51 protein-coding genes (1 of these 51 only partly in view) are annotated in these 57,360 nt (G+C 63.4%); 32 read left to right on the plus strand and 19 right to left on the minus strand.

Features of this window, described 5'->3' with window-relative positions:
* A partial coding sequence (locus AC57B1_RS08140; protein ID WP_496417193.1) for an MFS transporter occupies nt 1–473 on the plus strand: 473 nt, incomplete at its 5' end.
* A gap of 144 nt (nt 474–617) precedes the next feature.
* On the opposite strand, the gene AC57B1_RS08145 is transcribed toward AC57B1_RS08140, so the two are convergent.
* From AC57B1_RS08145 to AC57B1_RS08155, 3 genes are all read right to left on the minus strand, one after another.
* Nucleotides 618–839: a hypothetical protein gene (locus AC57B1_RS08145; RefSeq protein ID WP_095419203.1), complete on the minus strand. Its 222-nt coding sequence runs from the start codon at nt 837–839 to the stop codon at nt 618–620.
* A gap of 156 nt (nt 840–995) precedes the next feature.
* Nucleotides 996–2,078, minus strand: coding sequence for a glycosyltransferase family 2 protein (locus tag AC57B1_RS08150; protein ID WP_496417194.1), 1,083 nt, complete (start codon nt 2,076–2,078; stop codon nt 996–998).
* 212 nt (nt 2,079–2,290) lie between these two features.
* On the minus strand, nt 2,291–2,470 hold the full coding sequence (locus AC57B1_RS08155; protein ID WP_177204973.1) for a hypothetical protein: 180 nt from the start codon (nt 2,468–2,470) through the stop codon (nt 2,291–2,293).
* A 604-nt stretch (nt 2,471–3,074) separates the two neighbouring features.
* On the opposite strand from AC57B1_RS08155, the gene AC57B1_RS08160 reads away from it, so the two are divergent.
* The 5 genes from AC57B1_RS08160 (at nt 3,075) to AC57B1_RS08180 (ending at nt 8,486) form a co-directional block, all read left to right on the plus strand.
* Nucleotides 3,075–4,106 carry an ABC transporter substrate-binding protein gene (locus AC57B1_RS08160; RefSeq protein ID WP_408353293.1) on the plus strand — a complete coding sequence of 344 codons (1,032 nt, stop codon included), beginning with the start codon at nt 3,075–3,077 and terminating at the stop codon, nt 4,104–4,106.
* A gap of 67 nt (nt 4,107–4,173) precedes the next feature.
* Entirely contained in the window at nt 4,174–5,220 is a 1,047-nt protein-coding gene (locus AC57B1_RS08165; RefSeq protein ID WP_408187159.1) for a Rieske 2Fe-2S domain-containing protein, read from the plus strand.
* Between the two features lie 2 nt (nt 5,221–5,222).
* Entirely contained in the window at nt 5,223–6,056 is an 834-nt protein-coding gene (locus AC57B1_RS08170; RefSeq protein WP_496417195.1) for an ABC transporter ATP-binding protein, read from the plus strand.
* A gap of 170 nt (nt 6,057–6,226) precedes the next feature.
* The gene (locus AC57B1_RS08175; protein ID WP_496417373.1) at nt 6,227–6,985 is read left to right on the plus strand and encodes an ABC transporter permease; all 759 of its coding nucleotides are present in this window, start codon (nt 6,227–6,229) and stop codon (nt 6,983–6,985) included.
* Between the two features lie 43 nt (nt 6,986–7,028).
* Complete coding sequence (locus AC57B1_RS08180) at nt 7,029–8,486, plus strand: isoxanthopterin deaminase (protein WP_496417196.1); 1,458 nt, start codon at nt 7,029–7,031, stop codon at nt 8,484–8,486.
* A gap of 51 nt (nt 8,487–8,537) precedes the next feature.
* On the opposite strand, the gene AC57B1_RS08185 is transcribed toward AC57B1_RS08180, so the two are convergent.
* Nucleotides 8,538–10,607, minus strand: a complete 2,070-nt coding sequence (locus AC57B1_RS08185; protein ID WP_496417197.1) for a hypothetical protein — start codon at nt 10,605–10,607, stop codon at nt 8,538–8,540.
* A gap of 515 nt (nt 10,608–11,122) precedes the next feature.
* Between AC57B1_RS08185 and AC57B1_RS08190 the strand changes: the two genes are divergently transcribed.
* A complete protein-coding gene (locus tag AC57B1_RS08190) occupies nt 11,123–11,374 on the plus strand; it encodes a DUF1488 family protein (protein ID WP_091800441.1) in 252 nt (83 codons plus the stop codon).
* 40 nt (nt 11,375–11,414) lie between these two features.
* Here the strand turns inward: AC57B1_RS08190 and AC57B1_RS08195 are convergent, their stop codons facing one another.
* The gene (locus AC57B1_RS08195; protein WP_496417198.1) at nt 11,415–12,344 is read right to left on the minus strand and encodes a LysR family transcriptional regulator; all 930 of its coding nucleotides are present in this window, start codon (nt 12,342–12,344) and stop codon (nt 11,415–11,417) included.
* Between the two features lie 292 nt (nt 12,345–12,636).
* A complete protein-coding gene (locus AC57B1_RS08200; protein WP_408353299.1) occupies nt 12,637–14,037 on the minus strand; it encodes a DHA2 family efflux MFS transporter permease subunit in 1,401 nt (466 codons plus the stop codon).
* Between the two features lie 161 nt (nt 14,038–14,198).
* Between AC57B1_RS08200 and AC57B1_RS08205 the strand changes: the two genes are divergently transcribed.
* Nucleotides 14,199–15,059, plus strand: coding sequence for a LysR family transcriptional regulator (locus AC57B1_RS08205; RefSeq protein ID WP_408298161.1), 861 nt, complete (start codon nt 14,199–14,201; stop codon nt 15,057–15,059).
* A gap of 52 nt (nt 15,060–15,111) precedes the next feature.
* On the opposite strand, the gene add is transcribed toward AC57B1_RS08205, so the two are convergent.
* Nucleotides 15,112–16,209 (minus strand): adenosine deaminase, encoded by a 1,098-nt coding sequence (add, locus tag AC57B1_RS08210; RefSeq protein ID WP_408298159.1) that lies wholly within the window; start codon nt 16,207–16,209, stop codon nt 15,112–15,114.
* Nucleotides 16,210–16,288: 79 nt separating this feature from the next.
* Nucleotides 16,289–17,614, minus strand: coding sequence for an NCS2 family permease (locus AC57B1_RS08215; RefSeq protein ID WP_091800446.1), 1,326 nt, complete (start codon nt 17,612–17,614; stop codon nt 16,289–16,291).
* Nucleotides 17,615–17,718: 104 nt separating this feature from the next.
* Between AC57B1_RS08215 and AC57B1_RS08220 the strand changes: the two genes are divergently transcribed.
* The gene (locus tag AC57B1_RS08220; RefSeq protein ID WP_091793794.1) at nt 17,719–18,642 is read left to right on the plus strand and encodes a LysR family transcriptional regulator; all 924 of its coding nucleotides are present in this window, start codon (nt 17,719–17,721) and stop codon (nt 18,640–18,642) included.
* Nucleotides 18,643–18,710: 68 nt separating this feature from the next.
* On the opposite strand, the gene AC57B1_RS08225 is transcribed toward AC57B1_RS08220, so the two are convergent.
* Nucleotides 18,711–19,745 (minus strand): nucleoside hydrolase, encoded by a 1,035-nt coding sequence (locus AC57B1_RS08225; protein ID WP_496417374.1) that lies wholly within the window; start codon nt 19,743–19,745, stop codon nt 18,711–18,713.
* An 89-nt stretch (nt 19,746–19,834) separates the two neighbouring features.
* Nucleotides 19,835–20,944, minus strand: a complete 1,110-nt coding sequence (locus AC57B1_RS08230; RefSeq protein WP_496417199.1) for a porin — start codon at nt 20,942–20,944, stop codon at nt 19,835–19,837.
* Nucleotides 20,945–21,287: 343 nt separating this feature from the next.
* Here AC57B1_RS08230 and AC57B1_RS08235 point away from each other — a divergent pair, with 343 nt between their 5' ends.
* Nucleotides 21,288–22,862, plus strand: coding sequence for a methyl-accepting chemotaxis protein (locus AC57B1_RS08235; RefSeq protein ID WP_496417200.1), 1,575 nt, complete (start codon nt 21,288–21,290; stop codon nt 22,860–22,862).
* Nucleotides 22,863–23,097: 235 nt separating this feature from the next.
* Nucleotides 23,098–24,147, plus strand: a complete 1,050-nt coding sequence (locus AC57B1_RS08240) for an NAD(P)/FAD-dependent oxidoreductase (RefSeq protein ID WP_496417201.1) — start codon at nt 23,098–23,100, stop codon at nt 24,145–24,147.
* An 80-nt stretch (nt 24,148–24,227) separates the two neighbouring features.
* Here AC57B1_RS08240 and AC57B1_RS08245 read toward each other — a convergent pair whose 3' ends face one another.
* Nucleotides 24,228–24,464, minus strand: a complete 237-nt coding sequence (locus tag AC57B1_RS08245) for a hypothetical protein (RefSeq protein ID WP_496417202.1) — start codon at nt 24,462–24,464, stop codon at nt 24,228–24,230.
* Nucleotides 24,465–24,658: 194 nt separating this feature from the next.
* On the opposite strand from AC57B1_RS08245, the gene AC57B1_RS08250 reads away from it, so the two are divergent.
* The 5 genes from AC57B1_RS08250 (at nt 24,659) to AC57B1_RS08270 (ending at nt 29,922) form a co-directional block, all read left to right on the plus strand.
* Nucleotides 24,659–26,632, plus strand: a complete 1,974-nt coding sequence (locus tag AC57B1_RS08250) for a PAS domain-containing hybrid sensor histidine kinase/response regulator (RefSeq protein WP_408353313.1) — start codon at nt 24,659–24,661, stop codon at nt 26,630–26,632.
* Nucleotides 26,633–26,827: 195 nt separating this feature from the next.
* Entirely contained in the window at nt 26,828–28,015 is a 1,188-nt protein-coding gene (locus tag AC57B1_RS08255) for an acyl-CoA dehydrogenase family protein (RefSeq protein ID WP_496417203.1), read from the plus strand.
* A gap of 24 nt (nt 28,016–28,039) precedes the next feature.
* Nucleotides 28,040–28,645, plus strand: coding sequence for an SAM-dependent methyltransferase (locus tag AC57B1_RS08260; RefSeq protein ID WP_091793802.1), 606 nt, complete (start codon nt 28,040–28,042; stop codon nt 28,643–28,645).
* Entirely contained in the window at nt 28,642–29,295 is a 654-nt protein-coding gene (locus AC57B1_RS08265; protein ID WP_408187170.1) for a glycosyltransferase family 2 protein, read from the plus strand. The genes AC57B1_RS08260 and AC57B1_RS08265 overlap by 4 nt, the downstream gene beginning before the upstream one ends.
* Nucleotides 29,296–29,427: 132 nt before the next feature.
* A complete protein-coding gene (locus AC57B1_RS08270) occupies nt 29,428–29,922 on the plus strand; it encodes a DUF421 domain-containing protein (protein ID WP_408353321.1) in 495 nt (164 codons plus the stop codon).
* Between the two features lie 72 nt (nt 29,923–29,994).
* Here the strand turns inward: AC57B1_RS08270 and AC57B1_RS08275 are convergent, their stop codons facing one another.
* Nucleotides 29,995–31,392 (minus strand): MFS transporter, encoded by a 1,398-nt coding sequence (locus AC57B1_RS08275; RefSeq protein WP_091793807.1) that lies wholly within the window; start codon nt 31,390–31,392, stop codon nt 29,995–29,997.
* A 227-nt stretch (nt 31,393–31,619) separates the two neighbouring features.
* Here AC57B1_RS08275 and AC57B1_RS08280 point away from each other — a divergent pair, with 227 nt between their 5' ends.
* The 11 genes from AC57B1_RS08280 (at nt 31,620) to AC57B1_RS08330 (ending at nt 46,285) form a co-directional block, all read left to right on the plus strand.
* On the plus strand, nt 31,620–31,769 hold the full coding sequence (locus AC57B1_RS08280; RefSeq protein ID WP_177204974.1) for a hypothetical protein: 150 nt from the start codon (nt 31,620–31,622) through the stop codon (nt 31,767–31,769).
* 586 nt (nt 31,770–32,355) lie between these two features.
* Nucleotides 32,356–34,908: a bifunctional lysylphosphatidylglycerol flippase/synthetase MprF gene (mprF, locus tag AC57B1_RS08285; protein WP_496417375.1), complete on the plus strand. Its 2,553-nt coding sequence runs from the start codon at nt 32,356–32,358 to the stop codon at nt 34,906–34,908.
* Complete coding sequence (locus AC57B1_RS08290) at nt 34,905–36,170, plus strand: virulence factor family protein (protein ID WP_496417204.1); 1,266 nt, start codon at nt 34,905–34,907, stop codon at nt 36,168–36,170. Before mprF ends, AC57B1_RS08290 begins: the two co-directional genes overlap by 4 nt.
* A gap of 336 nt (nt 36,171–36,506) precedes the next feature.
* Nucleotides 36,507–38,132 carry an amino acid adenylation domain-containing protein gene (locus AC57B1_RS08295; protein ID WP_496417205.1) on the plus strand — a complete coding sequence of 542 codons (1,626 nt, stop codon included), beginning with the start codon at nt 36,507–36,509 and terminating at the stop codon, nt 38,130–38,132.
* 80 nt (nt 38,133–38,212) lie between these two features.
* Nucleotides 38,213–38,473: an acyl carrier protein gene (locus tag AC57B1_RS08300; RefSeq protein ID WP_091793813.1), complete on the plus strand. Its 261-nt coding sequence runs from the start codon at nt 38,213–38,215 to the stop codon at nt 38,471–38,473.
* The gene (locus tag AC57B1_RS08305) at nt 38,457–40,313 is read left to right on the plus strand and encodes a serine aminopeptidase domain-containing protein (protein ID WP_496417206.1); all 1,857 of its coding nucleotides are present in this window, start codon (nt 38,457–38,459) and stop codon (nt 40,311–40,313) included. Before AC57B1_RS08300 ends, AC57B1_RS08305 begins: the two co-directional genes overlap by 17 nt.
* A gap of 340 nt (nt 40,314–40,653) precedes the next feature.
* Nucleotides 40,654–42,228, plus strand: coding sequence for a threonine ammonia-lyase, biosynthetic (gene ilvA / locus AC57B1_RS08310; protein ID WP_496417207.1), 1,575 nt, complete (start codon nt 40,654–40,656; stop codon nt 42,226–42,228).
* Nucleotides 42,229–42,468: 240 nt separating this feature from the next.
* Nucleotides 42,469–43,647: a 4-hydroxybenzoate 3-monooxygenase gene (locus tag AC57B1_RS08315; RefSeq protein ID WP_496417208.1), complete on the plus strand. Its 1,179-nt coding sequence runs from the start codon at nt 42,469–42,471 to the stop codon at nt 43,645–43,647.
* A gap of 227 nt (nt 43,648–43,874) precedes the next feature.
* The gene (locus tag AC57B1_RS08320) at nt 43,875–44,639 is read left to right on the plus strand and encodes a ParA family protein (RefSeq protein WP_496417209.1); all 765 of its coding nucleotides are present in this window, start codon (nt 43,875–43,877) and stop codon (nt 44,637–44,639) included.
* 133 nt (nt 44,640–44,772) lie between these two features.
* Entirely contained in the window at nt 44,773–45,414 is a 642-nt protein-coding gene (locus AC57B1_RS08325) for a glutathione S-transferase family protein (protein ID WP_496417210.1), read from the plus strand.
* Nucleotides 45,415–46,042: 628 nt separating this feature from the next.
* Nucleotides 46,043–46,285 carry a hypothetical protein gene (locus AC57B1_RS08330; RefSeq protein ID WP_496417211.1) on the plus strand — a complete coding sequence of 81 codons (243 nt, stop codon included), beginning with the start codon at nt 46,043–46,045 and terminating at the stop codon, nt 46,283–46,285.
* Between the two features lie 51 nt (nt 46,286–46,336).
* On the opposite strand, the gene AC57B1_RS08335 is transcribed toward AC57B1_RS08330, so the two are convergent.
* The 3 genes from AC57B1_RS08335 to AC57B1_RS08345 form a co-directional block, all read right to left on the minus strand.
* Nucleotides 46,337–46,585: a hypothetical protein gene (locus tag AC57B1_RS08335; protein ID WP_091800458.1), complete on the minus strand. Its 249-nt coding sequence runs from the start codon at nt 46,583–46,585 to the stop codon at nt 46,337–46,339.
* A 78-nt stretch (nt 46,586–46,663) separates the two neighbouring features.
* The gene (locus tag AC57B1_RS08340) at nt 46,664–47,053 is read right to left on the minus strand and encodes a hypothetical protein (RefSeq protein WP_408187846.1); all 390 of its coding nucleotides are present in this window, start codon (nt 47,051–47,053) and stop codon (nt 46,664–46,666) included.
* 53 nt (nt 47,054–47,106) lie between these two features.
* A complete protein-coding gene (locus AC57B1_RS08345) occupies nt 47,107–47,238 on the minus strand; it encodes a hypothetical protein (protein ID WP_286161937.1) in 132 nt (43 codons plus the stop codon).
* Nucleotides 47,239–47,852: 614 nt separating this feature from the next.
* Here AC57B1_RS08345 and AC57B1_RS08350 point away from each other — a divergent pair.
* Nucleotides 47,853–48,665 carry a Crp/Fnr family transcriptional regulator gene (locus AC57B1_RS08350; RefSeq protein WP_496417212.1) on the plus strand — a complete coding sequence of 271 codons (813 nt, stop codon included), beginning with the start codon at nt 47,853–47,855 and terminating at the stop codon, nt 48,663–48,665.
* A gap of 130 nt (nt 48,666–48,795) precedes the next feature.
* On the plus strand, nt 48,796–49,728 hold the full coding sequence (locus AC57B1_RS08355) for a TauD/TfdA dioxygenase family protein (protein WP_496417213.1): 933 nt from the start codon (nt 48,796–48,798) through the stop codon (nt 49,726–49,728).
* Between the two features lie 56 nt (nt 49,729–49,784).
* Here AC57B1_RS08355 and kdgR read toward each other — a convergent pair whose 3' ends face one another.
* From kdgR to kduI, 3 genes are all read right to left on the minus strand, one after another.
* Nucleotides 49,785–50,672 carry a DNA-binding transcriptional regulator KdgR gene (gene kdgR / locus AC57B1_RS08360; RefSeq protein ID WP_496417214.1) on the minus strand — a complete coding sequence of 296 codons (888 nt, stop codon included), beginning with the start codon at nt 50,670–50,672 and terminating at the stop codon, nt 49,785–49,787.
* A gap of 91 nt (nt 50,673–50,763) precedes the next feature.
* Nucleotides 50,764–51,534, minus strand: coding sequence for a 2-dehydro-3-deoxy-D-gluconate 5-dehydrogenase KduD (gene kduD, locus AC57B1_RS08365; RefSeq protein ID WP_496417215.1), 771 nt, complete (start codon nt 51,532–51,534; stop codon nt 50,764–50,766).
* Between the two features lie 100 nt (nt 51,535–51,634).
* A complete protein-coding gene (gene kduI, locus AC57B1_RS08370; protein WP_496417216.1) occupies nt 51,635–52,471 on the minus strand; it encodes a 5-dehydro-4-deoxy-D-glucuronate isomerase in 837 nt (278 codons plus the stop codon).
* A gap of 303 nt (nt 52,472–52,774) precedes the next feature.
* On the opposite strand from kduI, the gene kdgT reads away from it, so the two are divergent.
* Nucleotides 52,775–53,791: a 2-keto-3-deoxygluconate transporter gene (gene kdgT, locus AC57B1_RS08375; protein ID WP_408298116.1), complete on the plus strand. Its 1,017-nt coding sequence runs from the start codon at nt 52,775–52,777 to the stop codon at nt 53,789–53,791.
* 220 nt (nt 53,792–54,011) lie between these two features.
* On the opposite strand, the gene AC57B1_RS08380 is transcribed toward kdgT, so the two are convergent.
* Complete coding sequence (locus tag AC57B1_RS08380) at nt 54,012–55,457, minus strand: NAD-dependent succinate-semialdehyde dehydrogenase (RefSeq protein ID WP_408298114.1); 1,446 nt, start codon at nt 55,455–55,457, stop codon at nt 54,012–54,014.
* A gap of 446 nt (nt 55,458–55,903) precedes the next feature.
* On the opposite strand from AC57B1_RS08380, the gene AC57B1_RS08385 reads away from it, so the two are divergent.
* Both AC57B1_RS08385 and hpnJ read left to right on the plus strand, forming a co-directional pair.
* Nucleotides 55,904–56,107, plus strand: coding sequence for a cold-shock protein (locus AC57B1_RS08385; RefSeq protein ID WP_007181784.1), 204 nt, complete (start codon nt 55,904–55,906; stop codon nt 56,105–56,107).
* Nucleotides 56,108–56,282: 175 nt separating this feature from the next.
* A protein-coding gene (hpnJ, locus tag AC57B1_RS08390) for a hopanoid biosynthesis associated radical SAM protein HpnJ (RefSeq protein WP_496417217.1) crosses the window boundary here: on the plus strand, nt 56,283–57,360 show its 5' portion. Its footprint extends 344 nt past the window's final position; the window shows 1,078 of its 1,422 coding nt (coding positions 1–1,078); it begins with the start codon at nt 56,283–56,285; the stop codon falls past the right edge of the window.

The following is a 57,360-nucleotide window of genomic DNA, read 5'->3' on the forward strand; positions in this document are numbered from 1 at the left end:
CGGCCAGCAACGTGATGACCGCGGCGCTGTTCGTGTATATGGTGATGCAGCCGGCGTTCGGTGCATTGTCGGACCGCATCGGCCGCCGCCGTTCGATGCTGTTCTTCGGGTTTTTCGCGACTATCGGCACGGTGCCGTTGCTGCACGCGCTGAAAGACGTGACGAGCCCGTACGCGGCATTTGGTCTGGTGGTGCTGGCGCTCGCCATTGTGAGCTTCTACACGTCGATCAGCGGTCTGATCAAGGCGGAAATGTTCCCGCCTGAAGTGCGCGCGCTGGGCGTGGGGTTGTCGTATGCGGTGGCCAATGCGATCTTCGGCGGCTCGGCGGAGTATGTCGCGCTGTGGTTGAAGCAGGCGGGCAGCGAGTCCACGTTCTACTGGTACGTCACTGCGCTCTGCGCGATTGCCGGGCTCGTCTCGCTGCGTATGCGCGATCCATCGAAAGAAGGGTATTTGCGTCACGAGCCTTGAATCTGCAAGGCACCATAACGCACCATTAGGCACCATTAGGCACGACCGCAGCGGTTCGCGAGCGGCGCTCCAGGGAGGCCCGGAGCGCCGTTTTCGCGGCCTTAACGCTTTGAGCGGAAGGCGTATCGACCGCGCGGAGTACGCTCACGCCACGATGATCTCAGTGCCCAACGCGTGCAGCAGATCGCGCAGCGCTTCGGCCTGCGCCATTTTCGCGCCGCTGCGCAAGTGAATCTGCAGCGCCCGCCCGGTGATTCCGTCGACGGGTTGCGCGAGCCACAACTCCACTGCGAGCCCCAATCCTTCAGGCTGGTTGACGACGACCGGTTCGATCACACGCGGCTTGAAACAGGCACTGTCGGACATGGCGTATCGCCTCAGGTCTGGTGATGGATCACACCTATCCTAGTCAGCGTGTTGCGTGAGACCAAGCAACAAATACGCGTTTGCTTAGCAGCGGATGCTTAGCAGAAAACCCGCTTATTGCCCTCGCGCTGACCGGCGTTCAGCGCCGGCGCCGCGTTACACCGGCTCCGAATGATCGCTCGCGAACTCCGGGACCAACTCCTTGACGACGGCGGCCGGATCCACGCCCACCGCGGGCGCCGTAGCCACCGCAGCGACCGCGGCCGCCGCCACGGCCTGCTGGCGCGCGCTCAACGCGCCACGCGCGAGCATCAGAAGATGGTAGTAAAGCCGCGCGTTCAGCCCATAGCGGTACGCGAACAGATGGGCGAAGGCGACTTTGAGTCCGGCGAGCGCCTGACGGTTCTTCGCGTGAGCCGACACCACGATCGGCGCGAGACGGCGCAACGCCAATCTGCGCGACGGCTCGAGTTGCGCCGGCAGCTTCAATGCCTTGACGTACGCATACGCGCAGAGCGTCGCCGCGGCCGTCGTGCCGCGCGTGCTGTGCGAGATCGAGCTTGCCGTCTTGCGATACACGGACACGTAGTCGTGCAGGTAGAAGACCTCGCGCGCCGCGAGACACAGCTCGGTGCCGAACACGAAATCGCAGCATACGCCGTACGTGTCTTTGTAGCCGATCCGTTTCACGAGTTCGGCGTTGGCCATCCAGCCGTTGTTCGGGAACATCTGAATGAGCCCGGTTCTACCCGGCAGGGATTGCAGGCCCTCGGCAGCCTTCGAGCGTCGAAACGCGGCGTTCAGCTTCGCGCTCGCCGCGAAATCGATGGCGCCGCCATGGTCGGCTTCATACTGATCGCCGAATGCCACTTCGAGTCGCGGATGCAGCGTCCATAGCGACAGGAGTTTTTCGACGCCGTCCGTGGTGAGCAGGTCGTCGTCGTGGATCAGCAGAATCTTGTCGCCGCTCGCCCGCCTGAACAGGTTCGCGACGTTGCGCGCCTGGCCGAGGGAAGGCTGATTCCTCATATAGCGCACGCGTGGCTCGCGTGCATAACGCGTTGTGATCAACCGCTCCGTGCGCCTGTCCGCCGAGTCGTCGCCGATCAGGATTTCCAGATTGCCGTAGCTTTGCGTCAGGCACGAGTCGATGCACGTCACGAGCAGATCAGGGCGGTCGCAAGTGGGCAGACAGATGGAAACCTTGGGGTGGGTGGAGGGGGTCGAAGTGATGGACATAAGCGTCGCCTTTGTTATCTGTTGAGGGGCGGCAGCTGGTCCGCTTGACGCACACGTCGCTGCAAGCAGAAAAATAGTCCATCACACCAAAAAAATAATCGGTAAAAATAAGGAAGAAATGTTTGCCGTATGAAAGCGCGCTGAAGGGGAATATTTATGCGGCTTCGCTGAAAAAAAGCAGCAAAGCCGCTCGCCCGCCAACACGCACGATTTCAACTAACCGAGGGTTCTCCCTCGCCGGGTTTTTTGCCCGGACGGTCTGCGGGCGACTGATTGCGGCCCTCGTCGTCGCGTTCCGGCAGCTTGCTTTTCTCGTTGTCGCTGTGCACGACCGGCTGCGGATGCTCCATATCAGCCGGTTTCTGATCGCCACGCACTTTCGTTTCGCTCATGTTTCTCTCCTGATTGGATGACATGTTCGATGCAGCAAGCGGCAGGCCCGGCTCGCGATCCGGCGTGTCATTAGCGAAGCATTCGCGCCGTATCTGCACCTGGACAGTGCCGGCGCGCATCGCCCGAGTGCAGTCGTACGTCAGTGCGACGCGGCCGCCGCTGACGCATTGCGCCTGAACGCCCACTGCACGCATGGCATGCTGCTTCGCAGCAGCTGGCACAACATTCGCTTAAAGGAAAATCAGAGTAGAAGCGGCTAGCGAGCCGGCATGTCCATGCCGGTCACCGTGGGGCATTGCTCTTGGGGCGCATCGTGCGCCCACGTCGAAGCAATTCGGCGTTTGAACGGAACTGTCCGGTTCCGCCAACAAGGAGCGTGCGATGCAGTTGCCCCAAATCTTCACCCGACTGTCGTGCATCACCGCAATCACACGCGGCGAGCTGCGTTCGCTTTTGCGTTCGCTTTTGCGTTCATCCATGCCCACGCGTCGTATCGATCGAGCATGCGCGCAGCGCGGCAGTCACATCGCCCGTTCCTTGTCCGGCATTCAGCCTTGCCTTCTCACGATCCCAACTCTTTCCACATTCACACGGAGTTCAGTCATGCGCGTGTTGCATCTTCTCCCCCGCATTGCAGTGTCCGCTCGTTCGATCGCGGCCCGTGCCGCTAGCGCCGCCCTCCTGGCCGGCGCTGCGCTTGGCGTATTCGTTGCGCCGCCGGCTCACGCCGACGATCACGTCAGCCTGCTGACGAGCTGGTATGCGCAAGCCGAGCACGGCGGTTTCTATCAGGCCGTCGCGACCGGCATCTACAAGAAATACGGGCTCGACGTCACGATCAAAATGGGCGGTCCGCAGGTCAACGGCATGCAGTTGCTGGCTGGCGGGCAGGCGGACTTTCTGCTCGGCTACGACTTCCAGGTGCTCTCCAGCGTGGAAGCCGGCATTCCCGTCACCACCGTGGCCGCCGCGTTCCAGTACGACCCGCAAGGCATGATGACCCACGCCGACGTGACCAGTCTCGCCGGCCTGAAGAACAAGACGATCCTCGTCGCCGGTTCGGGCCGCACGACGTGGTGGCCGTGGCTGAAGGCGAAGTACGGCTACACCGAGGCTCAAGCGCGTCCGTACACCTTCAACCTGCAGCCGTTCTTTGCCGATCCGAACGTGGCGATGCAGGCGTATCCGTCGTCGGAAACGTTCCAGGCGGAGCAGGCTCATGCGAACGCGCACTTCTTCCTGTTCGCCGATGACGGCTATCCGCCGTACAACTCGACCATCGTCACGATGCGCGACACGATGAAAAACAAGCCGGACGTCGTGGCGCGTTTCGTGAAGGCGTCGATGGAAGGGTGGAAGAGCTATCTGAACGATCCCGCGCCGGGCAATGCGCTGATCAAGAAAGACAACCCGCAGATGAGCGACGCCCAACTCGCCTACGGCGTGGCGCAACTGAAGAAACTCAAGCTCGTAACCGGCGGCGATGCGGCCACGCAAGGCATCGGCACCATGACCGACGCGCGCTGGAAAAAGACCTTCGATTACATGGTCGACGCGAAACTGCTCAAGCCCGCTACCGACTATCACGCGGCCTACACGCTGCAATTCATTCAGAACGCGAAGGTGATGCCTTGAGGCTGGCCCTCCACGCAGACATCGCACCTCGCCCCAACGCCTGAACGCCTGAAAGAAGGAGCATCACATGCTGGTCACCCGTCAAAACGTCCTGCGCCGCTTCTGGTACGCCATCATGCCGATGGCGCAACTCGACGCCGGACCGCAGCCCTTCACCTTGCTCGGCGAGCCGATCGTGTTATGGAAAGGCGCGGGCGGCAAGCCGCACGCGTTGCGTGATCGCTGCTGTCACCGCACGGCGAAACTGTCGAAGGGATTCGTCGATAGCGACGGCAATATCGCCTGCGGCTATCACGGCTGGACCTACGACTGCTCGGGCCAATGCGTGAAGATTCCGCAGAACGGCGGCGGCGCGATTCCGTCGCGAGCCGTGGTGCCGTCATATCGCTGCGAAGAACGCTACGGCTACGCGTGGGTCGCGCTAGAGGACCCGTTGCAGCCCATCCCCGAGTTTCCCGAAGACGGTGCGCCCGGCTATCGCCGCATCCTGCAGTTTTACGAGCGTTGGGAAACGAGTCCGCTGCGCATGATGGAAAACTCGTTCGACAACTCGCATTTCAGCTTTGTGCATAAAGGCAACTTCGGCCTGTTCGACAATCCGAAACCGTCGAAGTACGAATTCCGTCCCCACGATTGGGGCTTCGAAGCCGAGACGCATGTGCCCGTGCGCAATCCGCCGGCGAGCTACCGCATCACCGGCACGACCGAGGAAGTCACCGAGCGGCATCTGATCAACCGCTGGTTCATGCCGTTCGCGCGGCGCTTTGGCTGCGTGTATCCGGCGAGCGGTATCCATCACATCATCTACAACTGCGCGACGCCGATCGACGACCGCACGCTGATGCTGTCGCAATGGCTCTATCGCAACGACACCGAAGACGCGTGTTCGACGCAGGAACTGATCGACTGGGATCGCCCGATCACCGACGAAGACCGCGACATTCTCGAAGCCACCGACTACGACGCGTGCATCGACGTGCGGCGTCAGCAGGAGTGCCATATGGAATCGGATCAGCCCGGCTTGCTGATGCGCCGCATGCTGCTCAAGCTGCTGAACGATCATGGCGAGTCCGAAGTATTTCGCGAAGTATTGCCCATTCACGTGGAGGAATGATCATGGCGGCGACTCAAGCCTTTATCGCTGACGTGGCCGCGCCGTCGCTCTCGGTGCAGCGCGTCGACAAGCGCTATGCGAACGGCACGATCGCACTGGAGGACGTGCGCCTTGCCATCGAACCCGGCGAGTTCGTTTCGCTGCTCGGCCCGTCGGGTTGCGGCAAAAGCACGCTGCTGAAAATGTTTGCCGGCATCGAAACGCCCACGCACGGCCATCTGCGCTGGTGGGGGCAAGCGTTCGAGACGGTCGGCTCGCCGGGGCGGCGCATGTCGATGGTGTTTCAGGAGGCGACGCTGATGCCGTGGGCCACGGTCGCCGACAACGTGCGCTTGCCGCTCGATCTCGCGCATGTGCCGCGGCGCGAAGCCGACGCGCGCGTGGCCGCTGCGCTCGACGGCGTGGGGCTCGCGAAATTCGGCCACGTGCTGCCGCGTGAATTGTCGGGCGGCATGCAGATGCGCGCGTCGCTGGCGCGTGCGCTCGTGACCGAGCCGGATCTGCTGCTGCTCGACGAGCCGTTCGGCGCGCTCGACGAATTCACCCGCAACCGCCTCGACAGCGATCTGCGCGCGTTGTGGCAGCGGCGTGGCATGACGGTGGTGTTCGTCACGCACAGCATTTACGAGGCGGTGTATCTGTCGAGCCGCGTGGTTGTGATGCAGGCGCGGCCGGGCCGCATCATCGCCGATGTGCCGATCGACGGTCCGCTCGAACGCGACGACGCCTATCGCGTCAGCGAGCCGTTCATGCAGCATTGCAAGACGCTCTCGGAGTTGATTACCGATGCGCATCGCGCGTCGTTGGCGAACGAAGAAACAGGAGTGCAATCATGACGGGCGAAGTGCTTGCGGGTCATTCGGGCAAGTCGGGACGCGGGGCGGCTGCCGCGTCGTCGACAGCGGCAGCTGCGGCTGCAGCGCAGGGCGCAGGGCAGCGTGCGAAATCTGCCGCGAGACCGGCTACCAGTTCCCAGCGGCAGCCATGGTTGCAACGCCCCGGCGTGATGAAAGCCATCGCGCCGTGGGTGGTCGGCGTCGTGGTGCTGGCGTGCTGGCAAGCCTGGTGCGTGGTGATGAAGGTGCCGGCGTATCTGGTGCCGTCGCCGTCGGCGATCGTGAGCGAGTTGGTGCAGGACGCGCCGCTGCTGTTCGGCAGCCTGCTCGCGACCCTGAAGATCACGCTGTTGGCGTTCGCGCTGGCCACGGTGCTGGGCGTCGTCATCGCGTTGCTGTTCGTGCAGAGTCCACTGATCGAGGCGAGCCTCTTTCCCTACGCGATCCTGTTGCAGGTCACGCCCGTCGTGGCGATCGCGCCGTTGATCATCATCTGGGTCAAGGACATGAACGTCGCGCTGGTCTTGTGCGCGACGCTGGTGGCGTTGTTCCCGATCATCTCGAACACCGTGCTCGGCTTGCGCAGCGTGAACCCCGGCTTGATCAACCTCTTCAGGATCAATCGGGCGACCCGCTGGCAGACGTTGGTGCGTTTGCGGATTCCGAGCGCGTTGCCGTATTTCTTCGGCGGCCTGCGCATTTCGAGCGGGTTGTCGCTGATCGGCGCGGTGGTGGCGGAGTTCGTCGCCGGTACGGGCGGCAGCGGCGCGGGGCTCGCCTATCAGATCTTGCAGGCGGGTTTTCAGCTGAATATTCCGCGTCTGTTCGCGGCGCTGCTGCTGATCACCGTGACGGGCGTGGTGCTGTTCGCCATCACGGCGTGGGTGTCGCGCGCGGGCTTGCGCGGCTGGCACGACAGCCAGCTTTGAATGACGCGGTCTCGAACTCAGCTTCACACTCTCGCTCGAACTCATGACGACACACGACACAACACAGCACACGACACCTGGCACGCTGATCCGCAACGCGGCGGCGATCATGACCGGCGGCCGCGGCTCGGCCGACGATCCCGCGCGCGTGAGCGGACCTGACATTCGCATTGTCGGCGACACGATCGACGCGATCGGCGCGCTCACCCCGCGGCCGGGCGAGACGATCGTCGACGCCACCGATTGCGTCGTCTATCCGGCATGGGTCAACACGCATCATCATCTGTTCCAGTCGCTGCTCAAGGGCGACACGGCGGGACTGGACGCCACGCTCACGCCGTGGCTCGCCGCGACGCCGTATCGCTTCCGGGCGCTCTTCGACGAGCGGCGCTTCCGGCTCGCGGCGCGCATCGGCCTGATCGAACTGGCGCGCTCGGGCTGCGCGACGGTGGCCGACCACAACTACGTGTACTACCCGAACATGCCCTTCGACAGTTCGGCGATTCTCTTCGAGGAGGCCGGGAAGCTCGGCTTGCGTTTCGTGTTGCTGCGCGGCGGCGCGACGCAAACGCGCCAGCTCGAGGCCGAACTGCCGACCGCGTTGCGCCCTGAAACACTGGACGCCTACATCGCCGATATCGAACGGCTCGCCACCCGTTTCCACGACGCGTCGCCGCGCGCGATGCAGCGTGTCGTGATGGCGCCGACCACCGTGCTGTATTCGATCTCGCCTGCCGAAATGCGCGCGACGGCGGCGGTGGCGCGCCGCCTCGGTCTGCGTCTGCATAGCCATCTCTCGGAGACGGTGGGCTACCAGGACAGCGCGCATGCGATGTACCGGCAATCGCCGGTTGCGTTTTGCGGCGAGCACGACTGGCTAGGCAGCGACGTCTGGTACGCGCATCTCGTCAAGGTCGATGCCGACGAGATCGCGCTGCTGGCGCAAACCGGCACGGGCGTCGCCCATTGTCCGCAGAGCAACGGGCGCCTCGGCAGCGGCATTTGTCCGGTGCGCGAAATGGCCGATGCGGGGGTGCCGGTGTCGATCGGCGTCGACGGCGCGGCGTCGAACGAAGCGGCCGACATGATCTCCGAAGTGCACATGACATGGCTCGCGCAACGCGCGCGCCGCGGCATGCTCGCGCAACCCACGTTTCGCGGCGGGAATTTCGAAGGCGGCGCGAACGCCGCGAGCGTTGCCGATGTGATTCACTGGGGCACGGCGGGTGGCGCGCGGATCATGGGCCTCGACGAAGTCGGCAGGATTGCGGTGGGTTTCGCCGCGGATCTCGCGGTGTATCGGCTCGACGACCCGCGCTATTTCGGCTTGCACGATCCGGCGATCGGGCCGGTGGCGTCGGGCGGCAGGCCATCGCTCGCGGCGCTGTTTTCTGCTGGAAAGCGCGTGGTGGCGGATGACCGGATCGACGGTGTCGATCTCAAGGAACTGGCGCGCGAGGCGAGGGCGGCTGTGCGGGAGTTGCTGGAGGAGGTGGTGTGAGGCGACACCGCCGACAGTGTGTGGTAACGCGAACCTGTCGGCTGCCGCTGACTAGTGCAGCAATTGGCTTAGTTCAAACTGCGCTATCCCGATCTGCGTCTGAAGTTGTCTTTCCATTTGCTGGTATTGGTGCCGCTGGTCGTTGAGTTGGTGGATTTGGGGCAGTAGAGTGTTCAACTCCCCTCTCAGTTTCGCCATATCATCGTTGAAGCGGGTGAGCTCCGCGCGAATGGTTTGCCTTCGATCACGGAGCTCGCGAATGCGCATGTCCACTTGCGGGTCGCGAGGCTGACCTGTGCTTTCGAGTTGTTGAAGCTGGGCGATCAGGTTGGCGCTCTCCTGTTCTGTCTGATTTTTCCGCTGCAGCAGGTCCGCCTTCCGTTGTTCCGTGGTTGTTTGAAGCCCGCGTATCTCCTCGAGCCTTCGCGCGGTCGACAGCACATCCTGCGTGACGGTTTGCAGTTGCGTTTGCAAGTGAGCCAATGTCTGATGTGCCTGCTGGATCTGGTAGGCCTTCTGCTCGTCGCCCACGGCAGTGTGTCGGTCTCTGGACTCGTTTCCGCCGCCTCGCAGGCCGACAGCGTCATGCGGCTTCCAGCTGCCGTCTGGCCGACGCTCGATCGGCACGCCCGGCTCGGCCGGTTTGTCTGGTTGCACGACGCGCCACGTCTGGTTGGCCGTGTCGTAGCGCACCGGATAGCTCTGGCCGTGATCCTGAATGTACCTCTGCCCCTTCGAATCGATCAGGACTCCGGCGTGCGCCGGGTCCGGCTGCAACGTGCCTGAAGGTTGTGCCGCGTAGCGTGATGGCAGCGCGGGCGCATCCGGCGTGTGTTGATGGTCGGATCCGGTGGGGCTTGGGTCTTTCGCCTCGCTGCCGCTGCCCGCGAAATTGCGCTCGAACATGTCCACCGAACCGGCGGGCAGCGACGGCGAAGGGTGCTCGCCGACGCCGGCGAGGTGTTCCCCTTCGGGTCCCAGACCGCCGAGCAACAGGCCGCCGATTGCCGTTCCGGCGTCGATCAGGCCCACCTGTCCACGGCTCAATCCGCCATGATCGGGAAATTCGGCATCGAGCAACCTGGTGGCCAGCCAGTCCGCGCCCGGGATCGGCGACAGGTCGGCGAACACGCGGCCAATGCCGTAGAGAATCTTGTCGGCAAGGCCGGGAATAGCCTCGCGCAGCATTTCGCGGTTTTTCCCGTCGATGTCCTTGAGCGCGCCGCCGTAGTTCTTCGCAAGATTGTCCACGTAGTCCTTGTCGGGGGCAGGTGGATTTTTCGCGGCGTCCTCGTAGGTCTGCGGCCTGTCAACGTGGCTCAGGCCCTCTCCGGGCTTGTCCATGGTCGTCAGCGCCTGGTCCTGCAAGGCCTGCATGCGACGATATATCGAAGACGTTGGATCCGTCATGCCCTGCTGGAAGGTCAGCAGATCTTGCGCGACCTGCTCAGGCGGGCGGTGACGCACCGATGATGTGGCGCGCTCCTGGCTCGAATAGCCGTCGTCGGAAAGCAGCTTCTCCATTACCGACTGGTACGGGAAGGTCTTCGCATAGGCCGGCTTGCGCGTATTGTCATCCCAGTCGGGATCGTCCGAGGTTTTCGGCAGTTGGATTTTGTCAGCCTTGTACTGCTGCGCCGCGTCGAGAATGTCGTTCACGCGGGCGGCCGATTCGTTCCATGATTTCTGAGTCGCCGCGTAGACGTCGCCAGCCTTATTGAGGATATCGCGCTGCAGGTCAGTCTTGATCTTGACGGCCTGCGCGAAATTGGCCTCGCGTTGCTGCGCTGTCGCGGCCGGTGCGCTAAATGCGCTGTACTGGTCGCGCAGCTGCTGCAAGCGTTGAGTGCCGGCGTCGCCGAGCAGCCCGGCGCCAGCCGGCATATTGAACACGGCATTCATGCGTTTGAGCGGATCGGCGCGCGTTCGCTTCAATTGGGCAATCACGTCTGTTTTGAGTTGCTGGATATCGGCGTCGCGTTGTGCGTCCGGTTCGCCGATCACGGCCTTCGCCCGCGCGGCGAAGCCCTCACGGGTTTCCTCGTCCATCTGCGCCGTAGCGGCCGCGAGACCCTCCAGACGCACCCGCGCGTTAGCGAAGCCTCGCGGGTAGCCGGTCATCAGCAGGTTCGTCGTCGATTCCTGAGCTTGCGTGACTTTCGTGTCGTTTGCGTAGTTGATCGATTGGTTGCCACCGTCATACTTGTTCAGCATGGTTTGGGCGAATTCGGCCGGCGTGGTCGTGTCTTTCGACGCCACGACTGCGGGCTTCGGGGCGACAGCGTTGTGCCGGCTCGGCAGCGTGCCGGGTGCGTTTCCGGACGGAATGCGAAAATCGGAGACGGAGTTTGTCATAGGGCATTTCGTTATGTTGAAGGGACGCTGCGTTGCAACCCATTGAGGCGGATTGCCATAACGATGAAAGCACCTCGGACAGGGCGCCGTGTGTTACCGGAGGATGACCACGCGAGCGCGACACGCGTCTGCGGTGACTGCCGTCGAGCGAAGACGCGCAAGCATTGCTGCCGCAAGGCCGATTCCAGAACAGGCTGACCTCCATACTTACAAACAAGCGCTTGACCATGCCCGTCATTCAGCGCACCGTGGACGAGAACCCTTTCTCGCGGGAGTACGAAATGTCCCTCAACTTCCCGAACCCAAGCCGCAGCTATGACGCCTCGCACCACTGCGTCAATTTCTGGGGCTATGACAATGCGCGCGAAATCGCTTTCGTCGTCACCCGTTCGGTGATTTCGAATCTGAGCCCCAGTGTGGGCGCCGACGAACCGGCCGTGCTCGCGGCGTTCGACCGGCATCGCGAGCAAATTCTGACGCTCGCTCGCGGGCTATATCTCGGCGGCCCGCAAAACCGCTATACGATTTCCTGACGCGGCGCGGCGTGCCGCGCAAACGTCGCCGAAGCGGGACTCAGGCCGCCGGTTCGCGCGGCGCGCCGCCCGTAAGCGAAACGACAAATTCGAAAAACGCACGGACCTTCGCGGGCGGATGGTGCCGCGAAGGATAGAGCGCGTACAGTGGATAAAGCTCGTCGCCCCAATCCGGAAAGAGTTCGACCAGTTTGCCGCTCGCCATGAGCGATTCGGCGCCGAGCGCGAGAATCTGCGCGACGCCCTGGCCGGCTGCGCAGGCACTATGCAAGGTGCCCACGTCGTTGACGGTCAAACGGCCTTGCGGCGTAATCACGGTCTTTTTGCGGCCGCGATGAAATTCCCAGCTGAACGGGTAGCCCGTCAGCGGATCGCGGAATTTGATGCACACATGCTTGCCGCTTTCGAGTTCGGCCGGATTCACCGGATGCCCATGCTTCTTCAGATACGACGGCGCGGCCACGGTGAGAATCCGTGTGTCCAGCAGCTTGCGGGCAATCAGCGTCGATGCCGGCGGATCGCCGAAACGGATCGCGAGATCGAAACCGTCGGCGACCATATCGCCCAACTGGTCGCGGGTGATCAGTTCGAGCTGCAGGTCGGGGTGCCGGTCGACAAACCCGCCCAGCCTCGGCCCAAGCACGAGCCGCGAAAAGAACGGATCCATGTTCACGCGCAAACGTCCGCGAACAGCGGTCGCGCCGTGCGCGGCGGATGCCGCGGCTTCTTCGAGTCCGCCCAGAAGCGGCACGATCTGTTCGTAGAAGCGCCGGCCTTCGTCGGTCAACGCGACCGAGCGCGTGGTGCGATCGAAAAGCCGGATGCCGAGCCGCGCTTCGAGCCGTGCGACCGAACGGCTGACCCCGGATTGCGACATGTCGAGCGCTTCGCCGGCGGCCGCAAAACTGCCGCAATCGACGATCGCCGTCAAGACGCCCATGCCGTTCAGCATGCGCTCGTCAAATGGCATGTGAGAGTCCTTTGTTATGCATTAATGCGTGACATGCTAACGCGAAAGTCCGTTTGAATTCACGCGCCAAAACGGGGAAACGCCGCCTGGTAAGGCGGACGAATGATGTCATGTCATGAGTGGAACGACAGCCGCGCTACCGCGTCAATCACGCGGCGGGCGTCAATCTGCATGAGCTCGTCCGATGCAACAGGAACATGCGGCTCTCGTCATGCATTGGGCATATTTGGATGGAATAGCGGACAACTCGGCGTCGCGCGTATTTTTATTGTGCGCGCCGCCGATGGTCCCGTTAGCGGCCCGCGCCTTGGGTCGCTTGCGCGCGCACGGTGCGCGAGGCAGGCGTTTCGTCGAGGTGACGAAACACCCAGGCTGACACCAGCGTGATCACGCCGACACACACGAAGGCGAGCCGGAACCCGAGCGCCGCCGATCCCACTTGCGCGGAAAAGAGATTCACGAGGCCGCCGCCGATCGAGACGCCCAGCCCGATCGCGAGCATCTGCACCATGGAAAAGAGGCTGTTGCCACTGCCGGCGTCGGCATGCGAGAGGTCTTTGAGCGTGACGCTGTTCATCGCCGCGAATTGCATGGAGTTGGACGCCCCGAACACCGCCAGAATCACGATCCCGACCACGAGCGGCGTGTCGCGCGTGATCAGTGCAAAGGCCACGATCGACGAACCGACGATCACGGTATTGACGAGCAGGAACGTGTCATAGCCATAACGGCGCACAAGCGGCGCGATCCAGCGTTTGGCGACGGTGCCGGCCAGCGCCGCGGGCAGCATCATCAGCCCCGAATGCAGCGGCGAATAGCCCAGTTGCAATTGCAGCAGCAAGGGCACGAGGAACGGTACGGCACTCGAACCGATGCGGCACACCAGGTTGCCGATCAGACCGACGCTGAAATTCGGCTCGCGAAAGAGCGAAAGCTTGAAGAGCGGATTGGCGCGGCGTTTCGCGTACGGAATGTAGGCGAGCGCGCTCACGGCGGCGAGCACGAAGAGCGCCGCCGACCAGGCCAGCCGATGCGTCGGCATGGGCGCGTCGACGGCGAGCGAAAACGCGATCATGCACAGCGACAGCAGCGCGCAGCCAATGAAGTCGAACGGCGGCGCCTGGGTTTCGCCATGCGCCGGCAGGAAGCGCTGCACCGCGTACAGCCCCATAGCGCCGATCGGCACGTTGATCAGGAAAATCCAGTGCCACGTGATCGCCTGAACGAACCAGCCGCCGAGCGTCGGCCCGGCGATCGGCCCCAGTTGTCCCGCGACCGAAATGAACGCGAGTGCCGCCACGTACTGCTCGCCCGTCACGCTGCGTAAGACCGCGAGCCGTCCGATCGGCAGCAACATCGAGCCGCCCACGCCTTGCAGCACGCGCGCCAGCACCAGCTGGCCGAGTGTATGCGCGCTCGCGCAGCAGATCGAGCCGATCACGAACAGGAGGATTGCCACGAAATAGACGCGCCGCGTGCCGAAGCGGTCGGCGAGCCAGCCGGAGGCCGGCGTGAGCATCGCCATGGTCAAGGTGTACGCGACCACGATCGGCTGCATGGCGAGTGGCGCGACGTGCAAGCTGTTTGCAATCGACGGCAACGCCGTATTGACGATCGTCGTGTCGAGCGACTGCATGAAAAAGCCGGCGGCGACGATCCACAGCAGTGCGGTCTGGGAAGAATCCTTGGTCATCTTTAACGGGCGGCGGGGCGGCGGCATGAGCGGGCGGCCGCCGGGACCGGAGCATTCGGTGGGGCGATTCCGTCATCATATTGACATCCTCGTCAATCGGGAACCCCACTAGGGGCGCTGACTGTTATCGACTTTGCCGATAAGCGAGGTGACAATGGCTCATGCTCAATCCCATCTGGCTCAAGACCTTTTCGACCGTCGCCGCGTGCCACAGCTTTACCGAGGCGGGACGGCGGCTCGACCTCACGCAATCGAGCGTCAGCGAACACATCCGAAGGCTCGAAGAGAGCGTCGGCCGGCGCCTGTTCGTGCGCGACACCCATTCGCTTGCCATGACGCCCGACGGCGAAGCCATGCTCGCGCACGCCAGCGTGATTCTGCAGGCGCTGGCGCGGGCGGAGTCGCAGTTTCGCGCGCCGCGTCTGAAAGGCCGCGTGCGGCTCGGTTCCTCGGACGATGTCGCGCTCGGCCCGCTGCCGACGGTGCTGGCGGCCTTTCGCAACGCGCATCCGGATGTCGAACTGGAAATCACCATCGGCATGACCGGCAAGCTGTACGAACTGCTCGATGCGGGGGCGATCGATCTGCTGGTCGGCAAAAGGCGGCTCGGCGACCGGCGCGGCGTGCCGCTCTTCACCGGACGGCTGGAGTGGCTGGCGCGCGCCGGCACGCTGGTCGACCTGAGCCAGCCGTTGCCGCTGATTCTGGTCGCGGAGCCGAGCGTGACGCGGGCCGTCGTGCTCGACGCGCTCGCCGAGGCCGGCTTCAGCTGGCAACTGGTGTGTACGAGCAGCAGTCACGCTGGTTGTATCGCAGCCGCGCGCGGCGGGCTCGGCATCACGGTTCGTCCGCAGTATCTCGCCGCGCGGGGGCTTGCACCGCCGCTGAATACGGCGAGTCTGCCGGTGCTGCCGTCGGTGGAATTCATCGCTCTCGCGGCAAAACGGCTCAGCCGGCCGGCGGGCACGTTGCTGCAGCTGCTGCACGACAGCGATCTGCGCGGATCATGGATCGGAGAATGAGGGCGCGCAGGCGGCGCGTGCGCGATACAACGCGCCGCTTCGCGTGTTCGGATCAGGCGGGCAGCGTGGCAGCGAGCTTGTCGAACTCCGTCGCCCACTCCGCGCGCCACGTGTTGCGCGTGGCCTCGTCGACCCACGCGCCGTCAATCCCGTTCAGCATGAATTGCCGCAGTTCCGCGACGCTGAACCCGAAGTGGCTGTACATCAACTGCCATGCTTCGCTCGGGTTCACTTTGTGCAGCGTGGGGTCGTCGGTATTCGGATGGATCTTCAGGCCGAGTTGCGGCATGCGCCGCAGCGGATGTTGTTCAGCCCACACGTCCGGGGCCAGCGTACGCAGGTAGTACGAGTTGGTCGGCACCACGGTGAAGACGATGCCCCGCGCGGCGTATTGCTCGGCCAGTTGCGGATTGTCCACGATCGTATAGCCGTGATCGATGCGGTCGCACTGCAGAAGATCGACCGCGGTTTCGACATTGCGCCACGGCATGCCGAATTCGCCCGCGTGCGCGGTGGTTTTGAAGCCAGCGTTGCGCGCGTGGCGATATGCCTTCCAGAACAGTTCCGGCGGCCGGTCGTTCTCGCGATAGTCGATGCCGAGGCCCGCCACTTCGTCGGCGCGGTTGGCGCACATCCAGTCGACCAGCGCGACGGCTTCGTCGGGATCGGCTTCGCGATCGATGCTCGGGATCAGCCGCGCGCTGATGCCGAAGTCGCGCGCGGCGTCGCGAATGGCGGTGACGATTGCCGCTTGCGCATCGGCATAGGCAATGTGCGAGACGCGCACCGTGCCGGTAGGATTCCAGAAGAATTCGCTGTGACGAACCTGATGCGCGGCGGCATCGGCGAGATATTCGTAGGCGATACGGTGCAGATCGTCCGCTTGCGTGAGCAGATGTTCGTCGAGCGCGCGCAGCACGCGCAGCACGCCGACCGGTTTTTCGCCACGCTTGTAGAAAGAATCGATTTCCTCGCGACTGAGCGGCGCATGGCTTTTTTCGGCCAGCGCGATGAACGTCTCATGACGCACCGCGCCCAGCAGGTGGCAGTGCAATTCGGCTTTCGGCAGTGCCTTGAAGAAGGCGCGATGCGCGTCGGTCAGCCCGATGTTCAGACGCGATGCGGGCACGTTACCCATTGTCTCTTTCATGTCGGTATGGTTTTCGGTAGTGCGCAAAACTCAGTGTAGTGCGAATGCAAGGTGAACTCGTGGCGCGAAGGCGCGGGGCTCAGTGCGGCTTGACCACGGTATAGAAGTAGTAGCCGAGCGGCACGGCCAGCACATACAGGCCCCACGGCACTTCGCGGAAACGTCCCGCGAGCAGTTTGACGAGGACGTAGCAGAGCAGGCCGCCTGCAATGCCGGTGCCGAAGCTGTTCGACATCAGCGTGAGCAGCACCATGGAGAGCACCGGCAGGGAGTCGGTGAAGTCGTCGAAATGCGTGTGGCGGATCGTGCTGAACATCGACAGGCCGATCAGGATCAACGCGGGCGCGGTCGCTTCTTTCGGAATCGCCAGCGCGACCGGCACGAACAGCAGCATCAGCGCGAACATGGCGGCCGCGGCGAGCGACGACAGGCCGGAGCGGCCACCCGCTTCCACACCCGCCGCCGATTCCACCAACGCGGTGAGCGCCGGAATGCCGAATACGGGGCCGAGCGTCGCGGCAATCGAATCGACCAGAAACGGCCGGTTGATATTGGGCAGATTGGCGTTTTCGTCGAGCAGATCCGCTTTGGCGCCGACGGCGAGCGTGGTGCCGAGCGTGGAAAAGAATTCGGCTGCGAAGAATACGAACAGATACGGAATGGACGCGACGCTCAGCGCGCCGGCGATATCGAGTTTGAACGCGATCGGCGCGATACTGTGTGGCCACGACAGAAACGACGCTGGCATATGCGTGACGCCGAGCGGCACGCCCGTGGCCGCCGCGATCAGGATCGCCCACAGAATGGCGCCGGGCACGCGGCGTCCTTGCAGAACGACTGCCGCGCCGAGTCCGACCAGCGCGACGAGTGTGCCTGGCCGCGAAAAGTCGCCGAGCGCGAGCGCATTGGTCTTCGCGTTGGCGATCACCATGCCCGCATTGCGAAAGCCGAGCACCGCGATGAACAAACCAATCGATGCGCCGAGCCCGAGCTTGATCTGCGCCGGAATCAGCCGCACCACCAGACTGCGCGCACCCACCAGCGTCAGGATCAGAAACAGCACGCCGGAGACGAACGCGATGCCGAGCCCCGTTTGCCACGCGACATGTTCGCCCGCGAGCGTAATGCCGAGAATCACCGAGCCGCCGATACCCGGTCCGACCAGAAACGGCAAGTTCGCGTACAGCGCCATCAGCACCGTGCTCAGCACGAATACGAGGATCGTCGCGGTGGTGGCCGCGCCGCGATCCATGCCGCCCGCGGCGAGCAGTGACGGAATCACCACCAGCAAGTACGCGGCCGCGAGAAACGAGGTGATGCCCGCGATCGTCTCGACCCGCACGCTGGTCTTGCGCGCGCCGAGCGCGAAACGCCGCCCGAGCCAGCCACCGTTTGCAAGCGACATGCCGCTCGTTGCATCGGCGCTTGAAGATTCGTTATTGATCAATTGATTCATCCTGTAACCATGCCATTTATACTGCTGCGCATTGCGTCGATGCATTGCTTTCCATGACCGACCGTTCTTCCCTGCTGCCCGCGCTCACGCTGCGGCAAATCCAGTACTTCGTCACGCTAGCGCATGCCCGCAGCTTCACGCAGGCCGCGCAGTCGCTCGCGTTGACGCAACCCGCGCTGACCGCGGCGATCCGGCAGATCGAATTCCTGCTCGGCGGGCCCTTGTTCGCGCGTTCCGCGCATCGGCTGACATTGACCCATGCCGGCGCGAGCGTCCTGCCGCTCGCGGAACGCCTGCTCAACCAGGCGCGCGGCACTTTCGACGACATGGCCAGCACCTTCGCCGAACGCGTGCAGACGGTGCGTATCGGACTGATTCCCTCGGCCGCGGCGCGCTTGCTGCCCGCGCTCTGCGCGTTGCGTGCGCAGCAACCGTCGCTGCGCTTCACGTTGAACGATATGCCGAACACCGCGTTGCTCGACGCCGTGCGCCAGGGCGCGGCCGATTTCGGCATCGGCGTGCACGAGCCCGATGCGTCCAGCCCGGACGACGACGCCGCCGCACTGCGCTACCAGGATCTGTTCGAGGATCAGATCGTCGTGGTAGTGCGGCGCGACGACCCGCTCGCGCAGAAGAAGAGCCTCGCGTGGTCGAAGCTGGTCGGCCGCGATCTCGCCGCATTCGTGCGCGGCAGCGTGAGCGAGGCGTTGCAGCGCACCGGTGGCGCGGAAGGTTTGCAACTGAACGTCGCGTACCGCGTCGAGTACACCGAGCCGTTGTACGAACTGGTGCGCAACCGCCTCGCGATCGCCGTGCTGCCGAGCCTCTACACGATGCATCTGCACGACGCGGAACTGGTCGCGTTGCGGCTCGACAAGCCGCGCGTGAGCCGTTCGATCGCGCTGATCTCGCTCGCCGGCGACGATCGCGGCCCGCATGTGCGAGCGTGTCGCGAGTGGATCGCCGCGCATATCTGACGCAGCGCGCCCGGTTCGCATCACGCCTGTCCCGACGCACACGCTTAAACGCACGCTAAACCCGAAACTCACGGCAGCGTGGCGAGCCGCGCCCGCAGCGCCGCATAGAAGCCGTCCGCGTCAACCTCGGTGATCCACGTCGCGTTCGGCTTGCGGCCGCTGTGGCCGCTCCAGTCCACGACGGTTTCGCCGAGGGTCCATTCGCCCACCGTTTCGATCATTACGTTGACTTCGCGTCCCTTGAACAGAGACTGCTCGATCAGGTAGCCGGTCGCGCAAGGGTCGTACATCGGCGCGGATTCGATACCGCGTCGGCCTTTCTGATAGGCCACTTCGGCGGCCATGATGTCGGCGGCCATGGTGCCGCAGCGATTGCCGAGCGCGCGGATCGGCGCGATGCGCGCCGGCGTGATCGGCGCTTTCACGGCCACGTCGCGCGGCAGCACCACGATCGGCACGCCGCTCGCGAACACGATTTGCGCGGCCTGCGGATCGACGTAGATGTTGAACTCGGCGGCAGGCGTAATGTTGCCGCGCTCGAAAAAAGCGCCGCCCATCAGCACGATTTCGCGGATGCCGTTGCGAATCTCCGGCGCCTCCGTGAGCGCGGTGGCGAGATTGGTCAGCGGTCCGAGCGCGCAGAGTGTCACGCTGTGCGGCGGCGCCGCGCGCAGCGTGTCGATCAGAAAGGCGACCGCATGTTGCGGCGCGAGCGGTGCAAGCGGTTCATGCAGCGGCACGCCTTCGAGTCCGGTTTTGCCATGCACGTTGGCGGCGGTGATCAGTTCGCGCGTGAGCGGCCGCGGGCAGCCCGCGTAAATCGGTAGCGAATGCGTGCGCTCGGCCCAGTCGCGCACGATACGCGCATTGCGTTCGGTGAGATCGAGCGGCACGTTGCCCGCCACTGTCGTGATCGCGCGCACGTCGAGACGCTCGCTCGCGCCGAGCGCGAACAGAATCGCAATCGCGTCGTCCTGGCCCGGATCGCAATCGATAATCACGCTGCGTCGCGTGCCGGCCTGCAATCCGGCGCTGGACGACGCGCCGTTCGCCGTATCGGCCGCACCGGATGCGCTCGCGGAACCCGCCGCGCCCGCCAGCATCGGCCAGGCTGAAGCGCCGGCCGCGAGGCCCATCGCCGTGCGAAGAAAGGCGCGGCGGTCCTGTTTCGTGTCGGAGGCGTTCATCATCGTCAGAACGCGTGGCGCATGCCGACCGTCGCGATCATCTGACGGATGCTGGTGGATTGGGCGTAGGCAAAAATCTGCGCGTGTTGCGCGTCGCCAGCCGCCTGCTGCGCGATCACCGTGAGCGCGACGTCCGTGCGCTTCGACAGGAAGTAGTCGGCCTGCAGATTCACCTGATGCCATTTGGGCCTCGTGTTGATCACGTCGTATTTGCCGTCGGTGAAGGCATACGCGGCGCCGAGAATGAAGGCGGGCGTAACGTGGTAGTTCAGGTTCAGGTTGTAGTTCTGCAAATGCAGATGCGAGTTGTCGAGATAATCGTAGCGGACATCCGTGAAGAGCGCCGCGAATTGCGCCGCCCCTATCGTATAGAAACCACCCGTGCCGAAGATGCGCTGTTTGCTCGCGTACGCGGCGGGATGCAGTGCGCTCTTCGAGAAGATCAGCAGCGACGAGGCGTAGTCGTTCGAAATCGCGCCGTCCTGGTTGGTCGCGCTGTACGGATTGTTGTACTGCGCGTACACCACGCTCCACTTCAGCGGGCCGTGCTCGTAACCCGCGCCGAAGCTGTACGCATTGTTGTTGGCGAAACCGGTCGCGTTGCTGAAACCATATTCGGCGGTGGCCTTCAGGCCGTGATAGTCGGGTGTGACGTACTTGACCGCGTTCTGCACGCGGATGTCGTTATAGCCGTTGTCGTTGTCGCCGATATTCACGCCATTGCTCGCGATGATCACGGGGCCGACATAGTCGTGCACCGTGTCGTACTGACGGCCGAAGGTCAGCGTGCCGTACTTCTTGCTGGCGAGCCCGACGAACGCCTGGCGGCCGAACAGGCGGCCGTTTTGCGACGCGGTGCCGGTCATCACGTTAAAGCCGTTCTCCAGCTGGAATATCGCGGCCATACCGCCGCCCAGATCTTCGACGCCCTTCAAACCCCAGCGCGGATTCTGATTGGTGCCGGAGAGCGCCTGCCACGCGTTCTTGCCGCCCTGGTTCGTCGCGTAGCCGACGCCCGCCGAAATCAGGCCATACAGCGTCACGCTGCTTTGCGCATGCGCGGCGCTGGAGAGCGCGCCGGCGATCGCGAGAGGGGCGAACTTGAGTAGTTTCATCGTGGTCCAGTAGCGGGAAAAGAGGGCGCCTGGCGTGAGGCGCATTTGAACTGGGCTCGACTATACGAAGACGGTCGTTATAAAAATAATGTTGTTTTTTTATAGTTACATAAATTTAATTTATTCAACTTCGTGGGCCTTGACCACCGGCGAAACGGGTGGTCACCGGCGTGTTGCGCGTTTACCGCGTTGGCCAAATATTATTTTTTCGCCAAGTCGTGGATCGTTATACTTTCCAAATACGGTTAATCTTTCCATATATGGAACATATAACCGCGTACGTGCGCGGGGGCCGTACGTCAAAAGCCAGAGCGCCAAACCAGCCAGAGCGATAAAAACCACCATGACCAGGAACTTGACCATCAACTTGCGGATCGCGATCACCATCGCGTTTCTTGGCATATTGCTGACCGCTACCGGCGTGCTCGGCATTCTCGGTATGAACGAAAGCAACGAGGCGCAGCGCGACGCTTACTCGGTTCATTTCGCCTCGGTCGTCGCGCTCGGCAAATCAGGTACGGCAATGTCGCGGGCGCGTTTCGGACTCGACTGGGCGATGAGCAACCCGCACTCGCCGCAACTGACCACGCAACTCGAGCGCGCCCGCATGCTGCTCGGCGAGTCGGACAAGTGGTGGAACACCTTTCGCGACCTGCCGAAAACGCCCGAACTGCAGCGCCTCACCGAGGATCTCGACGCGAAGCGCACCGCCGTGCGTCGCGACGGTATCGACAAACTGATCGAAGCGATCCGTACGGGCGACGCGAGCTGGATGGACGAAAGCCGCGCGAATCATCTGATCGGCCTATATACGGCAATGAACGCGAGTCAGGGTGATCTGGAGAACTATCTGAACCAGCAGGCGAGCGACGCGAACGAGCGCTCCGCCACGCTCTTTCATACGCTCCTGTACGCGAGCATCGGCAGCATTCTGGTGGGGCTCACGGTAGCGTTCATCAGTTGGCGCACGTTGCGCCGCGCGATCATGGCGCCGCTGAACGACGCGCTGCGCCAATTCGATGCGATTGCCGCCGGCGAACTGACGACCCAGGTGCCGATTCGTTCGAACGACGAAATGGCGACGCTGTTGCGCGGCGTCGCGTCGATGCAGGACAAACTCGGCGCGACCGTCACCACCGTGCGGGCCGGTTCGCATTCGATCGCCTCGTCGACGCAGCAGATCGCCGCGGGCAATCTCGATCTGTCGCAACGCACCGAGGAACAGGCCGCGTCGCTCGAAGAAACCGCGGCGGCGATGGAGCAGCTCACGTCGACCGTGCAACTGAATGCCGGGAACGCGCAGCACGCGAGCGAACTGGCGTTGCGCGCCTCGGAGATGGCCGCGCGCGGGCGCGATTCGGTCGGTAGCATGGTCGAGACGATGCGCGTGATTCACGCGGGCTCGGCGAAGATGACGGGCATCATCACCGCGATCGAAGGCATTGCCTTTCAGACCAATATCCTCGCGTTGAACGCGGCCGTGGAAGCCGCCCGCGCCGGTGAAGAAGGGCGCGGTTTCGCGGTGGTGGCGGGCGAGGTGCGCAGTCTCGCCCAGCGTTCGGCGGCGGCCGCGAAGGAAATTGGTTCGCTGATCGCGGAGTCGACCTCGCGCGTCGAGAGCGGTGCCGGGCTCGTCAACGAGGCGGGCGAGACGATGCAGGAAATCGAAGCCGCGGTCGGGCGCGTGGCGCGCCTTGTCGGCGAGATCGCGACGGCCTCGCAGGAGCAGAGCGAAGGGATCAAACAGGTGAGCCTCGCCGTCACGCAGATGGACGAGGTCACGCAGCATAACGCCGCGCTGGTCGAGGAAAGCGCGGCGACCGCGAACTCGCTCGCGGATCAGGCGCGGCAATTGAGCGAATTGACCGCGGCCTTCAAAGTCGCGAGTGATACTGCGCGGCGCGAGGCCGTTTATTAAGCGGCCTTCGGGCGGTGGGGATCGGCCAGGCTGTATTTCGAGCAGCCTTCGAGCAGGGGTGTTCGGCGAGACCGCTTTCTAAACCGCGTTTGAGCTGCGGCGTTCACGTCGGCCACGCGCGCAACGTCATCCGTATTTTGCCGCGCCGAGCACCCTTACCGATGGTAATGGCATCGTTGCCGGGCTTCGGGCGATTCTGTATGGTGGGTCATCCACTTATCCGAAGAGAGCGCGCATGACATCCGCCGCCAACCAGCCACCGTCGCCGATCCGCACCGACGTTTTGATCGTGGGCGCGGGCCCCGTCGGGCTTTTTGCCGCTTTCGAGGCAGGCGTGATCGGCCTGTCGTGCCAGATCGTCGACGGGCTCGACAAGATCGGCGGCCAATGCATCGAGCTCTATCCAGACAAGCCGATCTACGATATTCCCGCCATTGTGTCCTGCACGGCGCGTGAACTGGTCGAGCGCCTGCTTGCGCAATGCAAACCGTTCGACCCGCCGATTCATCTCGGTCAGCGGGTTGAGTCGGTCGAGCAGGGCGGCGACGGGCGCTGGACAGTCCGTACCGATCGCGGCCTCGTGTTCGATGTCGCCGCGATCCTGCTGGCAGCCGGCAACGGCGCGTTCGTGCCGCAAAAGCTGGCGCTGGCCGAAGCGGTGCCACTGGAGTCGCGTCACGTGCATTACAGCGTGCCGCGTATTGCCGATTTCACCGGCAAGACTGTGGTGGTAGCAGGAGGCGGGGACTCCGCGCTCGACTGGGCGTTGGCGCTGCGCAAGGTCGCGAGACGGGTGACGCTGGTGCATCGGCGCAGCGGTTTCAGTGCGGCGGATTCGAGTGTCGAGTCGATGCGCCGCGCGGTCGAAGCGGGCGAGATGGACTTCATGGTCGGCGCGATTGCGGGCCTCCAGGTGGAGAGCGGTGCATTGAAGTCGATCACCTTGCGGCATATCGAGGGCGAGACGCAACTCGCGGCCGAGCACATCGTCGCGCTGTATGGACTGGTTGCCGATCTCGGACCCATCGCGCAATGGGGCCTGTCGATTCACGCCGGCCGTGTCGATGTGGATACGTCGAACTATGAGAGCTCACGGCCCGGCATCTTCGCGGCTGGCGACATTGCCAATTATCCCAACAAGCAGAAGCTGATTCTGTCGGGTTTTCATGAGGCGTCGCTGGCACTGCGCAAAGCGTACGCGTACGCGTATCCGGAGAAGAAGCGCGTGCACGTCCACTCCAGTTATGACGCGAAGCTGGCGGAAAAGGTCAACGCTGCCGGTTAAATGTGCCGAGAAACTAGCGCATCGAGATCGAGCCGGCAGAGATCGGGAGAGGTCACTACCGGCTCTTTTCTACACGCCTTTCACTTCCCTGCGGATTCGCTGGCGCCGGCCGCCGCGCTGGCTTCCTTGTCCTTCTTTTTGGCCTCGTGGTGGCCGATTGCACAACCCGCCGCCGCGCCCGCCACGCCGTGATCACCCGCAACGTGGCCGGCTACGCCGCCCACCACCGCGCCTTTGGTGCAGCCTTCCGCTTGCACTGCGGTGTAAGTGAATGCCAATGTTGCCGCAAGGGCGAGGCTGGTCAATGCTCTTTTCAATTGCAACTCCTGTTCGTTTGATGATGGTGCGATCAGGCAGTAGCAATTGGGAGGCCCGCCCCGCCAGAGGGTGTCTTTCCACGCGAATTGCGGCGCGAAGCCTGTCGGGCAGTCCTTTGGTGGCACACCATAAACGATGCGGCCAGCGGTTGCCGGTGTATGCTTTTGCACGTAACCCTCATCTTTTTGAAATCATGAAACAGCTCGATGTCCCTTCTACCGGTGATAACGGCGAACCTGCCGAGGCTCCAGCGCCGGCTCGCATGAACCCGGCTGCCGACGTCGATTACTGGTCTCTGGTGCAGGCGATCGAAGACTACGCAATCTTCCTGCTCGATGCGACCGGGCGGATCGTCAGTTGTAATGGCGGGGCACTGAAGCTGGCGGGTTACGCAGACACCGATATCATCGGCGAGCACTTTTCGCGCTTCTACACCGAGGAAGCCGTGGCGCGCGGCTGGCCCGCCTACGAATTGCAACAGGCGTCGCTGACCGGCCGTTTCGAGGACGAAGGCTGGCGTGTCCGCAAGGACGGCTCGACCTTCTGGTCGAACGTCGTGATCACGGCGATCCGCAACGACGCCGGCATTCTTACCGGCTTCGCCAAGATCACGCGCGACCTGACCGCGCAACGCGAGTACACGGAAGCGCTTCGGCAAAGCGAAGAGCGTTTCCGTTTGCTGGTCGACTGTGTCAAGGACTACGCGATATTCATGCTCGATCCGCAAGGCTACGTGGTGAGCTGGAATGCCGGCGCCGCGCGCATCAAAGGCTATACGCGCGAGGAAATCGTCGGTCAGCATTTCTCGGTGTTCTACGTACCGGAGGAAGCGGCGGCGGGCAAGCCCGCGCGTGAACTGGCGCTTGCCCGGCAACTCGGCCACGTCGAGGACGAAGGCTGGCGGGTGCGCAAGGACGGCACGACGTTCTGGGCCAACGTCAACATCACCGCGATACATGACGAATCGAACCGGCTGTGTGGGTTCGCCAAGGTCACGCGCGATCTGACCGAGCGGCGTCAGCGCGAAGAGCTGGAGCGTTCGGGCGAACGCATGCGTCAGTTTCTCGCGACCCTCGCGCATGAATTGCGCAACCCGCTCGCGCCGGTGCGCAATGCGATCGGGGTGATGCAACTCGAAACCGGTGTCAGCCCCACGCTCGCGCGTTCGCGCGATCTGATCGACCGCCAGGTCACGCACCTCACGCGGCTTGTCGATGATCTGCTCGACGTCGGCCGGATCATGTCGAACAAGGTCGAGCTGCGCCTCGGCCGCATCGATCTGGCCGAGGTGGTGGCGCGCGCCATCGAGGCAGCCCGGCCGTTTACGGACGCGCACGAGCAGCGAGTTGTGCCGCGCGTGCCGGTTGAGCCGATATTCGTTCGTGGCGATATGACGCGTCTCGTTCAGGTGGTGCAAAACCTTTTGCACAACGCGTCGAAATTTTCGCCGGTGGGCAGTGCGATTGAAATTTCGTCCCGCATCGATTTTCACATGGCCGTGCTCGAAGTGCGCGATAACGGTTGCGGCATTCCTCTGCGCTCGCTCGACAAGATCTTCGAACTGTTCGCCCAGGAAAAAGATGCGCAGAGCGCAGGCGAAGGCGGGCTGGGCATCGGCCTCACGCTGTGCAAGTCGCTCGTCGAGATGCACGGCGGCAGCATTGTCGCGAGCAGCGAGGGGCCGGGCAGCGGCAGTACGTTCACGCTGAGTCTGCCGCTGGCCGCCGCGCCGTCCGATGCAGCCAACGACGAGGCGAATGCGGCAAGCGGTCAGGTCGCGCCGTTGCGCATTCTGCTGGTCGACGACAATCGCGATTCCGCCGACAGTCTCGCGATGCTGCTCGAACTCAAAGGCCACGAAGTGCGCATTGCCTACGACGGCGAGCAGGCGCTGCAGGTCGCGCCGCGCTTCGCGCCGCACCTCGCCGTGATCGACATCGCGATGCCGAAGATGGACGGTTACGCCACCATCGCGGCGCTGCGCGAGATGCCGAGGCTCGCCGATACGATGTACGCCGCGATGACCGGTTTCGGCCAGGCATCGGATCGCGAGCGCACCCGCGGGGCCGGCTTCCATGCGCATCTCGTGAAGCCCGTGGAACTCGCGTTGTTCGATACGTTGCTCGCCGAGGTCGAGGCGCGGCGTAGCGGGCGCGCCACTGGCTAGCGCTCGAATCACCCTGCGCTTCCTTCATACCAGAGCGTAACAACAGTCTCCGCGTGCATCCGCTTTCCTGAAGAAACCTCGGCGTGCTCCGGCTTTCGCCGGCTGAGGCACGCCGCTTGCTGTCCGCTTCCGTATGGCCGGCGGTCCCGTTTTAGGATCTGCTGGCAATCGATCGAACAGCTTCAGGGAGGCACGATGCTCGATACGCGTGAACGTGGGGCCGGCGTCAATGCCTGGCCGCCGCACAGCTCCGACCTGGTCGCCTCTGAGGCTCCGCATAACGCGGGGCGCCGCGCGCGCAAGGAAGGGAATCCTGCCAGATCGCTCGAAGATTTTCTGCTTGGCACGCGTTTCGATCCGAACGACCCCGTCGACTTGGGCGGCGTGCTGCGCGCGCTGGTCGAACGCGGCTATGACCGTGCGCCGGTCGTTCCCCTTCCGGGCCACGGCGAGACGCTCGCGCGCTGGCGCGCGCTCGCCGCGGTGGCGGCGTGCGATCTTGGCCTCGTCAAACTGTTCGAAGGGCACACTGACGCGCTCGCCATTCTCGCGGAATTGCAGGGCCCCGAGGCGCCGGTGGGAAGCCGCTGGGGCGTGTGGGCCGCCGAGCCACCCGACGCGCGCGTTCAGGCCGTCAAAGTAGGATTCCGAAGCGATGGCGAGGACCTTCATCTTACCGGTACGAAAGCGTGGTGCTCGGGCGCCTCTGTCGTCACGCATGCGCTCGTGACCGCGTGGCTGGATGGCGCACCGGTGCTTGCGGCCGTAGCGATGGATCAGGCGTCGATCACGATCGATACGTCGAAGTGGCAAGCCGTCGGCATGCAGGCCACCGCGAGCGCCGATGTGACGTTCAATCAGGCTTGTGCAACGCTGGTGGGTGGCGCGCACGACTATGTGCGCCGCCCGGGCTTCTGGCAGGGTGGCGCCGGTATCGCGGCGTGCTGGTACGGCGCCGCCACGCAAATCGGGCGGATGCTGCGTGAAGCGTCCGCGCAGCGCGCGGACTCGCATCGGCTTGCGCATCTCGGTGCGGTCGAGGTCGCCTTGGCCGGCGCCGCTGCGGTATTGCGCGAGACCGCGGCGCACATCGACGCCAATCCGCTGGCCGATTCGCAGCGCGAGGCGATGCGTGCCCGCCTCGTGGTGGAAGAAGCCGCGAGCGCGGTGATGAATCACGCAACGCGTACGCTCGGGGCCGGCCCGTTGTGCCGCAATGCGCGCTTCGCGCGTGCGCTGGCGGACCTGCCGGTGTTTCTGCGGCAGAGCCACGCGGAGCGCGATCTTGCCGCGCTCGGTGAGTTGAGCGCCGCCGCGGGAGCGGACGAGGCAGGCAAGGGCGGCGATGATCGCGATGCCGGAGGTGCCCCGTGGATGCTCTGACACCCGTCACGGAGGGCCGCTGACATGAGCTCGCCCGCCACCTACTTCGATGAACTCTATCAACAGAGCGACGATCCATGGAAGCTGCGCGAAGGCTGGTACGAACGCCGCAAGCGCTCGCTCACGCTCGCGCTGCTGCCGCGTCCGCGCTACCGGAATGCGTTCGAACCCGGCTGTGCGAACGGCGAACTGACGGTTGAACTGGCGAGGCGCTGCGACATGCTGCTCGCCGCGGACCTGCACGCGCGCGCCGTGCAGTTGACGCGCGAGCGCGTCGCCGGTGCGCCGCAGGTTCGTGTCGAACAGCGCACGGTGCCGGGCGAGTGGCCAACCGAGGCTGGCCCATTCGATCTGATCGTGATTAGCGAATTCGCTTACTACCTCGACGCCGCGGAACTCGAAACGCTGGCTTCGCGAGTCTCCGCGTCGCTCACCACAGACGGCACGCTGCTCGCCTGTCACTGGCGCCGGCCCTTCGCCGAAGCGCTCGAGTCCGCCGACGCCGCGCATGCGTTGTTCGATGCACGCTGCGGCCTGTCGCGTCTCGCGCATCACGATGAAGCCGATCTGCTGATCGACGTCTGGTCGCGCGACGCCCGTTCGGTCGCGCAGCGCGAGGGGCTCCTATGATCGGCGTGATTGTTCCGGCGCATAACGAAGAGGCGTTGCTGGCGCCTTGCCTTGCGGCCTTGATCGAAGCGTCGCGCCACGAGGATCTGGCAGGGGAAACGGTTCGCATCGTGGTGGTGCTCGACGACTGCGACGACTTTACCGGCGCGATTGCGCGCGCTTACGGTGTCGAGACGCTCACACTGAAAGCGCGCAATGTCGGCATTGCGCGTGCGAGCGGAGCGGACTTCCTGCTTGCGGATGGCGCGCGCTGGCTCGCGTTTACCGACGCCGACAGCCGAGTGTCGCCGGGTTGGCTCGTCGCCCAGCTTTCGCTCGACGCGGACGCGGTGTGCGGCTCGATTGCCGTCGACGACTGGACCCCGCATCCGCACAGCGTGCGCGAATATTTTCGCAAGACTTACGTGGATGCGGACGGTCATCGACATATTCACGGTGCGAACCTCGGCGTGTCGGCCGACGCGTACCGGCGCGCGGGTGGCTTTCCGCCGCTCACGTGCAGCGAGGATGTCGCGCTGGTGGATCGGCTGATCGCGATAGGTGCGCGTATCGCGTGGAGCGCGGCGCCGCGCGTGATTACGAGTGCGCGTGCGGCAGCTCGCGCGCGTGGTGGTTTCGGCGATACGTTGGCGGGGTGGGCGGTTGGTTGAAGCGGTCGGGTAAAGCGGTGCTCACAAGCAGTCGACTAAAGCGACCGCATAAGGCGTACGGAGCCGCCCAATGCTTCCGGCGCGCGCAATCAACACTCGACTAAGCCGGCAGTACGCCGCGAGGAGGGTGGCATGATGGACGCAATCTTCCTGCTGTTCGGTCAGGGCAGGACACTCGATCCGCTACAGATGGGGGCTCGTTCGATCGTCGTATTTCTGGTCGCGCTTGTGCTGATCCGGATCTCAGGGCGGCGCTCGTTCGGACAACGCTCGCCGTTCGATTCCGTGGTGGTGATACTACTTGGTGCAACGCTGAGCCGGGCGATCGTTGGGGCGTCGCCGTTTGTCGCAACGGTGGCGGCGTCGTTCGTGATCGTCGTGTGTCATCGTTTGCTGGCGTGGGCGTGTATTCGCTCGTCCTTGCTGGAGCGGTTGGTGGGCGGTGTCGAACGGGAAGTGTTCAGCAACGGCGAGTTCAACTCACGCGAAATGAACGCCGCGCTCATCACGCCGACCGATGTTCAGGAGAGCGTGCGCCAGAAAACCGGCTCACGTTCAATGAACGATGTGGCCGCGGCGATTCTCGAACGCAACGGTGAGGTGAGCGTGATCCGAAAGAAGGCCTGAAGCGTGCCCGTGCCGTGCGCGTAACCGATAAATCCGCCCAGCCGTTCAGTCGTTTAGCCGATCGACAACCAATCAGCCGCGACCGCCTCGCGAGATCTCCTCGCCCGCGCGATGCGGCATGCGCAGCGTGACCGGAATCGACGCGAACGAGCACAGGCCGACCACCAGAAATGCCGGCCAGAAATCCGACCACGTGATACCGGGATGGCCGTGCAGCACGCGCGAGATTTGCAGCACGATACCGCCGATCGTCACGCCCAGCCCGAGCGACATCTGCTGCACCACGCTGCCGAGACTCGTGGCGCGTCCCACGTCACGGCTGGCGATTTCCGCATAAGTCAGCGAGTTCAGACTCGTGAACTGCAACGCGGGGAAGAATCCGCCGAGCAGCACCACGATCCAGATGATCCACGTCGGCGTGCCGGGGAAGAACAGTCCGCAGGCCGCGATCGAGATTCCCGACAACGCGGCGTTGACCACCAGCACCGAACGAAAACCGAAACGATGCAGCACGCTCGAGGCGACCGTGCGCATGAACATGCCGCCGAATGCGGACGCGCAGGTGATCAGGCCGGATTCGAATGCGCTCATGCCGTGGCCTTCCTGCAGCATGAGCGGTAATAGAAACGGCAACGCGCCGAGGCCGATACGAAACAGCGAACCGCCGAGCACGCTCGCCTGGAACGTCGGTACTTTGAAAAAGCGCAAGTCCAGCAGCGGAAGCGGCACGCGCTGCGCGTAGGCGACATAAGCCGCGAGCAACACGGCGCCGCATGCGCACATGCCGAGCGCGTCGCGATTCGAAATCAGTTCGCCGCCGACCAGCGACAGCCCAAGCAGAAGCAACACCGCGCCGGCAGCCGAAAGAAAAAAACCGATCCAGTCGAGCGGACCCGGGTCCGGCTCGCGCGTGTTGGCGATGTGCCGGTTGGTCAGATAGATACCGAGAATGCCGATCGGCACGTTGATGAAGAAAATCAGCCGCCAGTGCAGATATGTGGTGATGAAGCCGCCGAGCAGCGGTCCGGCGGCGGGGCCGAGCATCGCGGGGACGCTCAGATAGTTCATCGCGCGGATGAAGTCGGACTTGTGCACCACGCGGAAAATGATGATCCGCCCGACCGGCACCATCATCGCGCCGCCCACACCCTGCACGAAACGCGCGAGCGTGAAGGTGGCGAGTGAGTTCGAAGCGGCGCACAGCAGCGAGCCCGTCACGAAAATGCCGATTGCCGTGCGAAAGATCGTGCGCGCGCCGAACCGGTCGGCGAGCCATCCGCACACGGGAATGAACACGCCGAGTCCCAGCACATAGCTCGTCACCGCGATTTTCAGCGTGACCGGATCGCGCCCGAAATCGCGCGCCATGGCCGGCAGCGCGGTGACGATCACATTCGCGTCGACACTTTCCATGAACATCGCACACGCGACGATAAGGGGCGCAATCAGGGCTTTCTGGACGACGGTCATGAAGGCGGGCTGCGTCGGGCGTTCACGGTCAAAGAGGCATTGTTGCACCTGTACGGTGCGCATGGTTAAAAGACAACGCTCCGATGTCACCCTTTTTAAGATTGTCTCTATGGCGGCTGGCCTTCCGCGGCAAAGGTCCGACACTTTATTGATATTTGTTGCGGTGCGACAGAAGCTCGGTATAATCGGGTTATTGCCTAGGTATAAACCCTATACAGGAGTCTGTCATGAACACCGCTTCCAACGCCGCCGCCCGCGCTACTGTCTCCACGAGCAACACGTTCCTCGGCAAGCTGCGCGCACTGGCGCTGCATGCACTGAACCTCCATCTGCAAAATTGCGCGGTGATCGCTGAAGCGCATCGTCGTCCGGAGTAATCAAAAGCGGCGCGCTCTTCGCGCGCTGACTCGCAGAGCAGGGCGCAGCGTTGCGCCGCTGCTGTTTGCACGGCACGCTTTCGCGTGCCGTTGCGTGAGGTAGCCGCGAGGCCCGTTCGACAATGTCGAGCGTTGCTTCGCGCGCACGGGTCGCTGCGCGTCATCAACGCGCAGATCAAAAGTGTCATCGGCACCAGTGCGACCCGCTACCTGCGCGCCGTCCCCATCCTGTCCGGCCGTCACCACGCGCCGTCGATTCTTCATTCGCAGCGCGCAAATAGCGTTTAAACTTCAGCCCCTGCCGAAAGGCGGTGCGTGTCGTTGCCATCCGATCGGCAATATCGACCGTTTATTCACGCGTTTCGCTCTGTCACGCCGCGTGCCGCATTCGATGCGGCGGGCCCAGGTTAAACCCCGCGTCAGGGCTCACACTGTCAACCTTTTCACCCCTGTGCCGTTATCCATTTGTAATCGCCAATAAGAGGCGACGCCGCGGCGGACGAATTGTCGTCGTGACAGCTCCAAGCAAGGCCCTGCATTGACCATGTTCCATCGATATAACAATAAATTCGACCGGCTAGGCGCGATGTTCGACCGTGCATCGAAAACGCTTTCTGACCGCGGGCTTCTCTCGCCCTTGCTCGCGCTAGTGCTTGGCGCGCTGCTGCTGGTCGTCTTGCAACATCTCTCGCAAGCGGTGGACTATCGCTCGGTGATGCGTCAGTTGCGTGAACTGACGGCCGGCGAATGGACCGCCGCGCTCGGCGCCACCGCGCTCAGTTACGTGGCGCTGGTCGGCCGCGATGCCGTCGGTTTGCGCTATCTGGGCGCAGTCGTGCCGCGTGCGGCGCTGTGGATCGGAGCGACCGCGGGCTCCGCACTCGGTAATGCCACCGGTTTCGGTGCGCTGACAGGCGGCGCCGTGCGCGCGCGCGTCTACAGCGTGGCGAGCGTCACGCCCGCGCAGATCGGGCGCATGACGGTGTTCACGAGCGTCTCGCTTGCGCTCGCGCTTGTCCTGATGACGGCGCTCGGCATGCTCGGCGTGGCCGGCACGCTCGCGCCGATGCTGCATCTCGAACCGGTCACGCTGCGTTGGGGCGGTGCGGCGCTGCTCGTCGTGCTCGGACTGGCGGCCACCGCATGCCGCAGTGAAACGCGCCCGGTCCGCACGCGCTGGCAGTGGCTCTCGTTCGACATTCCCGCGCGCCGCGATCTGCTCGCGCAAGTGGCGCTCGCCGTCCTCGACGTGGTGGCCGCCGGCCTCGCTTTGTGGGCGCTGCTGCCGCATGCGGACGTGAGCTTCGTAACCTTCATCACGGTCTACGCCGCGGCCATGCTGCTCGGCATGATTGGCCATACGCCGGGGGGCGTCGGCGTGTTCGAGGCGGCGATGGTGTTCACGCTGAACGGTAGCGTGCAAACGCATCATATGGTTGCCGCGTTACTCGCGTATCGTGCGATTTACTTCGGTGTCCCGTTGATCGTCTCGGCCGCGCTGCTCGCCGGTTTCGAGGGACGGGCGCTGAAAAGCCGACTGCCGTTTCAACACGCGGCCGCCGCCTCGAAGCTCGCGCCGCTGTTCCTGAGTCTCGTCACGTTCGTGGTGGGTGGCATGCTGGTGATTTCCAGCGCGACGCCCGCGTTCTGGCAACGTATCCGCATTCTGCGCGACGTGCTGCCGCTGTGGGTGCTCGAAAGTTCGCAGATGCTCTGCAGCGTGCTCGGGGTGCTGCTGCTGTTCGTCGCGCGTGGTTTGCTGCGGCGGCTGGACGCCGCGTGGTGGATGACGCTCATGCTGGCAGTGCTGAGTCTCGCGTTGTCGTTGACCAAAGGTCTTGCGTTCGTGGAAGCCGGCGTGCTCGGCATGCTGATCGTGCTGCTGCTGTCCACGCGCCAGCGTTTCAACCGTCATTCCTCGCTGTTCGCCGAGCGTTTTACCGCGGGCTGGCTGGTTTCGGTTGCGATGGTGCTGATGCTCGCCACGTGGGTCATGCTGTTTGCTTTTCGCGACGTGCCGTACACGCGCGACCTGTGGTGGCAATTCGCCTTCGACGAACGCGCGCCGCGTGCGCTGCGCGCGACGCTGGCCGCCAGCCTCTTTGCGGCGGTGTTCTCGTTCTGGCAGTTGCTGCGTCCCGCACCGGGCCGCTTCGTCAAGCCGGCGCCGGAAGATCTGCACGACGCGGCGCGCATCGTTCGCGCGCAGGAGCGCAGCGACGCCGGCCTCGCGCTGATGGGCGACAAGAGCTTCCTGTTCTCCGAGTCGCGCCAGGCTTTTCTGATGTACGCGAAATATGGCCGCACATGGGCCGCTTTGCACGATCCGGTGGGGCCGCGCGAAGAGTGGGCCGCTCTGATCAGCAAGTTCGTCGCGCTCGCGCATGCCCACGGCGGGCGCGCGGCGTTCTATCAGGTGCGCGCCAACGCTTTGCCGCTTTATCTCGACGCCGGTCTCACGTTGATGAAACTCGGTGAAGAAGCGCATGTCGTGCTCGACGACTTCGATCTGAAGGGCTCGCATCGCGCACATCTTCGCTATGCGCTCAAGCGCGGCGAGCGTGATGGCTTCACCGTCGAAGTGATCGATCAGGCGCACGTGCCCGCGTCGCTCGAAACGCTGCGCGAGATTTCCGATGGCTGGCTCGACAGCCGCGACGCGCGCGAAAAGAGCTTCTCGGTCGCCGCATTCACGGATGAGTACCTCGCGGCGCAATCGGTGATGCTGGTGCGTCAGAACGGCGAACCGGCCGCATTCGTCACCTTCATGACGACCGATATGAACACCGAAGCGACGGTCGGCGTGATGCGTCATGTGGCAAGCGCATCGCCTTATGCAATGGAATATCTGTTCACGCAACTTGCGCTGCATCTGAAGCAGGCGGGCTTCCGCTCGCTCAGCCTCGGCATCGCGCCGCTGTCCGGCATGCAGCCCACGCCGCTCGCTTCGCGCTGGCACCGGTTCGCCGGCATCGTGTGGCGTTTCGGCGGCCGTTTCTATAATTTCCGCGGACTGCGCGCTTTCAAGAGCAAATTCCAGCCGCATTGGGAGCCGCGCTATCTCGCGGCGTCGGGTTCGGTGGGCGTGTTCTTCACGCTCGCGGACCTGTCATTGCTGGCGGGAGGCCGGCGTTCATGACATTGCATTCGTTCTTCCGGGCCGCCGTGGTGGCGGGCCTCGTGATTGGCGGCGCGCTTGCGCACGCCGCGACCACCACCGTTCCAGGCGGCCGTTATGGCGACGTGAAGGTCACGCAGCCGGAAGGTCCGTTGCGCGGCTTCGTGGTGCTGTACTCGCAAGCCAGCGGCTGGAGCGCGGCGGATCAGCAAAGCGCCGATGCGCTTGCGAAGGCCGGTGCGTTGACCGTCGGCGTCGACACCGCCCGCTATGCGGCCAATCTCGGCGCGAAGAAAGAAGCCTGCCATCAGCTGGTGGGCGATGCCGAAGCGTTGAGCCACCAGCTCGAACGGCAGTCGCAATCGAGCCACTACTTCGCGCCGATCGTCGTGGGTACCGGGCAGGGCGCTACGCTCGCCATGCACGTGCTCAAACAGGCGCCCTCGAATACGATTGCCGGCGCGGTCGCGGTGGACGCCGAGCGCACGCTCGATCCGCGCTTCCAGCCGTGTCCGCCGGATCCGACGGTGATCCGCGACAAGGTGCCGGGTTTCGTCGAAAAAGTGGCTACGGGTAGCGCCGATCGCACGCGGCTCGTTGCGTTGGTCACGCCACATCTGCAAGCGGTGTCGATGAGCGATGACGATGTGTCCGATCTGCCGCTGATCGAATTGCCGGCAGCGCATCCGAACGGCCTGATGGCGATCGTGATTTCCGGCGACGGCGGTTGGCGCGATCTCGACAAGACCATCGCCCAGGCTTTGCAGAAAGACGGCGTTTCCGTGATCGGCTGGGACAGCTTGCGCTATTTCTGGAGCGAGAAGCCGCCTGCGCAAACCAGCCGCGACCTCGCACGGGTGATGCAAACCTACGGCGCACGCTGGAACGCACAGCATGTCGCGCTCGTCGGCTATTCGTTTGGTGCGGACGTGATGCCGTTCGCCTATAACCGTCTGCCGCCCGCGTTGCGCGAGAAGGTATCGCTGATCGCGTTGCTCGGCTTCGCGCCGGACGCCGATTTTCAGATCCGCGTGGGCGGCTGGCTCGGCATGCCGGCAAGCGACAAGGCGCTGAAAGTCCAGCCGGAATTGACCCGTGTGCCGCCCGCGATCGTGCAGTGCTTCTACGGCGAGAACGAAAAAGACACCTTGTGTCCGTCGCTGACGAAAACCGGCGTGGAAGTGATTCGCACCTCGGGCGATCACCACTTCGGTGGCGATTACAACTCGCTGGAACAGCGCATTCTCAGCGCCTTCAGGAAACAGAGCAGCGCGCGCAACTGATTTGGCCGCGGCGCCCCGGCGTGCTGACGGCGGCACGCCGACGAATGCTCATTCGTCTGTTGAGAGCGCTATCGCACATAGGCCGGCCTCACCGGCATCTATGATCCTTACAAAGACCTGACCGTCAGGCTCATCAAGCGATAGCGCGCGACGAGCCTGCGTGGCCGGTTGCTGTCCGCGTCTTTGTCTTGTGAATTCTCCTACGATAATGCAGCACGCCGCCGGGTAGCTCAGTTGCCCGGTAGCGGGCTGCTGGCATGGCTGGCCGCCGCTCCGGCACGCTCGCGCGACCGGTTCGGCAACGCCGGCACTTTGCCCCATGCGTCGAGGCCGTGAATGCTGGATTCATTCTTCTTCGATACTGCCGCGCGTGAGCCGGATCGTCCCGCGCTATGGGTCGACCAGCGCTCGTATTCCTACGGCGAGGTTGCCTCGCGAGCCTGTGGGATCGCGGCCGCCTTGGGCCCGGTATTGCCAGCCGGCCGAGCGCGACGCTGCCTGTTGTTCGCCCATCGCAGCATAGATGCCTATGCGGGTTTGCTAGGAATCCTCAGGGCTGGTTGCGCTTACGTGCCGCTCAATCCGAACGTGCCGATTGCACGTATTGCCGCGGTAATCGAGCAAGCGGGCGCGTCCGTCATGCTGGTCGACCGGCGATGCGCCGTATTACTCGACGAAGTGGTGTCGCTGCTGGACGAGTCGCCGAAAATTTTCCTGCTCGACGACGTAAGCGAAGAAGTCAGAACAGTCTCCCAGGAATTCAGGGAGACATCCCCTCTCTGCGAGGCATCTGCCCGCTTCGCGCAGACGCGGCTACCTGACGGACCAAACGAGGCCGAAGCGGCCACGCCTCGCGCGTTGCACGACCAGGCCTACGTTCTATTCACGTCAGGCTCGACCGGCGCACCCAAGGGCGTACCGATTTCGCACGAGAATGCTTGCGCCTATGTGACGGGGCAACTGGAATTGTTCGAAAAGCTTCCCGAAGCGCGCTACGTGCAGTTATGCGAGCTTTCCTTCGATCCCTCGGTGCACGACATGTTCGTGTGCTGGGCGAACGGCGCATGCCTGTTTGTACCGAAGACGGTCGAGCCGATCTACAACGCGGCCTTCATCAAGGAACACGCAATCACGCATTGGAGCAGCGTACCTTCTGTCGCGGCTTTCATGCAGCAGTTCCGCAAACTGCAGCCGGACGAATTCCCCAGCCTGCGCGTGACGCTGTTCGGCGGTGAACCGCTGCAGCGTCAGCTGGTGCAAGCCTGGCGGCGCGCCGCGCCGAACAGCCGGGTTTTCAACATGTACGGGCCGACTGAAACGACGGTTGCGTGCACCACCTTCGAAGTCACTGCGGCATTTCTCGCCGATCCGCGGCACACGGTGATGCCGCTTGGCCGTGCGTTGCCGGGGATGGAGTTGTTGATCGTGGACGCCGCGCTCGAACCGGTCGCGCCGGGCGTCAGCGGTGAATTGCTGATTGGTGGTCCGCAGGTCGCGTCCGGGTATCTGTCGGCGGATGACCCCGGCAATCGCCGATTCATTTCGAACCTGTATGCGGGCCGCAGCGCGACGCGCTGGTATCGGAGCGCTGACGCCGCGCGCGAGGTACCCGGTCAGGGAATCGTGTTTCAAGGCCGGCTGGATACGCAGATCAAGATTCGCGGCAACCGTATCGAGCTCGAAGAAGTGGAGCATATCGTTCGATCATGCAGTCAGGCGGCGCTGTGCGCGGTCATCGCCTGGCCGGTCGACGAAGCGGGGCGCGCGGGTGCCCTGGTGGCGTTCGTGACGTGTGCGCAACGCGGTGCCGCGCAGATTCTGCAGGCATGCCGTGAGCGCTTGCCGGCGTATGCCGTACCACAACGGGTCGTGATGCTGGACACGTTGCCGCTGAATGTAAATGGCAAGGTCGACAAGAGGGCTCTCGCCGAGCACTGTGTGACCGGCGATGTGCTCACCTGAGCGCAGTGCGGCAAAGTCTTCTTGTGCGCGCTCGATGGATGAGTGCCGCGTTGAAAAATTGAAGTATCGGGGAAATCAGAATGAAGACTCATGTGCGCCGCATTCTTCGCCAGACCGCCTGTCTCGCCGTATCGGTCGATACGCTCGGCGATCAGGATGGTCTCTACGCCGCCGGCTTGTCGTCGCTCGGCGCAGTCCGCGTGATGATGGCCATCGAGGACGAATTCGCCGTTGAGATTCCAGGCGCGCTGATCACGCACGAGATGTTTGAAAGCATCGATTCCCTCGCAAGCGTGATCGCGCTCATCGTGCCGGAGGAGTCGATTGCAACGCGAACCTGAAGTGGCGCTGCGTCGGCCGATCACGCCCGCTCAGCTCACCATGACACCGGTTACGTTCGGCGGCTGTTTCGGATGGCTGCACCGTCCGGCCGGCACGCAACCCGAGACGGGCGTCGTGCTGTGCAACCCGTTTGGCTATGAAGCACTGTGCACTTATCGAGGCTGGCGTGACCTCGCCGACAGGCTCGCCGCGCGCGGTATCGCGGTGCTGCGCTTCGACTATCCCGGCACGGGCGATTCGAGCGGCAACGAAGACGACCCGCAACGCATGCGTGCGTGGCTCGACAGCATCGAAGCGGCAGCGCTGTGGCTGCGCGCCGAAACCGCGGTGACGCGCCTGAGTCTGTGCGGGCTGCGTTTTGGCGCGACGCTGGCGGCGCTGGCCGCCGAACAGATGGGCGGCGTCGACGATCTGGTGCTGCTCATGCCAGTCAGTTCGGGCAAGGGCTACATGCGTGAGCTGGAGCTTCAGCATCAGAGTTGGCTCAGTTCGCAGCAGGCGCTCGGACTCAGCCTCGGTGACGAGGCCGCCAACACGGTCGGCGCACACGGCTTCCGTTTGTATCCGGATACGCTCGAAGCGCTCGCCAAGGTCGATCTCGAACGGACTACGCAATCGCCCGCGCGGCGCGTGTTGCTGCAGGATCTGAATGAGAACGCGCGTCTGAAGCGCGTGGCCGCGCATTATCAGACGCTCGGTGCGTCAACCGATCTGCAATTTTTCGGCGAATACGGCAAGTTTCTGGTCAATCCCAGTCACAGCGAAACTCCGGATCAGGCGTTCGCGAGCGTGCTCGAATGGTTCGGTGCCGCCGCGCTCACGGGACCCGAGCCGCCCGTCGCGATGCTTGCGGGCGCAACTACCGCGCAGATCGATTTCGCGCATGGGCGTGAAACGCCGGTGGTGTTCGAGGGTGGCGGCTATGCGGGCGTGTTCTGTCAGCCGCGGCGAGCGTGTGAAGGTGCGCCGGCCGTATTGTTCGTCAATACCGGCGGCGTGCACCGCATCGGCGACGGCCGCTTCACGGTGCTGATGGCGCGCTATCTGGCGGCCAAGGGCATCGCCTCGTTGCGCATGGACTTGAGCGGCCTCGGCGATAGTCAGCGTCGTGACGCCGCTCTGTCGCTCGATAAGGTTTACGCGCAATATGCGCTCGCGGATGCCAAAGCGGGTGTCGATTGGCTCGTGGCGGCGGGGTATCCGGAAACCGTGATGTTCGGCGTGTGCACAGGTGCCTACGTCAGTCTGCATACGGCGCAGGCGCACCCGGCAGTGGTGGGTTGCGCGGCCGTCAATCTGCCGTTTTTCACGTGGGATGGCGCGCAAACGCGGCCCGGCGCTCGCCATATGGCGGCGAGTGTCGTCTACCGGCGCGCCATGCGCGATCCGCGTAAATGGCTACGTTTGTTGACCGGCCAGGCAAATGGCCGGACGATCGCGATCGAACTCGCTCGGCGTTTGGGCGCGCGCCTTTCCTCTCGCGTCGGTAAAGGGCTCGAGTGGGTGCTTGGCCAACGTACGCCGGGCGGCGTAGTGCGCAGACTCGTTCTCGACCTGGAGCGCAAGGGTGTGCAGACTTCATTGATCTATGGTTCGCTCGATGAAGGACTGGACGCACTCGAAATTCATTTCGGACCCCGTGGTAATCGCCTCGATAAGCTGAATAACATCGATGTGAAACTGATCGACAAGGTCGACCATGCGCTCTTTTCACAGTCCGCTCGCCACGTGGTGATGGCGCAGTTCGACCGGTTTCTGCGCGAGCGTATCTTGAATGCGCGGCGTCCAGCCGCCGTGTCGGATCACGGGTTGCGCGTCGCGCAGGCTTTACGGCGTTGAGATCGACGGGTGCGGTTTGGGACAGCTGTGACGCTGTTCACTATCGCGCGTAAGTGCCGCGTCGGGCAGGGTTGTGCGCAATGCAGAGCGCTCAAACCTGCGCGCATCGCAATCAACAGGGATTGACAAAGCGCCTCAAGTCAACGAAGATCGAACGCATGAACTGCCTCGACATCCGTATTGCGCTGATTATTAGCATCATTCATCGAATGGTGGGTTAGCGCGCGTCTGATAGCAGTGACACATAACCCGCCACACGAGGCGGGTTTTTTTATGTCCGCTGCAACCTGCCTCCTGGTGAACTCTCTGCTGATTTGTCCTTGCCGCACAGGAGCTTGCCTTGTCGTTACACGAACTCAAACGGGCGGCCGAAGCCGCTGATAGCGTCGCGCTTCGGCACGACTACCTGAAAAAAACCCTCACCGCGCGCGTCTACGACGTGGCCCGCGAGACCGAACTCGAACGCGCGCCGAATCTGTCGGCACGGCTACGCAATCCGGTCTACCTGAAGCGCGAGGACAACCAGCCGGTGTTCTCGTTCAAGGTGCGCGGCGCGTACAACAAGATGGCGCATATTCCTTCCGAGGCGTTGGAACGTGGCGTGATTACCGCGTCGGCGGGCAACCATGCGCAGGGTGTCGCGCTGTCGGCGGCGCGCATGGGCGTGAAGGCGATCATCGTGGTGCCGGTGACCACGCCGCAGGTGAAGGTCGATGCGGTGCGCGCGCACGGCGGCCCGACCGTCGAAGTCGTGCAGTTCGGCGAATCGTATAGCGATGCGTATGGCCACGCGGTGAAGCTGCAGGAAGAGCGCGGCCTGACCTTCGTGCATCCGTTCGACGATCCGTATGTGATCGCCGGGCAAGGGACCGTCGCCATGGAGATTCTCAGTCAGCATCAAGGCCCGATTCACGCGATCTTCGTGCCGATCGGCGGCGGTGGGCTCGCGGCGGGCGTGGCTGCGTACGTGAAATCGGTGCGCCCGGAAATCAAGGTGATCGGCGTGCAGACCGATGATTCATGCGCGATGGCCGCGTCGCTGAAAGCTGGCGAGCGGGTTACGCTGAACGAAGTGGGTCTGTTCTCGGACGGCACGGCGGTGAAACTGGTCGGCGAGGAAACCTTCCGCCTGTGCAGCGAGTATCTCGACGACGTGCTGCTCGTAAATACCGACGCACTCTGCGCCGCGATCAAGGATGTCTTCCAGGACACCCGCAGCGTGCTGGAGCCTGCGGGTTCTTTGGCCGTGGCCGGTGCCAAGCAGTATGCAGAGCGCGAAGGCATCGAGAACCAGACGCTGATCGCGATCACGTCCGGTGCGAACATGAACTTCGACCGCATGCGCTTCGTGGCCGAACGTGCCGAAGTGGGTGAAGCGCGCGAAGCGGTGTTTGCCGTGACGATCCCCGAAGAGCGCGGCAGTTTCCGGCGTTTCTGCGAACTGGTGGGCACGCGCAGCGTCACCGAGTTCAACTATCGCATTGCGGACGCGAACTCCGCCCATATCTTCGTGGGCGTGCAGATCAGGAATCGCAGCGAGTCGGCTCAGATCGCGGGTGCGTTCGAAGCGCACGGCTTCGCCACAGTGGACCTCACTTTCGACGAACTCTCCAAGCAGCACATCCGCTACATGGTGGGCGGCCGCTCGCCTCTGGCACATGACGAACGCCTGTTCCGCTTCGAGTTTCCGGAGCGGCCGGGCGCGCTGATGAAATTCCTTTCGTCGATGGCGCCGAACTGGAATATCAGCCTGTTCCATTACCGCAACCAGGGCGCGGACTACAGCTCGATTCTGGTCGGCGTCCAGGTGCCGGTGAGCGAGAACGAGGCCTTTGATCGTTTTCTCGCCACGCTCGGCTATCCGAACTGGGAAGAGACGCAAAACCCGGTGTATCGCCTGTTTCTCGCATCGTAGAGCGGCTCGGGGTTTACCTTGACGTAGCGCGATGCCGCGCGACGAATGAGTCGCGCAGCGAATGCGCCACGAGCCTTGTCTGGACGGCGATAGCGCCGAATTGTGTCCGCGGTCGCGTGCGGCCAATCAAACCTTTTATCTCCAAACGCGATACGGCCTATCTACCGTATCGCGTTGCGCGATATAACGCGTGGTCGTCAAACTGAGTGCAAATCTAACGCCGCATTCAGGAGACAACTCATGCGCACTCAAGTTGGCATCATCGGTGCCGGGCCTGCGGGGCTGCTGCTTTCCCATCTTCTTCATTTGCGTGGTATCGACTCCGTCGTGCTGGAGTCGCGTGCTCGCGATCAGATCGAATCCACCATCCGTGCCGGCGTGCTTGAACAGGGCACGATGGACCTGTTGACTGAAGCCGGTGTCGGCGCCCGCATGAAGGCCGAAGGGGCGCTGCATCACGGCTTCGAACTGGCGTTCGAAGGCAAGCGGCGCCGCATCGATCTGACCGGACTCACAGGGCATTCGATTACGGTCTACGCACAGCACGAAGTGATCAAGGATCTCGTCGCGGCACGTATGGCCTACGACGGCAAGCTGCGTTTCAGCGTGTCGGACACGTCGATTCACGGCATCGATACCGACAAGCCGTCGATCCGTTATCGCCACGAGGGCGAAGCGTACGAACTGCAATGCGACTTCGTGATCGGCTGCGACGGTTCGCAGGGCGTGTCGCGCGCGTCGATTCCGCAGGCATTGCGCAAGGATTTCGAACGTGTGTACCCGTTCGGTTGGTTCGGTATCCTGTGTGAAGCGCCACCGTCATCGGATGAATTGATCTACGCGCGGCACGAACGCGGCTTCGCGCTGATCAGCACGCGTTCGCCGAACGTGCAGCGCATGTACTTCCAGTGCGACCCGAAAGACTCGGTGGAGAATTGGTCCGACGACCGGATCTGGGCGGAACTGCATGCACGAGTCGATTCGCACGATGGCCGACAAATCGTCGACGGCAAGATCTTTCAGAAGAACATTGTCGCCATGCGCAGTTTTGTGTCGAACACCATGCAACACGGCAGGCTCTTTCTGGCAGGCGACGCGGCGCATATCGTGCCGCCCACCGGCGCGAAGGGTATGAATCTGGCGGTGGCCGACGTGCGCGTGCTGACCCAGGCGCTCAACGCTTACTACGTTGAAAACCGCACCGATCTGCTCGACAGCTACAGCGCGACCGCGCTCAAACGCATCTGGCGCGCCGAGCACTTTTCTTACTGGATGACCACCATGATGCACCGTATCGAAGGCGCGTCGCCGTTCGAGCAGCAGCTTCAGGTCGCCGAGCTCGAATATGTGACGACGTCGCGCGCGGCGGCCACCGCCATGGCGGAAAATTATGTGGGCGTGGCCGGCGCTCAGATCTGAGCGGCCAGGGCGAGGCGCCTCGCCGGCATGCCGTGGGTCGTCGCGTGCTGCTGCGCGATGGTCGGCGCGGCGCGCACAAAGCGTCCGCCGGCCGCACACTCACGCATGGATGAAATCTTCCCCGGCGAATGCAGCGGAACGAAACGACAGCGGCTTATGTCCGCGCTGTCATTTTGCCGGGGTATGCTCTCCCTTTAGCGCGTTCTTCGAAAAAGGGGCAGAGGCAAATGCGGCGTGTCATATTCAACCAGAAGGGCGGGGTGGGCAAATCGACCATCGTGTGCAACCTGGCGGCTATCAACGCCAGCGAGAACCTGCGTACGCTGGTTATCGATCTCGACCCGCAAGGTAACTCCAGCCAGTATCTGCTTGGCAAAGAGGCCAGCGATCTCAAGCCCAACGTCGCGGACTTCTTCGAAACGGCCTTGAGTTTCAGCTTCAGACCGACGCCGGTCTCGACGTTCATTCACCGCACGCCGTTCGAAAACCTCGACGTAATGCCCTCTCATCCGGATCTCGACACGCTTCACGGCAAGCTGGAGTCGCGCTACAAGATCTACAAGCTGCGTGACGCGTTGAACGAACTGGACGAGTACGACGCGATTTACATCGATACGCCTCCGGCATTGAATTTCTATACCCGCTCCGCGCTGATTGCAGTCGAGCGCTGTCTGATTCCTTTCGACTGCGACGATTTCTCCCGCCGCGCCCTGTATACGCTGCTCGACAACGTCAAGGAGATTCAGCAGGACCATAACGCCGACCTGGAAGTCGAAGGTATCGTGATCAACCAGTTTCAGCCGCGCGCGAGCCTGCCCCTTCAACTGGTCGAGGAGTTGATCAGCGAGGGCTTGCCTGTGCTGGAGTCGCGATTGTCGACTTCGGTGAAGATTCGCGAGTCGCATCAGTACGCCAAGCCGATGATTCACTTCGACCCGCGTCACAAACTCGCCCATGAATTCATGGCATTGCATCGGGAGCTGATTGGATAGTCTCAGGCATGCCTCGCTAGTCACGCGTGTCCGGATCGTTTTCGCGACTGAAGAATGAATCCGTTGATCATTCCGTTCGGCGGGCTCGTGAATGTGATAATCGGGCACGTTCACTCGCTAACGAGGTAATGCAATGCAGGTCTATGGCAGACGCAGTTCGATCAACGTACAAAAAGTGCTGTGGTGTCTCGCTGAACTGGGTTTCGCAGAAGGGCGGGAATTTTCGCGGATCGATGCCGGGCTCGAGTTCGGCGTGATCGACACGCCGCCGTATCGTGCGCTCAATCCGAACGGGTTGGTGCCCACGCTCGTGGATGGTGAGTGCGTGCTGTGGGAGTCGAATACGATCGTGCGCTATCTGGCCGCGAAATACGACGCGCAAACCTTGTTGCCGTCCGAACCCGCTGCGCGTGCCGATGTCGAGCGCTGGATGGACTGGCAACTCGGCACGCTCTGGGCAACGTTGCGCGTCGCGTTCCTCGGTCTGACGCGAGTGCCGGAGGAGCAACGCGACTATGACGCCATCGAGCGTTCATATCGCGAAGCAACGCGACTTCTAGGCATTGCCGACGCTGTGCTCGCGAAACACGACTATCTCGCGCAGGATCGCTTCACCGTGGCCGATATCGGAGTCGGCCTCGCGGCGCACCGCTGGGTGCAGCTCGCTGAACGGTTTCCCAACGTGCTCCAGGCACCGCAGACCTTGCCTTCGCTGGACCGCTGGCTTCACGCGGTCAAAGGCCGGCCGGCTTTTTCTGTGGCGGTCGCTCCCTGATTTGGCGTGAGGCGTGGCGCATATGCGCCTCACTCGATCAAAGTGTCGCGAAAAGGCGCGACCATAATCGCGCCGAACAGAATCCACTTGAATATGTAGTACGTTGGCCGATGCCATGCCTTTAGACGCTTTCTAACCCGTCGCACGGCATACAGATAGTTGAAAATGCGATTCAGAAACCCAATGCGATTTCCCGCTTCGTTCGGCGAGGCTGCCGTGCGAAGCTGAATGGCGGAAAACATCCGATTGAACGCGGCCGCCCAGCGAAAATACATTGTTCGGAGTAGAGAAGCCTTTGGAATGGAGACCGGGGCCGAGCCGCCGCACTCGCTGAAGCGACCGAGCCTGCGTGGTATAGCGCTCTGAATGACTGCTGCGCCGCAAAACAGGCACTGTGCGCGTCGTGCAGAACAGTCCCCACGTCCGAATAGAGAAAGCAGCGTTTTTCCAACAAATGCCTTTAGAAAACACCGGCTGCCCAACCGTTTTTCAATTGTAGTGGCAGTAGCAACAGTGAATTCAGGATTGTCGGATTTATCCCGCCGCGCCGGGCACCTACACTGTATTCACCGCTGCAACAACAGCCCCATCCGCAGCGCGTAGAAAGACAATCTCTGGAGGTGGTTTCATGAAGTCGCTCATTCAAGCTGTTGCTATCGCCGTTGTTCTTGCCGCGCCGGTAGCATCGTTCGCCCAGTCGTCCAATGACGCCGCGTCGCAAGCCGTGCAAGCGCAGGCCTCGGGCCAGCAACAATCGGCTCAAACGGACAACAGCGGTTATGGCACAGGCAGCCATGGCACGTGGCAAGCGGGCTATGGTAACGACACGACGGTGAGTTCGTATTCGCCGCCGATCCGCAACATTCGTTAAGCAAACAACGAAGCGCGCGGCGAACAGATCGCCGCGCGGGCGGATTGTTTTTTATGGCGCGCGCAACAGGGTCATTTCGTTGTGCAGCAGCGCCAGCAGATCATCATTACTAGGCCGCGTGCCCCAGTGCCGCGCGCCCGCCACTGACGCAATCGCGATCCACGAGTGAGGTGGAAACCATTCGCGCAGCAGTGTGCCATCCTGACGCAAACACAATTGGCCGGTCTGCTCGCTGTATTCGGCGCAGATCAGCGTGTCGTTGATTTGCGCGGTGACTCGGAGTGGATCGCTGCGTAGCACAATGTTGCTCCCGCGGATTAGGTGGCGCGAATGCGTGCGCGGCACGGTCGCGTCATCAACGCGACCGTGCCGCGTGCATCAATGATCGCCGTGACCGTGACCGTAGCCGCGATCATCGCCATGGCCATGCCAGCCGTTATCGTGACCGCGCCAGTCGCCGTGCGGACCACGCGCCTCGTGCCATTCGCGTCCGTCGCGGTGACGCTCTTCCCACTCGCGCCGCTCCCAGTAGCGGTGGCCGTCGTAATAGCGCTCGCCGTACCAGCCCGGACTCACCACGACCACCGGCGGAGCCGGCGCGTAAACCGGCGGCGGGGGCGGGGCATACACGGGTTCGGGCGCGTAAGCGACCCCGGGAATGCCGATGTTCACACCCACATCGACGTGGGCCAGCGCGACTGACGATGCGCCGATTCCGAGTCCCGCAACGATCGCCATGGACAGCCAGCGGTTTCGTGATTTGTTCATGTTGTATTTCCCGCTTCTACGATAGTGAGTGGAAAGTCTTGTGTGGCTCGCGCTCAATAGCGGTCGCGATCGTGATAGCGATAATGGTCATGATCGTGGTAACCGCCCTCGGGGACGACGATGCAACCGCTCAATGCACCGCCGAGCGTGACGGCGAGAATGGCCAGCGCGAAAATTCTTTTCATGACGTTGCTCCTGTTTCCTTGTGACCCGAACTCTACTGACCGGCCGTATTTCCGGTGTGTTTGTGTGTAACAGGACGTGTCGATAGGCGCGTGTGCCGACAACGCGTGTACCGCGTAAGGGGCGCACGCCAGAGCCTGGTGAGAAGAGGGCGGATTATGCGGCGATCGGCGCGCAAGCCATTGAACGCACTGCAAATACAGCGTGATGGTCGACCCTTGCGCAAAGCGCTGCGGGCCGATCGGCGTGTGGATCGGCAGCACCCGGTCTCGTGGCGGGCAGGATTACCGCATCCATGCCGTACGGATACATTCAGTTGCAGACTAAGTCGCTGACCGGCGCTGTTGGCCGATTGAATCGCTCCGGTCGATTGATGATCCGCCGAAACATTGCGCGTGAGTGTCAGGACGTGGACAGTCGCCATTGGCGCCCGGCATGCGTAGCGACACGATTACGTCGATATCGACGCGGTGACGTCCGCGCGCGAACCTGGAACGTCGCGCGTGATAAGCACATGAAAAACAAGTCTTTTACGCGCGTCGCCAAGACTGGTTAGATCACGGGATCGACTGTCCGTGGGTCGATTCTGTTCAATCGCATTTCTTGCCGGTCAGCCGTGAGCACACTTACCGAAGCGTTCACGCCGGATGCCGCGGCGCTCGCCGCGCGCCGGATGCCCTCGCGTGCTGCGCCATTGGAGTGGTCGCAGCGCGACGGCCGCAAGCTCGACGCCGATCTGCGCGAGGCGATCCACGCGGCCTTCACCGCGAACCCGTGCCTGAAGAGTTGGCCTGCCCACGCGATCGACGCGCTGTGCGACGCCGGCCACCTTCGCACGTGGACCAACGGCGAGTTGATTTTCGCGCGCGACGAGCCGTGCGACGACATTCAGGTCGTACTGTCCGGCGCGATCGAAATGAGCTGGACCAACGCGGCCGGCGTCCGCGCGGTGGCGGTGTATATGTGGCCGAACGAGGTCATCAATTTCATTCCGGTTCTGGACCGGCGCGGTTCGATGCATGATCAGCGCGCGCACGGTTCGACCACGCTGTTCCACATTCCCGGTCAAGCGCTGTTCGATCTGTTCGCCCGCGAGCCGGTGCTGTTGCGTAACGTGCTGGATCTGATCTGCCTGCGCAGCCGCGCACTGCACGGCCGCATGAGCAGGACTGCGCTGGCGGGTTTTCGCGCGCGCATGGCGGACCAGTTGCTCGCGCTCGCCGAATGGCATGGCAGACAAACGGAGCGGGGCGTCGAGTTGACGATCAGACTCTCACAGGAGGATCTCGCGGCCTTGCTTGCCGCGTCACGGCAGAGCGTCAACAAGGAACTGCGCTGGCTGGTGCGCAACGGTATCGTCGACGTGCGTTATAGCCGCCTGACCGTGATCGACATGAAGGCGCTGCGCGAACTGAGCGAGGCCGCGTGAGAAGACTGATAACGATATAAAAAGCGCTTCTATCAAGTGTCCAAAGCGCGATAGATTCGCGGCGCCCACCCTGTCGATAATGACTCGTCGATTCAGACCTGTCCTGTCCTCAAACCGGGAGTTGCATCACATGTCGAACCTCAGTCTCGCGACGTCCAACGCACTGGACATTCATCCCGTCACTGGCCGCATCGGCGCGGAAGTTCGCGGCGTACGGCTGTCCGGCCAGCTCGAGCCCGCAACGCTCGAAGCCATTCGCGCGGCGTTGCTGCGTCACAAGGTGATCTTTTTCCGCGGCCAGACGCACTTGCAGGACGCCGACCAGGAAGCGTTCGCCAAGCTGCTCGGCGAGCCGGTTTCGCATCCCACGGTGCCGGTGGTGGACGGCACGGACTATCTGCTCGAACTCGACTCGCATCGCGGCGGCCGCGCGAATTCATGGCATACGGATGTGACCTTCGTCGATGCCTATCCGCAAGCGTCGATCCTGCGCGGCGTGACGATTCCGGAAGTGGGCGGCGACACGGTATGGGCCAACACGGCCACCGCCTATGATGATCTGCCGCCGCCACTCAAGGCGCTCGCCGAACAATTGTGGGCCGTGCACAGCAACGAATACGACTATGCGAACCATGCGAACGTCGGCGAGCGCGGGCGCGATACCGAGGCGTTGAAACGTTACCGCGAGGCGTTCGTGTCCACGCGCTACGAGACCGAGCATCCGGTCGTGCGCGTGCATCCGGAATCCGGCGAAAAGACCTTGATTCTCGGGCACTTCGTGAAGAGTTTCGTGGGCCTCACGCCGAGTGCGTCGGCGCATGTGCTCGAACTGCTGCAAGGCTACGTGACGCGGCTGGAGAACATCGTGCGCTGGCGCTGGCAGACCGGCGACGTGGCGATCTGGGACAACCGCGCGACCCAGCACTACGCGGTCAACGACTATGGCGACGCACACCGGGTGGTGCGGCGCGTCACGCTGAAGGGCGATGTGCCGGTCAGCGTCGACGGCCGCCGCAGCTTCACGCGCAGTGTCGAACCGAAACCGGCGGCGAAGGCGGCCTGAGGGTCGCGCTCACCGCGATCGCTCGCGAGTGGTTTCGTTCAGCGCGTATGGCGCCGCTATTCAGTGGCAAGGTGCGCCGGCGCGGTTGTTTCCCGATAGCCGAGCCGCGTCGAGATCGCGAGGCCCGACTTCCTGAGCAGCGCGACGTAGTGCGACTTGGTGTCGGCGCCGCAACGCATGGTCGGAAATGAAATGGACAAACCGGCGATCACGCGGCCGAAGCGGTCGAACACCGGCACGGCGAGACACTGCAGGCCTTCTTCCTGTTCCTCGTTATCCTCGCCGTAACCCTGCTCGCGCACGCGCGGCAGAATGCTGAGCACGGCTTCGGCGGAGGCAAGCGTCTTTTGCGTCGACTTGCGGAATTCGACGTGGGAAAGCACTTCGCGCGCGTCGGCAGGTTCCATCCACGCGAGCAGCACCTTGCCGATCGCCGTGCTATGCAGCGGATTGCGCCGGCCGATGCGCGATTGCATGCGCAGCCCGTAATCGGCGTCGATCTTGTGAATGTAGATGATGGCGTCTTCGTCGAAAGCACCCAAGTGCACCGCCTCGCGCGTCGCCGCGCCGATGCGGCGCATCTCGACGTCGGCCTCGCGGACCAGATCGACGCTTTCCAACGCCTTCGCGCCGAGTTCGAACAGACGGATGGTCAGCCGGTAGCGCTCGGTTTCCACTTCCTGCGTCACGTAGCCGAGCGACTTCAACGTCTGGATCACGCGATGCACGGTGGTCTTCGACATGCCGAGCCGCTGCGACAGTTCGCTAATGCCGATGTGTCCGCTGTCGCCGATCGCGCCGAGAATCGCGAAGACCCGGCCGATCGACGAGGCCGATTCGCCCTTGTCGCAAACCATGCCGCCCATGCCGCCGAAGTCGGCGTTCTCCGCGTCCTGTGCGTGGGCGGGGGCGTCGTCCTTGCGCTGTTTGCCTGTTGCTGCCATTGCCTTCTTCCCTGTCTATGCGTTGCCGCGCCGCCAACGCGCGTGTCGGCGACGCGCCGAGAGCATACCGCGTCCCGCGCGCGCTGCCGAGTCAACGCGCGAGCCAGCCGCCGTCCACCGCCAGTGTATGTCCGTGCACATAGTCCGAAGCGGATGAGGCGAGGAACACGACCGGGCCCGCCAGGTCGTCCGGGGTGCCCCAACGGGCGGCCGGAATGCGGCCGAGAATCTCGTCGTTGCGCTGCGCATCGTCGCGCAAGGCCGCCGTGTTCGCAGTCGCCATGTAGCCTGGCGCGATCGCATTCACATTGATGCCTTGCGCCGCCCATTCGTTCGCGAGGAGCCGCGTGAGCCCGAGCACGCCGCTTTTCGATGCCGTATAGGAGGCCACCCGTATGCCGCCCTGAAACGACAGCATCGACGCGACATTGATGATCTTGCCGCCGCTTCGCTGCTTGACGAACTGCCGCGCGGCGGCCTGCGAGAGAAAGAACAGGCTCTTCAGATTGACGTCCACGACCGCGTCCCAGTCGGCTTCGGTGAAATCGAGCGCGTTCTCGCGGCGGATGAGGCCCGCGTTGTTTACCAGCACGTCGATGCGGCCGAAAGCCTCGAGCGCGGCGCGCACGATGTCCTCGACCGGCGCGATCGAGCCGAGATCGGCGCGCACGTCCGCGAAGCGTCGGCCGGTTGCGGCCACGCGCGCGGGCGTGTCGCCGGCGTCGGCCCGGCTCACGCCGACAATGTCGCAGCCGGCGTTTGCCAGCGCGAGCGCCATGGCCGCGCCAAGGCCCGTGTTGCTGCCGGTGACGATGGCGACGCGGCCGGTGAGATCAAAGGTGTTCACGGTATTCATGCCCATGTCGTGCGCCGGGAGTTCCTGGCGCGAGAGAAGCAGTGAAGCGAGCAGCAAAGCGAGCAGTTGAAAATCGGGCGAAGAAAGCGACGAAGAAAGCGGCCCGTCAACGCAAGTCCCCAACGGCGATGTGATCCATGTCGCTGAACACCTGGTTTTCTCCGACCATGCCCCAGATGAACGTGTACGCCTGCGTGCCGACGCCGGAGTGAATCGACCAGCTCGGCGAAATCACCGCCTGCTCGTTGTGCACGAGAATGTGCCGCGTCTCGTTCGGCTCGCCCATCATGTGAAAGACGGCGGCGTCGGCGGCGACGTTGAAATAGAAATACACCTCCATGCGGCGTTCATGCGTATGGCACGGCATGGTGTTCCACAGGCTGCCCGGTTCGAGCTTCGTCATGCCCATGGACAGCTGGCAGGTGGGCAGCACTTCGGGAACGATGAACTTGTAGATGGTGCGGCGGTTGCTCGTGGCGGGGTCGCCGAGCGTTTGCGGCGAGGCTTGCGCCAGCGTTATCGTGCGGGTCGGATACGACGTGTGCGCGGGGGCGCAGTTCAGGTAGAACTTCGCGGGGCGCGTGGTGTCGTCGCTGCCGAAGGCGACGGCCTGCGCGCCTTTGCCGATGTAGATCGCCTCTTCATTGCGCACCGTATGGCGCGTGCCGTCCACATCGACCCAGCCGTCGCCGCCGATGTTGATCGCGCCGAGTTCGCGCCGCTCCAGCAGATAACTCACGCCGATCGCCTTGCCGAGCGAGCCGGGCACTTCGACCGCGCGCGCCACCGGCGACACGCCGCCGACGATGATCCGGTCGATATGGCTATAGGTGAGTTTCAACGCATCGCGCTCGAACACCTGATCGACCAGAAACGCCTGGCGTAGCCCTGCGGTGTCGAGCGTCTTCGCGTATTCGCTGTTGATGGCCTGTCTCACTTCCATGGAGCTTTCTCCGCTCGGTTGGCGCGCCTTGCCGTCTCTCCAGGCAGGCGCCGTTCTGGGTTCGACTGTAGCGCAGAAATGCAGTCGCGGAACAGTGGTCCGAAAATAGTGCAATGCGTCACCATGACTGGCAAGGGTTTCAGAAGACGCGCGGGTAAACGATAAACGCAAATTTCAGTAGAAACGGAACGGCGTTCCTAAGGCGGTGCTATATTGCGCCGAAAGGGAGCAGCCCGGCCTAAGAACGGGACATTACCCCGGGTGATCCACCCGATAACTGGACGCAAAGTCCACGGAGGAGGCATGAAGCTCAAGAAGGCCATCGACCGCATTCCTGGCGGCCTGATGCTGGTGCCGTTGCTGCTCGGCGCCTGCGTCCACACGTTTGCGCCGGGCGCGGGCAAGTACTTCGGGTCGTTCACCAATGGGTTGATTACCGGCACCGTGCCGATTCTGGCGGTGTGGTTCTTCTGCATGGGCGCGACCATCGATCTGCGGGCGACCGGCACCGTACTGCGTAAATCCGGCACGCTGCTGGTGACGAAAATGATCGTGGCGTGGATCGCGACGATCGTCGCCTCGCACTTCATTCCGATCGACGGCGTCAAGGCGGGGCTCTTCGCCGGACTTTCGGTGCTGGCGATCACGACCTCGATGGACATGACCAACGGCGGTCTCTACGCGGCCGTGATGCAGCAATACGGAACCCGGGAAGAGGCGGGCGCGTTCGTGCTGATGTCGGTGGAATCCGGGCCGCTCGTCAGCATGATCATTCTCGGCGCGACCGGCGTGGCGTTCTTCGAACCGCGCCTGTTCGTCGGCGCGGTGCTGCCGTTTCTGATCGGCTTTGTGCTGGGTAATCTGGATGGCGAATTGCGCGAATTCTTCGGCCGTTGCGTGCATCCGCTGATTCCGTTTTTCGGCTTTGCGCTCGGTAACGGCATCGACCTCGGCGTGATTGCGAAAAGCGGCGTGCCGGGAATCGTGCTGGGTCTGGGCGTGATCGTGGTGACCGGTATTCCGCTGATTCTCGCGGACCGCTGGATCGCCGGCGGCAATGGAGCGGCGGGGCTGGCGGCTTCGTCGACGGCGGGGGCCGCGGTGGCCAATCCGGCGATCATCGGCGAGATGATTCCGAGCTTCAAGCCGCTGGTGCCTGCCGCAACCGCGATGGTGGCGACGGCCTGTCTCGTGACGGCGATTCTGGTGCCGATCCTCACGGCGCTGTGGGTGCGCCGGCATCATGCGCGCGACGCGTTGCGCGAGGAGTTCGCGGCGGCAAGCGCACCGCCGCTCAACGAGCGTGACGTGCATGTGTAGGGCGGGGTGAAGCCGGCTCGCTTGCGTTCCTGATAGACGTAAGCGGGGTCAGGCGTCAGCGGGTCGCGCGATTGCTCTGTGGTTGCTTGCGCTGGCGGGTAGTGGCTGCCGGTTCGCCCGTGCTCATGACAAAAAAAGGTCCGCGAGCGACGGCTCACGGACCCGGTGCAGTGTAACGAAGCGTTGGCGGAAGGCGGCGACAACGCCGCCTGCGCGAACCTTAGACCGCCATCACAGATACGGCCTTGGTGACCAGGTAGCCTTCCATTGCTTCAGGGCCGCCTTCTGAACCGTAGCCCGAATCCTTCACGCCGCCGAACGGCATTTCCGGCGACGGCGTAGCCGGCTGGTTGATCCACAGCATGCCGACTTCCAGTTGCTGCGACAGCAGATGCACATTGGCGAATGACTTGGTGAACGCGTAGCCGGCGAGACCGTACGGCAGACGGTTGGCTTCGGCGATCGCTTCTTCCAGTGTGTCGAAGCCGCGGATCGCGGCGATCGGGCCGAACGGCTCGTTGTTGAACACGTCGGCTTCGAGCGACACGTTGGTCAGCACGGTCGGTGCGAAGAAGTTGCCTTCCGAGCCCACGCGCTCGCCGCCCGTTTCCACCTTGGCGCCGGTTTTGCGGGCGTCGTCGAGCACCTTGCTCATTGCCGTCAGACGGCGCGCGTTGGCGAGCGGCCCGAGAGTCGTGCCCTCGGCAAGCCCGTCGCCCAGCTTGAGACCTTCAGCGTGCTTGACGAGCGCCGCGGCGAATTCCTCGCGGATGCTGTTGTGCACGAGAAAGCGTGTGGGCGAGATGCATACCTGACCGGCATTGCGGAACTTCGCACCGCCCGCGGCCTTCACGGCGAGCGCCACGTCGGCGTCTTCGGCCACGATGACCGGCGCGTGACCGCCCAATTCCATCGTCGCGCGCTTCATGTGCGCGCCGGCCAGCGCCGCCAGTTGCTTGCCGACCGGCGTCGAGCCGGTGAACGTGACCTTGCGGATCACCGGATGCGGAATCAGATAGCTGGAGATTTCAGCCGGGTCGCCGAACACCAGGCCGACCGTACCCGCCGGCACGCCGGCTTCGACGAAGGCCTGCAGCAGCGCCGCCGGCGACGCCGGGGTTTCTTCCGGCGCCTTGACGAGGAACGAGCAGCCGCACGCGAGTGCCGCGCTCAGCTTGCGCACCACCTGGTTGACCGGGAAATTCCACGGCGTGAACGCCGCCACCGGGCCGATCGGCTCCTTGAGCACGAGTTGCTGCGCCGCGAGGTTGCGCGACGGCACGATGCGGCCGTAAACACGGCGGCCTTCGTCGGCGAACCATTCGATGATGTCCGCTGCCGCCAGCACTTCGACGCGCGCTTCGGCGAACGGCTTGCCCTGTTCCTGCGTCATCAGGCGGCCGATGTCCGACGCTCGCTCGCGCACCAGCGCGGCGGCGCGGCGCATGGTGTTGGCGCGCTCGTTGGCCGGCACTTTGCGCCAGGCTTCGAAGCCGCGCTGCGCGGCGGCCAGCGCCCGGTCCAGATCGGCAATGCCGGCGTGCGCCACTTTGCCGATGGCCTGGCCGGTGGCCGGGTTGATGACGTCGAGGGTCTTGCCGCTGGCGGCGTCGCACCACTCGCCGTTGATCAGAAGTCGGGTATCGGTATAGCTCGAAATGGCCATGCTGGGGTTCCTGTATAGGGGAAGACGACAGGCCGCGCGCGCGTCAAACATGGGGCTGAATCTGCGCGGGTCCTGGATGGACTGCCGATACCAATCATCTTATCTGATTGTGCAAAATCGCACCGACGGCCGGCCCGGCCGCGCCGCGCGGCACGCGTCTTGCGGCGCGGCTGGCGCGACAGCGGGAAACTGCCCAAAGCGGTGCCGCGCAAAGAAGCGTAGAGTCGAACAGCAGTGGCAGGAACCGGCGCGGACCCGCGGCCGTGGATGGTGCTGGAGGCCGGCTCGGGCAGGCAAAAGCAGAGAAAAGCAGGGAAAAAGCCGGCTCGAGCAGGCGAAAGCAGTACGCAAGGCGGTACGCGAAGCAGCGCGTTAGGCAACGTTCGCAGCGGCGAGCGAAACCCGGCGAGTGCGGCCCAATCAACCCAGATGCACGAGGAATCGACATGCCAACCGGTACAGTGAAATGGTTCAATGACGCGAAAGGCTTTGGCTTCATCACCCCCGACGACGGCGGTGAAGATCTGTTCGCTCACTTCTCGGAGATTCGTTCCGAGGGTTTCAAGTCCTTGCAGGAAAATCAGAAGGTCAGCTTTGAGATCAAGCAGGGACCGAAGGGCAAGCAGGCGGCGGATATCAAGCCGGTCTGAACTGAAAGGCCGGTTCGCGCGTGACAGGCGCGCGGCCGGCCGGTATTTTCCTTAAGGTTTCCTTCAGCTTTGCTCCGTAGTATTTGCGCGATTACCCGCCGCCCGGCGGGCAAAATTTCTGATTTTTTGTCGTTACTGAACAGAAAGCGCCGATACAAGGCTTGCTGGAGCATCCATGAAAACCCTGTTCTTGCAGGCGCCGTCGTACGACGGCTTCGATGGTGGCGCGGGTTCGCGCTATCAGGCCAAACGCGAAGTCCGCTCGTTCTGGTATCCGACGTGGCTTGCGCAGCCCGCGGCACTCGTGCCCGACAGCCGCGTGCTCGATGCCCCGGCAGACGGTCTGTCGGTGGATCAAACGCTCGACATTGCGCAGCAATACGATCTGGTGGTGATCCACACCAGCACGCCGTCCTTTCCCACCGACGCCCTGTTCGCCGAAGACCTGAAGAAGCGCAAGCCGTCCGTACTGATCGGCATGGTGGGCGCGAAGGTCGCCGTCGATCCTCACAATTCGCTGGTTGCCACCGAGGCGATCGATTTCCTCTGCCGCGAAGAATTCGACTTCACCTGTCAGGAAGTGGCCGAAGGCAAACCGTTCTCGCAGATCAAGGGCCTCAGCTATCGTGCCGCCGACGGTTCGATCGAGCACAACGAAGCGCGCCCGATCCTCGAAAACATGGACGAGCTGCCGTTCGTGGCGCCCATCTACAAGCGCGATCTGAAGATCGACAACTACTTCATCGGCTATCTGAAGCATCCGTACGTGTCGATTTACACGGGCCGCGGCTGCCGCTCGAAGTGCACGTTCTGCTTGTGGCCGCAAACCGTGGGCGGCCATCGCTACCGCACGCGCTCGGTCGAGAACGTGCTGGCCGAAGTGAAGTGGATTCGCGACAACATGCCCGAAGTGAAGGAGATCATGTTCGACGACGACACGTTCACCGACTTCAAGCCGCGCGTCGAGGAAATCGCCCGCGGTCTTGGGAAACTGGGCGTGACGTGGTCGTGCAACGCGAAGGCGAACGTGCCTTACTCGACGCTGAAGATCATGAAGGAAAACGGCCTGCGCCTGCTGCTGGTCGGCTACGAATCCGGCGACGACCAGATTCTGCTGAACATCAAGAAGGGTCTGCGCACGGATATCGCGCGCCGTTTCAGCGACGATTGCCGCAAGCTCGGCATCAAGATTCACGGCACTTTCATTCTCGGTCTGCCCGGCGAGACGCAGGACACGATCCAGAAGACGATCG

Source organism: Paraburkholderia sp. BGA-UO-ETr-F21, from assembly GCF_059567925.1.

Bases quoted from the DNA above. Each gene is read 5' to 3' on its own strand.
- AC57B1_RS08190 (WP_091800441.1), top strand. From the start codon at position 11,123: ATGTCCCTCAACTTCCCGAACCCAAGCCGCAGCTATGACGCCTCGCAC.
- AC57B1_RS08205 (WP_408298161.1), top strand. From the start codon at position 14,199: ATGCTCAATCCCATCTGGCTCAAGACCTTTTCGACCGTCGCCGCGTGC.
- AC57B1_RS08235 (WP_496417200.1), top strand. From the start codon at position 21,288: ATGACCAGGAACTTGACCATCAACTTGCGGATCGCGATCACCATCGCG.
- AC57B1_RS08300 (WP_091793813.1), top strand. From the start codon at position 38,213: ATGAAGACTCATGTGCGCCGCATTCTTCGCCAGACCGCCTGTCTCGCC.
- AC57B1_RS08195 (WP_496417198.1), bottom strand. From the start codon at position 12,344: ATGCCATTTGACGAGCGCATGCTGAACGGCATGGGCGTCTTGACGGCG.
- AC57B1_RS08325 (WP_496417210.1), top strand. From the start codon at position 44,773: ATGCAGGTCTATGGCAGACGCAGTTCGATCAACGTACAAAAAGTGCTG.
- AC57B1_RS08225 (WP_496417374.1), bottom strand. From the start codon at position 19,745: ATGCTGGCGGGCGCGGCGGGTTCCGCGAGCGCATCCGGTGCGGCCGAT.
- AC57B1_RS08185 (WP_496417197.1), bottom strand. From the start codon at position 10,607: ATGACCGGCTACCCGCGAGGCTTCGCTAACGCGCGGGTGCGTCTGGAG.
- AC57B1_RS08330 (WP_496417211.1), top strand. From the start codon at position 46,043: ATGAAGTCGCTCATTCAAGCTGTTGCTATCGCCGTTGTTCTTGCCGCG.
- AC57B1_RS08215 (WP_091800446.1), bottom strand. From the start codon at position 17,614: ATGTCGCTTGCAAACGGTGGCTGGCTCGGGCGGCGTTTCGCGCTCGGC.
- kdgT (WP_408298116.1), top strand. From the start codon at position 52,775: ATGAAGCTCAAGAAGGCCATCGACCGCATTCCTGGCGGCCTGATGCTG.
- AC57B1_RS08270 (WP_408353321.1), top strand. From the start codon at position 29,428: ATGATGGACGCAATCTTCCTGCTGTTCGGTCAGGGCAGGACACTCGAT.
- AC57B1_RS08200 (WP_408353299.1), bottom strand. From the start codon at position 14,037: ATGACCAAGGATTCTTCCCAGACCGCACTGCTGTGGATCGTCGCCGCC.
- AC57B1_RS08180 (WP_496417196.1), top strand. From the start codon at position 7,029: ATGACGACACACGACACAACACAGCACACGACACCTGGCACGCTGATC.
- AC57B1_RS08275 (WP_091793807.1), bottom strand. From the start codon at position 31,392: ATGACCGTCGTCCAGAAAGCCCTGATTGCGCCCCTTATCGTCGCGTGT.
- AC57B1_RS08170 (WP_496417195.1), top strand. From the start codon at position 5,223: ATGGCGGCGACTCAAGCCTTTATCGCTGACGTGGCCGCGCCGTCGCTC.
- AC57B1_RS08175 (WP_496417373.1), top strand. From the start codon at position 6,227: ATGAAAGCCATCGCGCCGTGGGTGGTCGGCGTCGTGGTGCTGGCGTGC.
- kduI (WP_496417216.1), bottom strand. From the start codon at position 52,471: ATGGAAGTGAGACAGGCCATCAACAGCGAATACGCGAAGACGCTCGAC.
- AC57B1_RS08265 (WP_408187170.1), top strand. From the start codon at position 28,642: ATGATCGGCGTGATTGTTCCGGCGCATAACGAAGAGGCGTTGCTGGCG.
- AC57B1_RS08380 (WP_408298114.1), bottom strand. From the start codon at position 55,457: ATGGCCATTTCGAGCTATACCGATACCCGACTTCTGATCAACGGCGAG.
- AC57B1_RS08280 (WP_177204974.1), top strand. From the start codon at position 31,620: ATGAACACCGCTTCCAACGCCGCCGCCCGCGCTACTGTCTCCACGAGC.
- AC57B1_RS08255 (WP_496417203.1), top strand. From the start codon at position 26,828: ATGCTCGATACGCGTGAACGTGGGGCCGGCGTCAATGCCTGGCCGCCG.
- AC57B1_RS08315 (WP_496417208.1), top strand. From the start codon at position 42,469: ATGCGCACTCAAGTTGGCATCATCGGTGCCGGGCCTGCGGGGCTGCTG.
- AC57B1_RS08145 (WP_095419203.1), bottom strand. From the start codon at position 839: ATGTCCGACAGTGCCTGTTTCAAGCCGCGTGTGATCGAACCGGTCGTC.
- AC57B1_RS08320 (WP_496417209.1), top strand. From the start codon at position 43,875: ATGCGGCGTGTCATATTCAACCAGAAGGGCGGGGTGGGCAAATCGACC.
- AC57B1_RS08385 (WP_007181784.1), top strand. From the start codon at position 55,904: ATGCCAACCGGTACAGTGAAATGGTTCAATGACGCGAAAGGCTTTGGC.
- AC57B1_RS08220 (WP_091793794.1), top strand. From the start codon at position 17,719: ATGACCGACCGTTCTTCCCTGCTGCCCGCGCTCACGCTGCGGCAAATC.
- AC57B1_RS08290 (WP_496417204.1), top strand. From the start codon at position 34,905: ATGACATTGCATTCGTTCTTCCGGGCCGCCGTGGTGGCGGGCCTCGTG.
- AC57B1_RS08340 (WP_408187846.1), bottom strand. From the start codon at position 47,053: ATGAACAAATCACGAAACCGCTGGCTGTCCATGGCGATCGTTGCGGGA.
- AC57B1_RS08260 (WP_091793802.1), top strand. From the start codon at position 28,040: ATGAGCTCGCCCGCCACCTACTTCGATGAACTCTATCAACAGAGCGAC.
- kduD (WP_496417215.1), bottom strand. From the start codon at position 51,534: ATGGGCATGAATACCGTGAACACCTTTGATCTCACCGGCCGCGTCGCC.
- AC57B1_RS08155 (WP_177204973.1), bottom strand. From the start codon at position 2,470: ATGAGCGAAACGAAAGTGCGTGGCGATCAGAAACCGGCTGATATGGAG.
- AC57B1_RS08160 (WP_408353293.1), top strand. From the start codon at position 3,075: ATGCGCGTGTTGCATCTTCTCCCCCGCATTGCAGTGTCCGCTCGTTCG.
- AC57B1_RS08355 (WP_496417213.1), top strand. From the start codon at position 48,796: ATGTCGAACCTCAGTCTCGCGACGTCCAACGCACTGGACATTCATCCC.
- AC57B1_RS08295 (WP_496417205.1), top strand. From the start codon at position 36,507: ATGCTGGATTCATTCTTCTTCGATACTGCCGCGCGTGAGCCGGATCGT.
- AC57B1_RS08230 (WP_496417199.1), bottom strand. From the start codon at position 20,944: ATGAAACTACTCAAGTTCGCCCCTCTCGCGATCGCCGGCGCGCTCTCC.
- add (WP_408298159.1), bottom strand. From the start codon at position 16,209: ATGAAAGAGACAATGGGTAACGTGCCCGCATCGCGTCTGAACATCGGG.
- kdgR (WP_496417214.1), bottom strand. From the start codon at position 50,672: ATGGCAGCAACAGGCAAACAGCGCAAGGACGACGCCCCCGCCCACGCA.
- AC57B1_RS08250 (WP_408353313.1), top strand. From the start codon at position 24,659: ATGAAACAGCTCGATGTCCCTTCTACCGGTGATAACGGCGAACCTGCC.
- AC57B1_RS08240 (WP_496417201.1), top strand. From the start codon at position 23,098: ATGACATCCGCCGCCAACCAGCCACCGTCGCCGATCCGCACCGACGTT.
- AC57B1_RS08150 (WP_496417194.1), bottom strand. From the start codon at position 2,078: ATGTCCATCACTTCGACCCCCTCCACCCACCCCAAGGTTTCCATCTGT.
- AC57B1_RS08345 (WP_286161937.1), bottom strand. From the start codon at position 47,238: ATGAAAAGAATTTTCGCGCTGGCCATTCTCGCCGTCACGCTCGGCGGT.
- mprF (WP_496417375.1), top strand. From the start codon at position 32,356: ATGTTCGACCGTGCATCGAAAACGCTTTCTGACCGCGGGCTTCTCTCG.
- AC57B1_RS08165 (WP_408187159.1), top strand. From the start codon at position 4,174: ATGCTGGTCACCCGTCAAAACGTCCTGCGCCGCTTCTGGTACGCCATC.